The organism is Microbacterium sp. A20 (assembly GCF_004794515.1).
Taxonomy (GTDB): Bacteria; Actinomycetota; Actinomycetes; order Actinomycetales; family Microbacteriaceae; genus Microbacterium.
The window spans coordinates 1-55,781 of the sequence record NZ_SSDF01000081.1 but is presented as its reverse complement, the minus strand read 5'-3'; the positions used below and the strand labels follow the sequence as shown (position 1 = coordinate 55,781).

Below are 55,781 nucleotides of genomic sequence, written 5' to 3'. Positions count from 1 at the left end.
GGCGCTGATGCCCCACCACGAGTCCCAGTCCACGACCAGTGCCACGCGTGAGCGCACTCGGGTGCCGCGCACCGGCTCGAGCTTCTTCAACTCGTTGCCCAGCGCCTTGGTCTCGCGGAAGCTGCGCGAGCGCTCGCCGCGGTGGCCGAGCATCGAGGAGTGGAACTTCTCCTGGCCGTACTTGGCCTGGCGCCACTGGAAGAACATCACCGCATCCGAGCCGTGCGCTACGGCTTGCAGGCTCTCGATGCGGATCTTGCCCGGCGCCTTGGGCACGTTCACGTCGCGCCAGCTGGTCGCGCTCGCCGACGACTCCAGCAGCAGCCAGGGCTGGCCGCCCTTGAGCGAGCGCATGAGTCCGTAGTTGAGAGCGGCACCGACGTGCGAGGTCGGGTCGGCGGGCTCGGGGTAGGCGTCGTCGGTCACCACGTCTTCGACCGCGGCGAAGTCCCAGTAGTCGAGGTCGCGGAACATGCTCATGAAGTTCGTCGTCACCGCGATGTCGGGGGTGACCTCGCGCAGCACATCGATCTCGATCTGGAACAGCTCCAGCAGCGCGTCGGACGAGAAGCGCTCGAAGTCGAGCAGCTTGGTGGGGTTGATCGGGCCCGGTGCCTTCTTCGGCGTCTCGATGTGATCCCACGAGGTGTAGCGCTGACCCCACACGTTCACGCCCCACGCCTCGTTCAGACCGTCGAGGTCGCCGTAGCGGACCTGCAGCCAGCGGCGGAAGTGCCGGGCCGACTCTGGGCACCAGCAGCGCGAGGTGTGATCGCCGTACTCGTTCGAGATGTGCCACATGGCGAGGCCGGGGTGATCTCCGTAGCGCTCGGCCATGGCGCGAGTCATGCGGGCGACGTTCTCGCGCCAGACCGGCGACGAGGGGCAGTACGTCTGGCGGGAACCGAACTCGAGCCGGTGCCCGTCGGAGTCCCAGGGCGCCATCTCGGGGTGGGCGCGCAGCAGCCACGACGGCGGGGTCGCGGTGGCCGTGGCGAGGTCGATCGCGATGCCCGCCTCCCACAGCAGGTCGATGATGCGATCGAGCCAGGCCCAGTCGTAGACGCCGGGCTCCGGCTCCAGCTGCGGCCAGCTGAAGATCGGCAGGCTCACCATGTTCACGCCGGCTTCGCGCATCAGACGGATGTCTTCGTGCCAGGTCTCCTCCGACCACTGGTCGGGGTTGTAGTCGCCGCCGTAGGCGAGGGCATCGAGGCGGACGCGGCGGATGGGCTGGCTGCCATCGGGTGCGGGCACGAAGTCTCCTCTCTGAGTCGTCACGTGCTGATCGGGCATTTCACTGGTGCGAACCCACGATCACCTGTATTCTGTATACAACACACTAAGACGTCGTCCGAAGCCCGTCAACCCATAGGCTGACGGGCAGGCGGCAGAAGAGGGGACGCATGGCGATCGAACGCAAGAACCTGCGCTCGCAGGTCCGTCAGGAGTTGCTGACCCGTATGCGAGCCGGACTCGTGCAGCCCGGCGAGGGCATCAACGAGGTGCAGCTCGCCACCGAGCTCGGCGTCAGTCGCACTCCCCTTCGCGAGGCTCTCATCGCGCTCGAGTCCGAGGGGCAGATCGAGAGCGAGAACGGCAAGGGTTTCCGGTTCGTCCCGCTCAGCGCCTCCGAGTTCCGCGACCTCGCGCCCGTCATGGCCGCCCTCGAGAGCCTGGCCCTCGAGCTGAGCCCGCCCGAGGAGCTGCGCCGCATCGGCGACCAGCTCAAGGAGATGGCCGACGCCTTCGCCGACGAGCTCGTCGAGCACCAGCTCGTCATCACCAAGGACGACGAGTGGCACAGCGTGATGCTGTCGGCCTGCCCGAACACCCGACTCCTCGCCGTGATCGACAGCGTGCGCAGCTCGTTCCACCGCTACGAGTCGCTGCTCGTCCCCGAAGACGTGAAGGTCGAACGCGTCGCCGCCGAGCACGCCGAGATCGCACGGCACCTCGCCGACGGCGACATCCCCGGTGCCGTCGAAGCTCTCAAGCTCAACTGGATGCACGGCATGGAGCGCATCCTCGACAACGCCACGAGCAGCTACTTCACCGCGTAGTCGCTCCCGCTGGCGCTCCCGCTGGCACTCCCGCTGGCGCTCCCGCTCCCTGCGGGTTCCGGTCGCACTTTGTGTCGCCCTGAAGCCCGTCGAGCGGCAGGAACTGCGACCGGAACGGAGGGAGGGGGTCCGGCTCAGGATCGATCGCGGACCGAATCTGTCCGCATCGACCGAGAGAGTGAGTCTCACACGAAGAAGGGACTCCTCATGACAATCCTGGTCACAGGCGCCACAGGCACGGTCGGACGCCACATCGTCACTCAGCTGGTCGAGCGCGGCGAGAGCGTGCGCGCTCTCACCCGCGATCCGCAGCGCGCGAACCTCCCCGAAGGCGTCGACGTCGTCCGCGGCGACCTCACCGACGTGGACGCGTTCCGTCGGGCCATCGACGGCTGCGACGCCGTGCACTTCATCACGTTCAACGGCGAGTTCGGTGAGACGCTGACCAACGGCGTGGAGCTCGTCGGGGCGACGAAGACGGCGGGCGTGCAGCGGGTGAGCGTGCTCGGCGGATGGGACGAGAGCACCCTCGAGCCTGCGCTGCGAGAGAGCGATCTCGCCTGGGCGCTGCTGGCGCCGGTGGAGTTCATGTCGAACGCGCGGGAGTGGGCTCCGGAGGTCGTCTCCGACCGGCGGGTGCGCACGCTGGCGGATTGGCCGAGCGCGATGGTGCACGAAGCGGACATCGCAGCCGTCGCCGTCGAAGTGCTGCTCGGTGCACCCGCCGAGGGGCAGACGTATTACCTGACCGGGCCCGAGGCGCTGACTCCGGCCGAGCGCACGGCGTGCATCGCCGAGGCCATCGGCGAGGAGGTCACCTGGATCCGGCTCACCGAAGACGAGGAGCGGGAGCGACTGCGCGCCTTCGGATACGACGAGGGGTACGTCGAATTCGGCGTCGAACTCGCGAAGAACCCTCCGGAGATCGGTCAGGTGGTGCAGGACACGGTGCCGCGCCTCACCGGTCGCCCCGGTCGCACCTTCGCCCAGTGGGCACGCGAGAACGCCGACCTGTTCCGCGCCTGACCTCACCCGCCTTTCCGGTCGCACTTTCTGCCGCCCTGAGGGCAGCAAAGCGACAGAAAGTGCGACCGGAGGATGCCGCGAACGGGAACGGGCGCCGCGAACGGGGAACGGGCGCCGCGAACGGGAGGATGCGGCGAACGGGAGCGGATGCCGTCAGCTGAGCGTCACCGCGAGGTCGATGAACAGCGCCGCCGACCAGCCGAACGCGGTGGTCGCGCGCCCCGCCTTGAACCCCGTATGCGGATTGAAGTACTCGTGCGGGCCGCCGCCGTGGATCACGAGGCGCACGGTCTGCTCCCGCAGCTCCCGTGCCCGCTCGGCGTACCCCGACGCTTCGAGGCCTTCGGCGACCAGCATGCTCGTGTTCACCCACACCGGTCCGCGCCACATCCGCTCGTCCGAGAAGTCGGGATCGGATGCCGCCACCGTCGGAAGCCCCCACGGCAGGGCGAACCGCGAGGGATCGTCGACGGCCGCGCGCAGCGCCTCGGCGACCGGCCCTGGCAGCGCGCCCGTGAGCAACGGCATCAGCCCCACGACCGTGTCGCTGAGCTGCGGCTCCCCTCCACCGAAAGCGAGGAACCGCCCACGCTCGTCATCCCACATGCGCAGCAGCAGCTCCTGCGTGGTCGCGGCCCGTTCGCGGAACCGCACCACGTCGGCATCCGGTTCATACCTCTCGAGCAGCGCCGCGATCTCCAGGTCCTGCCGCACGAGATACGCGCCCAGGTCGGGCGCGGCCGTCGGCAGCGGACCGTCGAAGATCGGGCTGTCGTCGAGCCCCGAGGAATACGGATGCCCGTACTCCGGCATCCCGTCGTGGTCGAGGTCGCTGCCCGCGAACCACCAGTCCTGCGAGCGGACGATGCGGCCCAGCTGCGTGCGCGCGTACTCCGGCGCATCCTCGACCTCGAGCACCTTGCGCAGCGCCCACGCGGCGAGCGGCGGCTTCGTCAACGGCACCGGCGCGCGAGGGTCGGCGATCTGCGACCCCGCACGGCGCAGGTTGTCTCGGTCGCTGTCGGGCAGGTCGTCGCTGGTCGCGAGCACCCCGAGCTCGTGCACGACGTCGGGCAGCTGCCCGTCAGGCTGCGGGAACCGGAACGCGATGTCGAGCTGTTCGCGCGCGAGCTCAGGGTCGCCGTGCCGCAGCCCCACCGCGATGAAGTACGCATCCCACTGCCACAGGCCGACGTACCCGATCTTGGACGGCACGATCGCCCGCGCGTCTCCGAGCGAGGGCAGCTCGACGATGTTCGCCCCGAGCACCCACCAGCAGAACGCGGTCATCCCCTGCAGGTCGTCGCGCACGGTCGGGCACTTCGCGAACCAGTCCGCCCAGATCTCGTCGGACGCGGCGAGCGCCGCCGAATGGTCGCCCGATTCGATCGAGACCGTGCGGTCTGCGGTGATGCGCAGCCGGATGCCGTCGCCGAGCGGATGCTCTTCGACCCGCCCGTCCGGTCGCCGCAGTCGCACGTGCACTCCCGCGCCTGAGCCCGTCGACGGGCCGAGGCTGAGCGTCGAGGGGTCGGCGAACGTCAACGTCGCCACTTCCCCGAAGGACACTCGCGCCGGGTGCACGCCGGTCACAGGCAGCACCTCTCCCGCCGCATCCACCACGGTCAGCGCGTCCAGCACCCGGCACTCCGACAGCCGCCGCTCGTACTCCGAGGTGTGCACGCGAACGCCCTCCCCGTCGCCGGCACGGAACACCAGCACGCGCGAACGCGGCAGCGTGAAAGGGGCAGTGACCAGGTCGAGGTGGTGCCCGGCAAGGACCGCGAGGCGAGCGGCATCCGTCATCATCGTCCTCCGAGGCCCGACGCGGCCATGCTGTTGAGGATCTTGCGCTGACCGATGACGAACACGATCAGCATCGGCACGGTCGCGATCGCCGAGGCCGCCATCACGAGTCCGTAGTTGATGGATCCCTGCTGACCTTCGAAGGCGTTCAGCAGCAGCGGCACCGTGAACAGGTCGGGCGAGTTCAGCAGCACGAGCGGGAACAGGAAGGCGTTCCAGACGTCGAGCGCCACGATGATGCTGAGCGCGGCAAGACCGGGCTTGAGGTTCGGGAGCACGACGCTCCAGAAGATGCGCCACCGGCCGGCACCGTCGACGATCGCCGCCTCTTCGAGCTCGCGCGGCAGGGCCAGCACGAACTGCCGCATCAGGAACACCGCGAACGGGTTGGCCATGATGCCCGGCACGATCAGCGCGAGGTGCGAGTCGACCCAGCCGAGGTTCGACATCAGCAGGTAGAACGGGATGAGCGTCACCTGCTTCGGGATCATCTGCGTCGCGAGGAAGACGATGAAGAGCACCTTGCTGCCGCGGAAGCGGATGCGCGCGAACGCATAGCCGGCCATGGATGCCGTGAGCAGCGTGCCCACCACCACGAGGATCGCGATGTACGCGCTGTTCAGATAGGCCTGCCCGAACGGCACCGCGTTCCAGGCCTGCGTGTAGTTGTCGAACGTCCAGGGGTCCGGCAGGAACTGGAGCGGGTTCTTCAGCAGCTGCGGCAACGTCTTGAACGAGGTGAGCAGCATCCAGATGAACGGGAACACCATGCCGATCCCGGCGATGACGAGCACCACGTGCAGCACGGTCGAGCCGACCCTGCGGCGCGCGCGGTCGGCCGCGGGACCACCCCGGCCACGCGAACGATAGCCGGGTGCGGTGATCGCGATGGTGGAGTCGGTCGCCGGAGCGGGACCGGTCAGGGGAGGCGTCTGGATGCTCATGCGGGGTCATCCTCGTAGTGGACGAACTTCTTCTGCGCGCCGAACTGCACGGCGGTGATGACGAGGGTGAGCACGAGCAGGATGATGCTCGCGGCGCTCGACGGACCGAACTCGAAGCGCCCGAAGCCCAGATCGAAGATGTGGTACACGATCGTGCGGGTCGCGTTGTCAGGGCCGGCATCCTGCACGAGCACGTAGACCGTGTCGAAGGTCTGCAGAGAGGAGATGAACGCGACCACCGAGGAGAAGAACACGATCGGCGAGAGCAGCGGCAGACGGATGCTGGTGAACAGCCGCCAGGGGCCGGCACCGTCGATCCGCGCAGCCTCGATCACCGAGGGCGAGATGTTCTGCAGCCCGGCGAGGAAGATCACTACATTGAGGCCCATCGACGACCAGATCGTGACGATGCAGACGGCGAGGAGCGCGAGCTTCGGGTCCTGCAGCCAGTCCGGAGGGGTGACGCCGAAGACCTTCGAGATCGTGGTGGAGAGCAGGCCGTCGGCGCGGAACATCTGCTGCCAGATCATCGCGACCGCGACCGTGGAGGTCACGACCGGGGCGAAGAAGAGGATCAGGTAGAGCGTGCGGGTCTTGAGCTTCTCGAGTGCGACCGCGACGACCACCGAGAGCCCGAGGCCGATCGGCACCGTGACGACGGCGATGATGAGGGTGTTGATGATCGCGCGGCCGAGCAGCGGATCGGTCAGCTGGTCGGCGAAGTTGGCGAAGCCCACCCAGGTGAGGTCGGTCAGTCCGTCCCAGTCCGCGAAGGCCAGAACGAGGCTGGCGGCGAAGGGCAGCACGACGAACAGTCCCATGCCGATCATCTGCGGGCCGACGAAGACGTACCCCCACAGTCGGTCGCGGCGGCGCCAGAGCGGCTCCTTGCGCAGGGGCGGGGCGGATGCCGCAGGGGCGACCTGCGGCATCCGCCCGTTCTCGGTGAGAGTGCTCACTCCTACTTCTCCGACCGTTCCTTGACCACGTCGGCGATGGTGTCGAGGGTGGCCTGTGCGTCGGTCTTGCCCTGATAGAGCTTCAGGAACTCGTCGGCGATGGCGGTCGGCAGACCGGGGACACGCGCCTCGGCCGGGTAGTCCTCGAAGCCGATGTCGCGCATGTCGAGGAACGTCTGGGCGTGAGCAGGGTAGTCGCCCTCGAGCACGACCTCGTCGGCCCCCTTGATCGACGGGACCGCGTTGCCGCCGCCCTGGAGGCGGAACGTCTGCCCCTCGGCCGAGAGGAACTCGGTCCAGAACGTGAACGCGGCGTCCTCGACCTTCGTCTTGCCGTTGATCGCGAGGAAGCTGGTCGCCACACCGGTGGGGGCGGGCTCGCCATCCGGCGTCGGCCACTGCACGATGTCGTAGCTGTCCTTCTCGCCCGTCGCGTCGACCGTGCCGATCGTGTAGCGCCCCTGCACGAAGAAGCCGGCCTTGTGCGTGACGAAGACGCTGTCGGCCCCGGCACCGTCCGGCAGGGTGTCCGCGACGACGAACGTGCCGTCTTCGAACAGGTCGCCGAGCTGCTGCACCGACTCGACGGTGGCCGCATCCTCGTTCGCGACGAACGCGCCGGAGTCGTCGTACGGGGCATCCAGGCCCTGGGAAGACAGCCAGCTCCAGTGCGTCGCCCAATAGTTCCAATACATCGTGCCGGTGAGGCCGGCCTCGTGGAGCTTCTTGTTCATCTCGAGGAACTTGTCGGTAGTCCACTCGCCGTTCTCGGCCAGGGTCGCCGGGTCCTCGGTGATTCCGGCCGCCTCGAGCGCTTTCTTGTCGTACCAGAACACGTCGGGGTTCGAGTCGTTCGGAGCGGCGTAGACCTCGCCGTCGTTCTCGGCGGCGCCGAAGAGCCCGGGGAAGAAGTCGTCCTTCTTCGTCTTGCTGTCCTTGGAATCCATCAGGTCACTGAGCGGCATGAGGCGGTTCGAGTCGACGAACTGGCCGATCTTGTCATCGCCCACGTAGAACACGTCGGGAGCGGTGTTGCTCGTGAGCTGCGCGAGCAGCTTGGAGTGGTAGTCGCCGTAGTCGGCCACGGGCTGCAGCTTGACCTTGATGTCGGGGTGGCGCTCCATGAAGTCCTTGTTGAACTCCTCGTACCGGGTGAGCTCGTCGGCGGTGCCCCAGGTGGACCAGACGACAGTGGCGTTGCCGTCGGCGTCGACGCCACCGCCGCCGCCTCCGCCCCCACCGCTGCACGCGGCGAGTCCGAGTGCCAGAGCGCCGGCGGCACCCAGTGCCAGATACCGCGTCACGTTCGCACGAGCCATCTCGCTACCTCTTTCATCATTGGAAGATCAGGTCGGGATCACGCCTTCGGGCGTACTGGTATTCTGTATACAGAACGCAATCGTGTCAAGGATCGGCCCTCCCGCCTCCCGGCATCGAGACCTTCTCGTGACGTGCGCACCGCGCAGGGCGCAGACTGGCACCATGACCGAACCCGACCCGCACCTGCTCGGCCCCGGACTCCTGCCGACGCCGTTCACCGCCGCCGAGATCCGCGAAGCCACCGGATCGGGGAAGACGATCCGGCTGCTCCTGGAGGGACCGGACGGCCCGTTGGGGGAACACATCAACCGCTTCCACGACACCGACGACGAGGGCGCGACCCTCGACCGGTGGGCCGCTGCCGACCCGAAGGCCGTGGTCTCGAACCGGGTGACCTGGGTGGAGCTGCAGGGGCATGCGGCCTTCGACGCGGGGACGACGAGCGTGTCGACGGTGACGCTGACGACGCCGCTCGGACAGCTCACGTGCCGTCGGTACGACACGGATGACGGCGTCTTCTGGTTCTCGGTCGATCACCCCGGAATGCCGGTGCAGTACGAGGCCGACGGCATGCGCACGACCGTGTTGAGCATCGAGTCCGACTGAGCCCGGCCGCACCCGGCCGGTGGGACGTACGATTCGCCGACGGGATGACGAATCACCGAGGTTCCCGCACCGAACCCTCGGTTCATCGTCATCTCGTCGGCGGATCGTCACGCCGAACGGATGCTCAGTGCCCGGCGGCGCCGACCACCACGAACTCGTTCGGCACGACGTCGAGGGTCGCGTCAGCCGAGACCTCACCGGTGTGCAGGTCGACCGCGAGGATGCGGTCCTTCGCCGGCTCGGTCACATAGGCCACATCGCCGACCACGTGCAGGCCCGGATGCGGCTGCTGCCACTCGGTCGGGCTCTCCCACGGGGCGATGACACTCCAGGTGTCGACGAGCTCACCCGACTCGTCGAGCAGTGACAGGCTGCCGTCGGCCCCGAGCACGACGACGTTGTCGTGCGCGTCGCGCCCGACCCCGCGCCAGGTGTACTCCACGCCTTCCGGGAGGTCGACGATCGACATCGTCTGCGCCGCGGTGTCGATGCGCGCGAGCTGCGACAGCAGGTATCCCTCCTGGTCGGGGTCGGTCTTGTAGTCGCCGAAGGCGATCGCGCTGGTGTCGCTCACGTACGCGTTGCCCGTGCGACCGAACTCGTCGGGGGCATCGATCTTGGTGAAGGTCCCGTCGTCGAAGAGCAGCACCCCGTCTTCGCAGCCGAACATCACGACCTCGCCCTTGAGCGCGCCCTCGCCGTGCACGCTCGGGCACTGCTCGTTGCGGGCGATCTCGGCCCCGTCGGCCGCGAGGTGCCGCACTCCACTGCGGGCATCGGCCGTACCGATCGTCGAGAGTATGCTGCCGTCGGCGAGCTCGAGAGCGACGCCGTGGTGGGCCGCCGCCGAGGTGATCGTGTCGACCTCGGGAAGCGTGCCCGTGCCGACGGCATCCGTGTCGAAGATCCGCACCTCGCCGGTGCCGTCGTCGAACAGGGCCGTGCGTCCGGCGTGCGGGACCGCGTGGCCGGCGGCTTCGGCATCGAACACCTCGCCGGTGAACTCGACCGCGCCGGACGCGAGGCCGGAGTCGAGCACATGGAATCCGTCTTCGGCGGTGACGAAGACGTGGCCGTCGTGGTCGCCGGCACCGTTCACGCGCAGGAAGCCGCCGAGCTCGACCTGCCCGATGGTGTCGAGGGTCTCGCCGTCGAGCACGAGCACACCCCCGTCATAGGTCACGGCGATGCGGGTGTCGCCCTCGTGATGGTCGTCCGGCGCGGAACCTGCGGTGTTCTCGGCGGCGGGACCTGAGGTCGCGCATCCGGCGAGCGCCACGGCGGCGATCACGCCGAGGGCGCCGATCGCGAGGCGGCTGCGGGGTCGGGACATGGATCGTCTCTCTTTCTTCTGGGTGGGTGCGCGGGATGCGCGACGACGACGGAGTCGTCGAGGGATCAGCCGACCTGCTGCACGAACCGGGGGTCGAGGTCGGCGAAGGTTCGGGTGACGGCGCCGTCACCGTGGTCGATCTCGTGCACGGCCCCGGTCGCCGGGTCGGTCACGTAGGCATGCTGGGCGTCGACGAGCAACTGCACGCGGTCGCGCAGCGCGGGGTCGGTGACGGATGCTGCCAGCAGCGGTTCCGTGCGGGCGAGTACCGTTCCGTCCGGCGCGAGCACCCGCACGCGACCGTCGGCATCGATCGCGACCGTGCGGCTGTCGTCGTCACCGAGGGCAGCAGCCTGCACGAGGGGCACGTCCGAGGGGAGCAGCATCCACTGCCGCTGTCGCACGTCGAGCAGCCAGGCGCCCTGAGCGCCCGTGACACCCGCGAGGTCGGGGCGGTCGGTGCGGCCGGCGAGGCTGGTCACGGGGGCGGTCGCCGCGGGGTACGGGATCGTCTCGGCAGCAATGGCGCCGCCCACCTCGCGGGTGAACAGCACGGCCCCCTCGGTGCAGGTGAACACGGCGCCGACGCGAGTGATGTCGGCGTCCGAGGGGTCGGCGCACGGGGTCGCAGCGTCGGCGACCGGGGAGCCCGCGGAGTCGAGCAGTTCGATCGTCGAGCCGGCTGTCGGCACGAGCAGATGGTCGGCGAGGAACGCCACGGGGCCGGAGGCGTCGACGGTCGCGCGTGGGGCGGCATCCAGTCCATCGGCGAGAGCGTCGTGGGCGAGCAGGATCAGTTCCCCGCTCGCGAAGGCGACCGTCGCCCGCTGCTCCCCTGCGACGACCCGGACGTCTCCTTCGCCCTCAAGGGTTCCGAGGGAGCGGGGCTCGCCGCGGAAGGAGTGGGTGTGATCGCCGTGCGGCACGGTCCAGCGGGCGGAGTCGATCACCTCGACGGCGGTGCCACCCTGCGCGTCGTGCACACGGTAGAGGAGGCGGCCGTCGCCGAAGAGGCCGGTGACATCGTCGTGGCCCGGCGCGAGGGTCGAACGCTCTTCGGTGTCGAGGTCGAGGAGAGTGAGCTCGCCGTGCCGGTCGCCGATCACGAGGGCGCGAGCCGGGGCGGCGACCTCGGCCGCGTCGCCCGTGTCGATGCCGTGCGCGTCGGGGGCCGCCGATGTCGCCGGTGCCGGAGCGGACGCGGTCGTCGGCGCACAGGCGGTGACGCCCAGCAGCAGCGCGACCGCGGCAGCGAGGGATGCGGTGGCGGTGGATGCGGCGAGGGAGGGGGCGCGAGGGAAGTGAGAGTTCATGTCTCCGTCACTTTATTGAGAACGATTCTCGTTATCAAGTCAGGGCGGTTGGCGCGGGGCATGTGTGGCGAAATGAAGCCGTCTTCCCGAACGGGCCACACGGAATGAAGGAGAACTCTCGACATGAAGGAGCCTCGAGGCAGATCGCTCCTTCATTCCGTGCGAACTCCTTCGTCCCGCGTCATACCCACGGACGAAGGTGTCCGAACGTCGGCGCCCCGGCGTAGGGTCGCAGCATGAGCAGCACAGCATCCCGAGAACGTCATGGCGTGGTTCCCTCCTACCTGCTCGCGCGCCTGGCCGAGTCGGGGCGTTTCCCCAAGGCCGCAGCCGCCGCGCGGCAGACGCTCACCTCGGGCCGCCCGCCCTTCCGCGCGCGCATCGACCTCTCGATCGACGAGAACGGAGACCTCGTCGCGCAGCTGTCGGATGCCCCGAACCGCACGATCAGCGATGCCGGCAATACGCAGCAGCTTCCTGGCGCGGTGGTGCGCGGGGAAGACGATGGCCCCGTGGAAGACACCGCGGTGAACGAGGCCTTCGACGGGCTCGGCGCCACGTTCGAGATGCTGCTCGCCGCGTTCCAGCGCAACTCCCTCAACGATGCCGGCGCCCCGCTCGATGCGACCGTGCACTACGGCATCGACTACGACAATGCGTTCTGGGACGGTGAGCGCATGGTGTTCGGCGACGGAGACGGTGAGGTGTTCCAGGGGTTCACCGGGTCGCTCACCGTCATCGGACACGAGCTCGCGCACGGCGTCGTGCAGCACACCGCGAACCTCGAGTACCAGGGGCAGCCCGGCGCGCTGAACGAGTCCATCGCCGATGTGTTCGGGGCCCTGACCGAGCAGTACGCGCTCGGGCAGACGGCCGACCAGGCGACCTGGCTCATCGGCGCCGAGATCTTCACCGACGCCGTCGAGGGTGCGGCGCTGCGCTCGATGATCGCGCCCGGCACCGCCTACGACGACGACGAGCTCGGCAAAGACCCGCAGCCCGACCACATGAGCGGCTTCGTCCGCACGACCGAGGACAACGGCGGGGTGCACATCAACTCCGGCATCCCCAACCGCGCCTTCGCCGTGTTCGCGACCGACCTCGGCGGCAACGCCTGGGAGCGCGCGGGCACGGTCTGGTACCGGGCTCTCACCGGAGGCCTGTCAAGCACCGCGACCTTCACGGAATTCGCCGACGCCACGGTCGCCGCAGCTACCGCGCTCGACGATGCCACGGCCGAAGCGGCTCGACGCGCCTGGAGCGCCGTGGGAGTCTATGAGGATGAGCGAGTCCCCTCCACCGACTGACACGCACGTCGTGATCGCGGTGGTGCGCTCGGGCGGCATCGCCGGCATCCGTCGTCAGTGGCGGGTGGAAGCCGAGCCCGACGACGCCGGGGAGTGGATCGACCTCATCGACGGCTGCCCGTGGGACGAGGAGACGGATGCCGACACCGGCGCCGACCGCTACGTCTGGAGCATCCGGGCCCGCACACCCTCCGAGCGCCGAGAGCGAGACCTGCCCGATTCCGCACTCGACGGGCCGTGGCGCACGCTCGTCGAAGCGGTGCGCACGGCCGCCCGGCGCTGAACCCGCACGCTCCGGCATCCGATCAATCCGGTGTGAATCCGGCCCTGCCGCCGACGCGCAGGTTCACAATGGAGACCATGGGACTGTTCCAGCAGAAGCCGGAAGAACAAGAGAACCAATGGGTGCTGCCCTCTGAGCCGCTCGAGCGCACGGAGGCGGACACTCTCGACACGGCGCCCGTCGTCGATCCGCTGTCGATCGGTCTGGGCGCCGAGACCAGCGGCGACCTGAGCTCGGTCCTGTTCCCGGTCGCGCCACCGACCCCCGAGGCGGTCACGACCGGGAGCCGCGAGCCCGAACCCGAACCCGAGCCCGAGCCCGAGCCCGAAGACGACTGACCCACCGGCACGCCGTCGCAGCATCACCTCGGCGACGGATGGCAGGCATCGATTCCCGGCGCCCTGAGTGCGAATCGACGAAGCGCCGCGCGGCTACGGTTGAGGGATGACGATCACCGCCGCCGCAGACGGCTCCGCCCTGGGGAACCCCGGCCCCAACGGCTGGGCCTGGTACATCGACGACGCGAACTGGGCAGCCGGCGGCTCCCCGCACGGCACCAACAACCAGGGAGAGCTGCGCGCGGTGCTCGAGCTGCTGCTCGCCACGGCCGGCACCGACGAGAAGCTGCTGATCGAGTGCGACAGCCGCTACGTGATCGACTCCGTGACCAAGTGGATGCCGGGCTGGAAGCGCAAGGGCTGGCGCAAGTCCGACGGCGGGCCGGTGCTCAACCGCGACCTGCTCGAGGGCATCGACGAGGCGATCCGCGGCCGTGACGTCGAGTTCTCGTGGGTCAAGGGTCACGCCGGACACCCGCTCAACGAGGCGGCCGACGAACGCGCGAACGCTGCCGCCAAGGCCTACCAGGCGAAGCAGGAACCGCGGCGAGGACCGGGCTTCACGATGGGGACGGATGGCGGTGCCGCCGTCGCCGGATCGGCCTCCGTCGCGGCCTCGGCACCGGCGTCGGCCGCAACATCGCCGGCGGCAACATCGCCGGCGGCAACATCGTCGGCAGAAGAGTCAGGTTCCGCGTCCGCACGCGACGGTGGCGCGGTCGCGACCGACGACCGCGTCCGCTCGACGGCGGCGACGACGGCGGCGGCGGCATCCGCCCCCTCTCTCGCCGCAGCGGCGTCGCTCGCAGAGCCGCTCTGGGCCGAGGCATCCGATCTGCTCGACGGCCTGGACGCCCCCGCCGATGACCCGATCGAGCTGCGGATCCCGCTCTCGTCGGACGAGCACGCCCGCCTGCGCGACCGCGCCGAGGCCCAGGGCGTCTCGCTCGAAGAAGCGCTCCGCCGCCTGATCTGAGCCGGGTGGCTGAGGCGTAAGCTCGCACCATGTCGACTCCTGCCCGCACCATCGGCCGCATCTTCCTCGGCGCCTCCCTCGTCTTCGCGGGCGTCTCCCACCTCACCGTGGCTCGTGAGGAATTCCAGGCCCAGGTCCCCGAGTCGCTCCCGCTCGACCCCGATACGACCGTGCTCGCCTCCGGCGTGGCCGAGGTCGCGCTCGGCTCTGCACTGCTGCTGGCGCGACGCCGTCGGCGCACGGTCGGCACGATCGCCGCACTGTTCTTCGTCGCCGTGTTCCCCGGCAACGTGGCGCAGTGGATGCACCACCGTGACGGCTTCGGCCTCGACACGGACATGAAGCGTTTCGTCCGGCTGTTCTTCCAGCCCGCGCTCGTCGCACTCGCGCTGTGGTCGACCCGCGAACCCCGGCGCTGATACGCCGACGCAGAATCCCCAGCACGGATCCACACCTGTCGGGACGGGCGCCCTCTGCGGTGCGCCGGATGCGCCGAGGTCCGATCCGTAGACTCGGCGGATGAGGAAACGGCGGGTGACGCAGCGGTGAAGGCGCGTACCGTCTTCGGCCTGCTCCGCCTCGGCGCTGCCGCCGTCTGCCTCGCGGCGCTGATCCACCGGCTGAGCTGGGGGCTCGCATCGCACACGATCGCGAGCCAGAACTTCTTCGCCTATCTCACCAACCAGTCCAACATCGCGTTCGTCGTGCTGCTCTCGATCGCGGGAGTGATCGCCCTGCGCACCGCGCGGGATCCGCGATGGCTCACGGTGGCGCTGGCGCTCGTGCTCACCTGGACGATCACGGCCGGACTGGTCTTCGCGATCCTCGTCTGGCAGGCCGGCATCCGCGGCATCCGCATCGATGTTCCGTGGTCGGATCAGGTGCTGCACTTCTGGCTGCCGGCGCTGACCGTGGCCGCGTGGGCACTGGCGCCCGGCCACCGCTCGGTGCCGTGGCGAGTGGTCCCGGTGACACTCGCCTATCCGGTGCTGTGGGGGATCGCGACGATGATCCGCGGGCCGATGATCGGCTGGTACCCCTACTACTTCCTCGACCCGCGGCAGGTGAGCGGGCCGCTGGAGTTCCTCGCCTCGTCGGCGATCGCACTCGGCAGCTTCGCCATCGTCTCCACCCTGCTCGTGCTCATCAGCCGGATGCCGCTGCCCAGACGCCTGCGGACGGATGCCGATGACGATGAGGGTGCGCCGGACGGGTCACCGGCGGCCGACGGCGAGCGTGTGCCGGAGGAATCCGAGCGGGAGACGGCGACCGCGCGAAGCTAGTCGCGGTCTGGGAGCGGCGGTCAGATCCAGAGCGTGAGCGAGGCCAGGGCTGCTTCGAGCGCCGCCTTCTCGTCGAGCGCTGCGAAGTCCGCGGCGGCGGTTCCTCCGATGAGCCCCACGAGCACGTTCTCGCCGGTGGTCGGCTGCAGGTTGATCCACGTCGGGATCAGCACATCGGCTCCCACGGCGTGCCAGACCGATTCCTCGTTCTGCCAGAACGGCTCGTCCCACCGCAGCCAGACCGTCTCGATCGCACCCATGCCGAGAGCGGCGATCGCACCGCGCTGCGAGAACGGAAGCGCCGGCTCGAACTCGATGCTGCGCTTCTGGAGCACACCCAGCGGCACGGTCACCACGACCCGGTCGAACGACAGGGCCTCGCCGGTGCCGAGGCGGATGCTGACGCCGGAGTCGTCGTACGCGATGCGCGCGACCGGGGAACTCAGCCCCACCTGCACGCCGTCGAGGGCATGCTCCACGAACGGGGTGAGATCGTCGCGCGCGGCCTTCGGGTCGCCGGTCGGCAGCGGCGGGGCCAGCCAGCTGGAGAGCGCGTCGGCATCGGCTCCGGTGCGGGTGGCGAGGATCGCGAGCAGAGCGGCGGTCGCGGGGTCGGCGGGATCGACGCCCGCCGCGGTCAGGGCGTCGGCGACCGAGGAGTCCTCGGGGGCCGCCTGCGCCGTGGCCATCGCCGCGTCGAACGGCTGCGGGTCGACCGGGTCGATGTCGGCATCCGGTGTGCGCCAGAGCTCGCCGGTCAGCTCGTCGATGCCGACATCGCCGCTGGTCAGCTGATCGAGGACCTCGGAGTCGTCTTCGCCGAAGAGCCAGGCCCCGAGCTGCACCGGCACCGGCCACGAGTCGTCGACCTGCGAGTGGACGCGTCCGCCGACACGATCGCGCGCCTCGAACACGGTCACCTGCACCCCGCGTTCGGCGAGCAGTGCCGCCGCGGTCGCGCCCGCGAGTCCGGCGCCGACGACGGCCACCCGCTCGCCCGAGCTCGACGGGATCATGAGCTCCTCCACGGCGCGCACACCCGAGGCGATCGCGCCGCGCACCGTGCCGGGAGCTTCCTCGTCGGTCGCCTCACCCGCGAAGAACACGCGGTCGTCGATGGGCAGACCCAGTGCGGTACGGGTGCCGGCGACGACCCCGACGGGGGTGAAGCTGGCGGCGCCCAGGGCGAACGGGTCGGTGGTCCAGGTGCTGCGGACGCTGCCGGCCGGCGCGGGAACGCCGGGCGGCGGCTCGGGCTCGCGGGTGCGAGTGGGCGTCGGTGTGGGCGCGGGTTCGGGGGTGCAGGAGGCGAGAAGCACCGAAGCGACGCCGGCTCCGGCGCCGAGGAGCAGAGTGCGGCGCGTGATCCTCATCGTGTCGCCACTTTATCCCGGCGCGGGGGATTCTCGATCCCGCCGAGCTGTCCGGACCCCTCCGTCGCTGCGACACAGAACGACGACGCGGGTAACCGGGCGTAACCACCGGTAACCCCTCGACTCCCCCGTCGGCCGGTTCTCGCACCTCACATAGCGTTTCACCACCAAGACCCCCACACAGCAAGGAGAGGCCATGACGGCATCCCGGAATCGGTTGCTCGGAGCGATCGCAGCGACCGTGCTCACCATCACGCTCGCCGCATGCTCGACGAGCACCGGCGGCTCCCCCGGCCCCACCAGCGGCGACGAGCCCGAAGCGGGAGGAACGCTCAAGGTGGCTCTCAACGCCTGGGCGCCGACCAACCTCGACCCGCACCAGCAGGGGAACTCGAACGACCCGCTCATCTTCCGTGCGATCTTCGACACACTGTTCTGGCAGAAGGAGGACGGGACCTTCGAGGGTCTGCTGGCCGAGTCGTACGACCTCTCCGACGACGGCCGCGTGTACACGATCCACCTGCGACCCGACATCACGTTCCAGGACGACTCGCCGCTCACCGCCGAGGTCGTGCAGCAGAACATCGAGCACATCTTCGATCCCGCCACGGCGGCGCCGCTGCAGGCGTCGTACCTCGGGCCGTACGAGAGCTCGAAGGCCATCGACGACCTGACCCTGGAGATCACGCTCTCCGAACCGTACTCCGCACTCATCAACGTGCTGTCGCAGGCATACCTGAGCATCATCTCGGGGAAGCAGCTCACCGAGGCGCCCGAGACGATCGTCGATCACCCGATCGGCACGGGGCCGTTCGAGGTCGTCGACTGGCGGGCGGACGAGTCCCTCACGCTCGAGCGCAACGACGACTACGCGTGGGCGCCGGAGTCGGATGCCGGAAGGACGGGAGCCGCCTACCTCGACGGCATCGAGATCAGCTTCGTCGCCGAAGACAGCGTGCGCTACAACGGCCTGGTGGCCGGTGACTTCGATGTCATCGACTGGACTCCGCCGCAGAGCGTGGAGTCGGTGCAGAGCAATGACAGCCTCGAGTTCACCAAGTTCGACCGGCCCGGCCACCCGTATTCGCTGTGGCTCAACGAGAAGAATGCTCCTCTCGACGACCAGGCGGTGCGGCAGGCGATCTTCGCCGGCCTCGACCGCAAGGCGATCATCGACGCGGTCTCGTTCGGGCAGTGGACGGTGGCGGATGGCTTCCTCGTCCCGTCGACGCCGAACTACGCCGAGAACAGCACCGCCACGTTCACCTACGACGTCGATCAGGCCAACGAGCTCCTCGACGACGCCGGCTGGTCCGAGGTCGACTCCGAGGGGTTCCGCACGAAGGACGGCGAGCGCCTGTCGCTCTACTTCCCCACGACGGGCGACGTGACGCAGGCCAACCAGATCCTCGAGATCGTGCAGGACCAGCTCAAGGACATCGGCGTCGAGGTGCAGATCGATCTGCTCTCGTCCGAGGATCAGCAGGCCCGCGTCGCCGCAGGCGAGCAGGACATCAGTGCCGGCATCTGGACCACGAACACCGCCGACGTGCTGTTCATCAAGTACAGCTCGACCGAGGTCACGACGCCTGAGCGCCGGGGGACCAACCAGACCAACACCGCCGATGCGGAACTCGACGAACTCGTCGCCGCGGCACGGGCATCGACCGACGCCGACGAGATCGCGGATCTGTACGCGCAGGCGCAGGAGCGTCTGACCGAGATCGTCCCCTCGATCCCGCTGTACTACCGCCCCTCGCTCGTCTCCTCGCAGGACAGCGTGCACGGTCTGGCATTCGACCGCGCCTACGGCAACCTCTGGTTCTACAACACCTGGAAGGAGGGCGCGGGTTCCTGACCGGAACCCGCCACCCCTTTCGGAGGGGATGCTGCCGGCGGATCACACGACGATCCATCGGCAGCATCCCGCGTCCTCCACCCCGAACTTCCGCCGGCGACCATCCCCCGGAGCCCCATGACCTCGACACGAACCGCCCACCACGTGGCGGGGTATCTGCGCCATGCGGCGCTGCGCGCCCTCGCCGGCATCGGAGTGCTCTTCGGCGCCATCAGCCTGGCCTTCGTGGCCCTCTACGTCCTCCCCGGCGACCGGGTCTACGCCGTCGTCGGCGGCGCGGAGGTCAGTCTCACCGCCGACCAAGAAGCGGCGATCCGCGAGCAATACGGTTTCGATCAGCCGCTCTGGGTGCAGTACGGCACCTACCTCGGACGACTTATCACCGGAGACCTCGGCACCTCGTATCAGCGCGACCTTCCGGTCGTCGACATCATCGGGGAGCAGCTCGGCCCGACCCTGCAGCTCGCCGGAGCAGCAGCCGTCGTCACGATCGCCCTCACCGTCGCCGTCGCGCTGCTCACCGCGAAGCGTCCGATCCCGCACCGCGTCTCGTCCGTCATCGAGATCTTCTTCCTGTCGGCACCGGGATTCTGGATCGGCATCGTGCTGCTGACGATCTTCTCGTACTCCCTGCACCTGCTGCCCTCCGTCGGCAGCGACGGCCCCGCGACCCTGGTGCTCCCGGCGTTGATGATCGGTCTGAGCACCGCTCCCGCTCTCATCCAGGTCTTCCGTGGGGCACTGGAGGACGCGCTCGACGAGCCGTTCATCATCACCGCGCGCACACGTGGAGTGAGCGAGGTGACCGTGCGGCTCCGTCACGCCCTGCGTCACGCGCTGATCCCCCTCAGCACGCTCTCGGGCTTCCTCGTCGGCGGCCTGATCGGGGGTGCGGTGATCGCGGAGACCCTCTTCAGCCGGCAGGGAATCGGCCGCGTCCTGGTGACGGCCGCGAACGCCAGCGATGTCCCGCTGGTGCTCGGACTCGTGCTCCTCGCCGCGGCCGCCTACGTCGGCGTCAACTTCATCGTCGACCTGCTGTACCCGCTCATCGACCCGCGCATCCGAACGGAGGCACACGCATGAGCGTGACAGAACTCGCCCGCCCCAGTCTCGTCCTCGAGCAGACGCCGACCACCCCCGTGGACGAACAGCGCCCCCGACGGCGGCGCGCCCTCCGCGGATACCCGGTCGGCTTCTGGATCTCCGTCGCCTTCTTCGCGGTCGTCGTGATCGCGGCCATCGCACCCGCCGCCCTCGCCCCCTTCGATCCGCTGTCGACCGACACCTCGAACGTCCTCGCGCCGCCGAGCATCGCTCATCTGCTCGGTACCGACGAAGCCGGACGCGATGTTCTCAGTCGCATCATCTACGGCGCGCAGCCGGCGCTGTTCCTCGGCATCGGCGCGACGATCATCGCGCTGGGGGTCGGAAGCCTGATCGGGCTCGCCGCCGGACTCGGCAATCGGTTCCTGGATGCTCTGCTGATGCGCGTGACCGATGTGTCGCTCGCATTCCCCGAGCTCCTGCTCGCTCTGCTCATCATCTCGATCTTCGGCGGAGGGCTGCTCAACACGCTCCTCGCGATCGGCATCGCGGGAATCCCCAGCTACGCCCGACTCGTCCGCGGCCAGACCCTCGCGATCCGCAATGCGGGATATGTCGAGGCGGCGCGCGGCATCGGTCTCAGCCCCACACGGATCGCTCTGCACCATGTGCTGCCCAATGCGATCCGCCCGGTGCTCGTGCTCGCGACGATCGGCGTCGGCACGGCGACCCTCGCCGGAGCGGCGCTCACCTTCCTCGGTCTCGGCGTCGCACCCCCCACCCCGGAGTGGGGATCGATGCTGTCGATCTCACGCAACTTCCTCGAGCGCGCGTGGTGGTACGGCATCTTCCCCGGACTCACGATCACCGCTCTGGTCGTCTCCACGACCACGATCGGCCGAACGCTGCAGCGACGTCTGGAGGGGAAGCGATGAACCGCCCCCTCCTCGACGTCGCCGGCCTGCGTATCGCATTCGGTCGCCACACGGATCGTCTCGACGTCGTCCACGGGATCTCGTTCTCGATCGACGCCGGCGAGACCCTCGCGATCGTCGGCGAATCCGGCTCCGGCAAGAGCGTCACGGCACGCACGCTCGTCGGGCTCACCGGCCCGGACAGCGACGTGAGTGCGGATGCGCTGCGCTTCGGCGACCACGATCTCCGGACGGCCTCGAAGCGCGCGTGGCGCGGCATCCGCGGCGGTGAGATCGGGTTCGTCCTCCAGGACGCGCTCGTCTCGCTCGACCCCCTCCGGACGATCGGCCGGGAGGTCGAAGAGCCGCTGCGCGAACACTTCTCGTGGGATGCCGAGCACCGGCGCGAAGAAGTGCTCGCGCTGCTCCGAGATGTGGGGGTGCCCGAGCCGGAGCTGAGACGTCACCAGCGCCCCCACGAACTCTCCGGCGGCCTCCGCCAGCGAGCCCTGATCGCCAGTGCCATCGCTGCTCGGCCACCGTTCCTCATCCTCGACGAAGCGACGACCGCGCTGGATGTGACCGTGCAGGCGCAGATCCTCCGGCTGCTCGAGCGGTTCAAGGAACAGGGGCGCACGCTTCTGCTGATCACCCACGATCTCGCCGTCGTCTCGCAGATCGCCGACCGCGTGATCGTGATGAAGGACGGAAGGATCGTCGAGACCGGCGCGACCGCCGACGTGTTCGCCGGGGCTGCACACCCTTACACCCGCCGGCTCATCGCTTCGATCCCCTCGCACCGCCCACGCCGGGCGGCGACCGTCGTGGATCGTGCCGCACCAGAAGACGGGCACAGCCCCGCGGACACCGCCGCCGTGGCGCAAGTGGACCACATCGGCCGCACGTTCCGCCTTCCGGGCGGGTCCGAGCTGCGCGCGCTCGACGATGTGTCCTTCACCCTGCACCCGGGTCGCACGCTGGGGCTCGTCGGAGAGTCCGGATCGGGCAAGACCACGGCGGGCCGCATCCTGTTGGGCCAGGAGAGAGCGGATGCCGGAGAGGTCCGAGTCGTCGGCACCCGCTGGGCGGATGTCGAGGGGCGCGAGCGATCCGCTCTCCGTCAGCGCATCCAGGCCGTGTACCAGGACCCGCTGAGCTCGTTCGATCCGCGGCACTCGATCGATCGGATCCTGACCGAGGCGGTCGGAGCGCTCGGCCGCCACGATCGCACCAGCCGTCGACGGCGCGTCCGCGAGCTCCTCGACCATGTCGAGCTGAGCGCACAGCTGCTCGATCGGCGACCGCTGCAACTGTCCGGCGGGCAGCGCCAGCGCGTCGCGATCGCCCGAGCTCTCGCCCTGGAACCGACCATCATCGTCGGCGACGAGCCGGTATCGGCGCTCGATGTGTCGATCCAGGCGCAGATCCTCGATCTCCTCGTCCGCATCCAGCAGGAGACGCACGTCGCCCTCTTGCTCATCTCGCATGATCTCGGCGTCGTGAACGCGATCAGCGATGAAGTGCTCGTGCTGAAGAACGGCAAGGTCGTCGAGCACGACTCGGTGTCGAACGTGTTCGACCGGCCACAGGCCGACTACACCAAGGAGCTTCTCGCGGCGATCCCGCGAATCCACGGCTCTCCCCAGCCCATCTCCCCCACGATTGGAAGCACCATATGACCGCCCCCACGCAGACCGCACCGATCAGCACCTATCAGCGCCTCGCCGAGCGGTTCCGTCCGCTGTTCGCCGAGATCGCCTCCGGCGCGACGGACCGGGAGATCAACCGCACGCTCCCCTTCGAACAGATCCGGCTGCTGCGGGATGCCGGATTCGGCGCCGTGCGCGTGCCCGAGGAGTTCGGCGGCGACGGGGCGTCCGCGGTGGATCTCTTCCGTCTGCTCATCGAACTCGCCAGAGCCGACTCCAACGTCGCCCATATCTGGCGCGGACACTTCGCCTTCCTCGAAGTGCGGCTCACGCACGACGACCCGGAGTACCGCCGGCATTGGGGGGAGCAGGCCGTCGCCGGCGTGGTGGTCGGCAATGCACAGAGCGAACCGGGGAGCGGGGCGCCGACCGAGAGCAACACCGTGATCACCGAGAAGGATGACGGCACCCTCGTGCTCAACGGTGAGAAGTACTACAGCACGGGCACGATCTTCTCGGACTGGGCGAACGTCACCGCGCGATACCAGGACCATCACGCCACCATCGCGGTTCCACTGAATGCGCCCGGCGTCACGATCCACGACGACTGGGTCGGGTTCGGACAGCGCCTGACCGGAACCGGGACGACTGCCTTCTCGGAGGTCGTGGTCGATCCCGCACACCTCACGGTGTACTCGCCGGGAGCGCGCGAGCGGAGCTACATCTCCGGCTTCTACCAGCTCTTCCTCCTCGCCGTGGTGGCCGGTATCGGGCACGCGGCCGTCGACGACGCCGCGGACTACGTGCGCTCGCGCACGAGGCCGCTGCTCAGCGGGGCGGCGGTGCAGGACGACCCGTTGTCGCAGGCGGTGCTCGGCAGAGCGGCGGGATCCGCCTTCGCGGCCGAGGCGGCCGTGCTGCACGCCGCACAGAAGATCGACGATGCGTACCGCGCTGCGCTGGACGGCGTTTCCGAGAGGGAGCCGTTCGAGGCGGCCGACGTCGCCGCGTACTCGGCGCAGATCGCCGTGGTACCCCTGGTGCTGTCGGTGACCACGGATGTCTTCGACGTCGGCGGATCGTCGTCCGTCGCGCAGAGCCGAGCGCTCGACAGGCACTGGCGCAACGCCCGGACGATCGGCGTGCACAACCCGATCGCCGCGCGACAGCGCGCGGTCGGGCACCGGGTGCTCTTCGGTGCACTGCCCGATCCGTTCGCCGAGCGTGAGGCGCGGGAGAGCGGAACGGATGCGGTGCAGGATGCTGCGCCCGTGGGTCCCGTGGAGGGTGCCGCGGACGAGAGTGCGGCCGTCTCGGAGAGCGAGGGCACCGCGTGAGCGAGCGCGATCGGCCTCTCGTCCTGAGCCTGTTCGAGATGGCCTCCCCCGTGCACCTGTCGCACGGGCTGTGGACACATCCGCTGGATCAGCGTCACCGTGTCGCCGACATCGGGTTCTGGCGAGAGCTCGGCTCCCTGCTCGAGTACGGCACGTTCGACGAGCTGTTCCTCGCCGATGTGCTCGGCGCCTACGACGTGTTCGACGACGGACTCGGCACCGCCGTGCGCGAGGGGTTCCAGATCCCGGCGCTCGATCCCCTCATCGTGCTGGGCGCGCTTGCGGACGCCACTGATCACCTCGGGCTGGTCGCGACGTTCTCGACGACCTATGAGCCTCCTTTCGCGTTCGCACGACGGCTCGCCACACTCGATCACCTGTCGAAGGGGCGCATCGGCTGGAACATCGTCACCTCGTACCTCACGAACGCGGCGAGGAACTTCGGTCTCGCAGACCAGATCGAGCACGACGCCCGGTATGAGATCGCCGATGAGTTCCTCGAAGTCGTGTACCGCCTGCTGCTGCAGTCGTGGGATGACGACGCGATCACCGCCGACCGTGACAGGCGCGTCTACGCCGAGTCGGACGCCGTGCGCTACATCGATCATGTCGGCTCTCGGTTCCAGGTGGCCGGCCCGAGCCTGACCGCACCCAGCTCCCAGCGCGTACCCGTGCTCTTCCAGGCGGGCAGCTCGCTGCGGGGCCTGTCCTTCGCCGCGAAGCACGCGGAGGTCGTGTTCGTGGGCGGATCGACCCTCGACGACATCCGTGCGAACGTCGACGCGATCCGGGCGCAGGCGGCGGAGTTCGGCCGCGACCCCGACACGATCTCCTTCCTCGCGGGAGCGCATGTCGTCGTCGCGGAAACCGAGCAGGCCGCGCGCGAGAAGGCAGCGGACTACGACCGATATCGCACACCCCGGGAGGCTCTCACGCAGCCCGCCCGTACCCCCGACCTGAGTCGCTACGAGCCGACCGAGCTCGTCGAAGACATCATCCGGCGCGAAGATCACGGGTATCGGCTGCTGATCCGGGAGTGGCGTCCTGGGCAGACGGTCGGCGAGCTCGTGGCGAAGGCGGCGAGCTCGCGGAAGGGCATCGGCGGCGACTGGTCGATCGTCGGCGACCCGGTGCAGGTCGCCACGCGGCTCGAGCAGATCGCCGACTACGCACACCTCGACGGTTTCAATCTGAGCCAGGATGTGAGCTTCGAGTCGGCGCGCGACTTCATCGAACTCGCCGTGCCGGAGTTGCGGCGACGCGGCCTCGCCCGATCGAGCTATCGCGACGGGGAGACGCTGCGGGAGCGTCTGTCGCGCGACCGGTCCGGAGCCCGTCCGCACCCGACCCACCCCGCGTGGCAGGTGTCGTCGCCCGTGCGGTGAACGATTCAGGAAGCCTGTCCGTCCGGACCTCGAAAACCGGCCGATCCGTGGGCGGATCGGCCGGTTTTCCTGAGTTGTGAACGCGGCGCCGCGGTCAGACGGCGAGCAGCTCCCGCTCCAGGCGGGCGAACGAGGCCTCCATACCGTCGGCCATACCGGTGGCGAGGATCATGTCGCGCGTCTCCTTGTCGGGGTACTCGACCAGCAGCGTGACCATGGTCGCGCCGTCCTCCTCGTACAGGTTCAGGTCGTTGAGCGTCTCGGTCGGCAGGCCCTGCATCCGCTCGGTGGTGACCGCGCGGCGCGGGGCGTCGATCAGGAGCGCCTCCCCCTCGAAACCGAACGGCTCGCCCTCGGTGTCGCCGACCGGCGCCCAGGAGTTCCGGTACGACTGGCCCACCTCGGTGGCGGCCACGCACTCCGTCATCTCCCAGCCGTCGGGGCCGAGCATCCACTTGCGGATGAGCTCGGGTTCGAAGTGCGCGCGCCAGACGAGCTCGCGCGGCCCTTCGACCAGGCGAGTGATGCGCACGTGGGTGTCGTCGAGCAGCTCGACCCGGGTGCCCTTGCCCTGGGCGTACTCGCGGAGATCCTGCAACACGGCATCCAGCTGCGCCATCGCCATCTTGATGCCCTCGACCTGGCCCATCTCGACGACCTGTTCGAGTGCATCGACCGAGTCGAAGTGGCTGGTCGTGACCATGCGGGTGCCCTCGGGTGTCGAGTCGAACGAGAACGACATCCGCTGCGCGGGGAAGCCCTCCAGAGGCTTGCCGGACTCGTCGACGAAGGAGTCGATGACCTCGAAGGAGTTCGGTGCATCGATCGAGAGGAACTCCCACGACCCGGACGACTTCTCGCCGCGGGGACCGTTCATCGAGTAGACCGCGCGTCCGCCGACGGTGTGGTCCCAGGCGGTGAAGGTGGCCGGCCATCCGGGAGGACCCCAGAAGCGCTCGAGCTGGCGCGGATCGCTGTACGCGCTCCAGACGCGCTCGATGGGGGCCGCGAAGTCGGCGACCACGGTCATCGTGAGGTTGTCGGTATCGGTGGTGACGTCGGTGACAGGCATTTCAGTCTCCTTGCTCGTTCTTCTTGGTGTCGCTGTTGTCGGATGAGCCGGGTCGAGGGGTCTCGGCCAGCAGGTCGTCGAGTCGGGCGATGCGCGACCGCCACAGCTCTTCGTATCGGGCGAGGAGCGCCCTGGCGCGGGCGATCATCTCGGGGTTCGCGCGGACGAGCCGCTCGCGTCCCTCGGCGCGCTTGACGATGAGGTTCGCGGCCTCGAGCACGGCGACGTGCTTCTGCACCGCGGCGAACGACATCTCGTAATCGGCGGCGAGGTTCGAGACGGACTGCTCACGCTCGATCGTCCGACGCAGGATGTCGCGCCGGGTCGACGTCGCCAGTGCGTGGAAGACACGGTCGACCTCCGCTTCGCTCAGTTCTCTTTGTGCAACCATTTGGTTGTACGTTATGCCCGTGCGGAAGGGATGTCAAGGGTGATGTGTGGATTCCGCGCGCCCGAGGAGCTCATCGGCGCGCGGGCATCGACACGGCCACGATCAGCGCGAGGAGTGCGGCTGCCAGTGCGGCGATGAACGCCGCTCGGAAGTCGAACGCCTCAGCGAGGATCCCCGCGCTCACTCCCGCGGCGAGGATGCCGAGGTCCCAGAACGATGTCATGCCAGCCACGGTGGCACCGGCCGTATGCTGCGGGGAGCGCGCGACGGCCATCCCGACGGCGGCGGGGAATGCGAGGCTGCATCCGGCGCCGACGAGAGCCACACCCCCCAGCACGCCGGCAGTGGTGCCCGTGGCGACGATCACCACGAATCCGAGCGCCTCGACGAGCAGACTGACCGTTGCCACCGTGCGGCCTCCGATCCGGTCGACCATGCGGCTGCCGGCGACCCGGACGAGGAGGAAAGCGCCGGCGAAGACCGGCAACCCGAGAGAACTGCCTCCGGGGCCGCTGTCGAGGTAGAGCACCAGTACCGCGGAAAGAGTGCCGTACCCGTACGCCGCGAGCCCGAACATGATCGATGGCGCCGCCATCCCCCGCACCCACAGCGCCTCGAGCGCGAACGTCGGCAGGTGCACTCGCCCCGACGATCGGGTGGTGACCACGACGATCAGGCTCCCGAGACCGAGGGCGGCCAGTGTCAGCCAGGCGATGCGCTGGCCGCCGAGGACGGCGGTGCTCGCGACCAGCGGCCCGAGAGCGAGGCCGGACCACATCGAGAGGCCGAACAGACCCGAGGCACCACCCCTCTTGTGCGGGGGAACCTGGCGCCACGCCCAGGGAAGCGCCCCGGAGAAGACCGCGGCCTCCCCCGCCCCCATGACGACCCGCGACACGAGCACGTGCCACTCGGTGGCGGCCAGCGCCTGGCCGAGCGTTCCCGCCAGGGTGAGCGCCGCGCCGAGGATGACGACGCGCCTGCCTGCGCCCGCGTCGCTCGCCCACCCCGCGATCGGTCGACACAAGGCGGTGGCGGCGAACGCGATGCCCACCGCGAGGCCGATGAACGCCGCGTCGGAGTGAAACCGCGTCGACAGCGTAAGGGGAAGGAGCTGCAGGGTTCCGCCGAACGCCAGATAGGCGAGGAAGACAGTGGCCCACAGCCGCCGCACCGGTGGGGCGTTCGTAAGATGAGACCGATCGGTCATCACACGATGTCCCGGCGAGAGGAGACACCATGCCCGTGCCGAAAGGGGCCCGGATCGATCCGGAGGAGACCCGGTCGAGACTGCTGGATGCCGCGGACCGTCTCTTCGCCGCTCGCGCCATGCACTCCGTCGGGGTGAGCGAGATCGCGTCCGAGGCAGGCGCATCGAAGCTCAGCCTCTACCGCTACTTCCCCTCCAAGGCGGAACTCGCTTCTCGCGTCGCGGTCCGCCGGAGCCAGAGGATCCACGAGTGGTTGCGCCGGGAGACAGCGGAGGCCGAGCCAGGACGCGACCGCGTATTGGCGATCTTCGACCTCCTCATCGAGTGGTTCGCGCAGCCGCAGTACCGCGGATGCGCGGTTCTCAACGCTGTCACCGACAGTCGCGGTGACGACGAACGCCGGGTGCGGGCGACTGCCCGCTCCCACCTCGACAGCTATCGGGAACTGCTTCGCGCCCGCGTCGTCGAGGCGGGGGTCACGGACACCACGCGCGCTGACGGGCTTGCACGCCAACTCCTTCTGCTGATCGAAGGAGCCACCGCCGTCACCGTCGTCGACGGCGAGGGCTCCGTCGCCGGAGCCGACGCTCGGGCCGCGGCGGAGATTCTGCTCGACCGAGCGATCTGACTCGCGGATCCTCACTCCCGCGCAGCCGACATCTCTGTATGCTCGCATCGTTAGATAATACTGATCGGTTCTATCTGTGGAGGTGGCCTTGAACTATCTGAGCGCTGACCCGCCGAGCGGCGAGATCCCGCCCGCTGCGACCCGCCATGTCACTCTCGACAGCGCCGGCCACACGCTTCACGGCGTCCTGCACCTCCCCGCCGGAGCCGGTCCCCACCCCGTCCTGCTGCTGCTGCACGGCTTTCCGGGATGGGAGCGCAACTTCGACATCGCCCACGCCCTGCGCCGAGCCGGGGTGGCGTCGCTGGTCTTCCACTACCGCGGATGCTGGGGCATGCCCGGCGACTGGTCGTGGGCCAACACGCTCGCCGATACCGACACCGTCCTCGACACTCTGCTCCGCGGCGACCATCCGCAGATGCCCGAGTTGGACACCACCCGAGTCGGCGTCGCCGGGCACAGCCTGGGCGGCTTTCTCGCCCTGTACACAGCGGCTCGACGGCCGGAGGTGCGTGCGACCGTCTCGATCTCCGGATTCGACTTCGGGGCTGTCGCTGCCGCCATCGAAACCGACCCGGCACTTCTCGACACCTACGTCGATGCCTTCGGCTCCGAAACCTCCGTGCTCGCGAACACGGACGGCGAGTCACTCGCCCGCGAGATGCTCGAGGCCGGCCAGGATTGGTCGCTGCGCTCCTTGGCCGCGCACTTCACCGACCGGGAGGTCCTCCTGATCGGCACCAGCCGCGACGGCGTCACCCCCTCGGCGCTGCATCACGACCCGCTTGTCACGGCGTTCACGAACGCAGACAGCAGGGTTCGCCAGACCGTCTTCGACACCGATCACTCTCTCGCAGACCACCGCCTGCGGCTCACGGTCGAGGTCGTGGAGTTCGCACGCGCGCAACTGATCGACGCCCGCCCCACGTGACGCAGACTTCGTCCGCGGCCGAATCTCCGCGTTCGCGCGTCGGCCTTCCTCGCCCGCGGCTCACTTCCTGATCGAGGCGCGGAGGATCCGCACGAGCGTCTCGTGCGCGTCGTCCTCGTCGATGCGGGAGGCGAGCACCGCGCCCGCGAGCACGTCCGCCGAGGCGAATGCCGCCTCCAGCGCGATCGGATCGATGTTCTCGGCGCCGACGACGCGGGCGAGGGCGGCGCGACAGCGTTCGACGTATGCCACCACAGATTCCTGCCGCATCCGGGCGAGCACCGGCGTTCCGTGGAGAGCCGCGACCACGCCCGCCATCTCGATGCCTTCGGCGCGGGCACAGGCGATATAGCTCGCGGCGACGACGTCCACGACTCCTTCGACGTCGGGCCCGGCGTTCGCCAGCGCAGTCTCGAGCGAGGCATCCTGGCGTTCGTCGAACTGACGGTACAAGGCGGCGAAGAGCCCCGAGCGGTCGCCGAAGTGCTCGTAGACGACGGGCTTCGTGATGCCCGCCCGGTCTGCCAGCGCACCGAGGGTCAGCGCATCGGCACCGTCAACACGGATCATCTCCCGCGCGACGCCCAGCAGCTGCGCGCGACGGTCCGCCTTGGACAGCCGCGGTCGCGCACCCTCTTTCGCCTTCGTCACGCTCACCCCTTGTGCCCCATACCTACTATGAGTAAGTTACGGTTGGTAGGTATCCAGCCTATCCCGCATGCCACCGGCACGCCACACTCCGAGGAGAGACATGACCGCCGACCTCCGGCCCACCACGCACTGGATCTACGCGCATCCGCAGTCGGGATCCCTGAACCGGCAACTGTTCCAGGCGGGGGTCGAAGCGCTCACGCCGCGTTACGACGTGCAGACCTCGGATCTGTATGCCCAGGGCTTCGACCCCCTGCTCGCTCAGCGCGATCTCGCCGGTAGCGAGGGCAACATCGTCGACCTGATGGGCCAGGTCTACGAGAGCGGACTCGTCCCCGACGACGTGCGCCTCGAACAGCGAAAGCTCGAGGCCGCCGAACTGCTCGTGTTCCAGTTCCCCCTGTGGTGGTACGGCGCACCGGCGATCCTCAAAGGCTGGTTCGATCGGGTGTTCACCAACCGCTTCGCCTACGGCGGCGTCGACGCGGAGACGGGGCTGCCGCTCCGCTACGGCGAAGGCGGCCTGAAGGGCAAGCGCGCGCTCATCATCGTGACGGCGGGCGAGGATGCGCGGAGCATCGGCTCACGAGGGGTCAGCGGCGACATCGATTCGCTGATGTTCCCGATCACGCACGGCACGCTCTGGTACACGGGGATCGAATCGCTCGACCTCCACGTCATCCACGATGCCGACGCCCTCGACGCCGCGGCCGTCACCTCCGAGCGCGACCGGCTGACCACGAGGCTCGCGGGCATCCATGACGAAGTGCCGTCTCAGCCGTTCCGCGCCCTACGTGACGGCGAGTACCGGGGCACGCGGGCGCTGCGCGCCGACATCCTTCCCGGACGAACCGATCTCGATATCCACCGCCGGTGACATACCCGCCCCGACTGCCCGGGCGCTCAGCGACCGAGCCGAGCGCCCGGGCGCTCAGCGTCCAACGACGTCGCGGATGGCTCGGATCACGGCATCCTCGCGCTCGATGTGCAGGTACTGATGAGAGGCGCCTTCGAGGACGCGTTGCTCACCCCGCGGCACCGATTCAGCGATCGAGGCCTGCATGCGACGCACCCCGTCCAGCGCCTCTCGCATCTGCGCATCAGTCATGAAGTTCGCCCAATAGGGGTTCGCGCCGCCCGCGGTGAGGACGATCAGGGGAATGTCCGAGAGAGGCCCGCCGGCGCGCAGCTCGTCGTAGACCGTCGTCTCGAAGTTCTTCGTCTCGGCGATCTGCGTGCGCCACGATCGGAGATGCTCCTCGATGAGCGGGCCGCGCACCTCCTCCGGCCACGACGAATAGATCTCTGCGTACTGTTCACGGGCTTGCTGCACCTGCTCGGCCGTCAGGTCCGGGAGCTCGTCGAGACCGGATGTCATCTGGTCATTCAGCTCAGCCGCCTGCGGGGGCATGAACGACATGATGTCTTCATGCCCAGGGTCGAGCAGCACGAGGCCTGCCGTCTCCTCCAGATGCAGCTGGGCATAGCGGCGGGCGTAGAAGGCACCCAGGGAGTGCCCGACCAAGATGTACGGCCCGGGGACACCGGCCGCGTGGAGCAGCGAACGGAGCTCCTCGGCCACATCGGTCGGAGTGCGGGGCAGGTCGACGGGGTCGCTCCAGCCCGTGCCGCCACGGTCGTAGAGCACACTCGTCGTGATTCTCCCGACCTCCCGATGCAGGTTGAGGAAGTCGTAGCCTATGAGGCCGGCGCCCGGAAGGAAGACCACGGCCGGCCCCTCGACCCCGGATCGGTGCAGCATCAGCCGGCGGCCATCGTACTCATGAAGCGCGCCGAGCGGCGGATGCTGGCGCCTGTCATCCATCGGAATGGTTCCCATCATGGACTCCTTAGTCTCATTTCTGAGACTAATCTAAACCATGAGACCATGGACACGTGACCAAGCGCGATCTGCTCACGCACCCGGTGCGCCTCCGTATCATCCATGCCATGTCCGGAGGGCGTTCCGCCACCGGCTCCGAGATCCGAGCCGCGCTCGCCGACGTCCCCAAGGCCACGCTGTATCGGCACCTCGCGCTACTCACGGACGGCGGCGTTCTCGAGGTCGACTCCGAGCAGCGGGTGCGGGGCGCGGTGGAGCGTCGATACCGCCTCAACCGTGCCGCCTCCGTCATCGATCCGGCCATGGCGGCGTCTACCTCCATCGCCGAACATCGTCGCGCATTCGCCGCCGCGGCCGCCGTGCTGCTGACGGAGTTCAACGCCTATCTCGATCGCCCGGACGCCGATCCCACAGCCGACCTCGTGGGCTATCGCCAGCACTCGATCTGGCTCAGTCCCGACGAGCGCGAACAGCTGATCAGCGACCTCCGCGACGCGATCGTCCCGCACATGGGGCACGAACCCTCCGCCGCACGGAGTCGCCACCTCCTCAGCCCCATCCTCTTCCCCGCCCGCAGTGCCGAAGGAGGTCCGGACGAGGCGAGAAGCCCGGCGCGACCCGCTGCCGAAGGCCCCTCCAGCGACCAGGGTCGATCCGACCCCAGCCGCTGACCGGGGGCCGCCGAGCCGGTTCTACGACCGCGCCGGCGCCGCCACCCGAAGCGCGTCGGCGGCGGCATCCATCGCGTCGGCGTTGAGCGCGAAGTACGCCCACTTGCCGCGCTGCTCGCGCGTGACGAGACCCGCGTCGGCGAGGAGCTTCATGTGGTGCGAGACGGTGCCCTGCGAGAGACCGACCGGCTCGGTGAGGTCGCAGATGCAGGCCTCTCCTCCGGCCCCGGCCGCGATGAGCGACAGCAGCCGCACGCGCGTGGGGTCACCGAGCGCCTTGAACACCCGCGCGACGCGCTCGGCATCTTCGACCGCCAGCGCGGAGGTGACGCGCGGGACGCAGCAGGCGGTCGCTTCGATGGTCGTCGGCAGGCTCATGGGTCTATTCTGACACGTATTGACAATCTTCAATAGATGGGCGACAGTCGTCATATTGAAGTTTTTCGATCTGAGGAGATGTGATGTCCGAGCTTCCCGTCGTCGTCATCGGAGCAGGCCCGCAGGGTCTCGCCGCAGCTGCGCACCTCGTCGAACGCGACGAGAACGTGATCGTGGTCGAACGCGGGGATGGAGCGGCGGCCGCGGTCGCCGACTGGGGGCACGTGCGCCTGTTCTCGGCATGGCCGGAGCTCACTGACGCTGCGGCGCGCCGCCTGCTCGAGCCGACCGAATGGAACGCACCCGCGTCGGGCTACCCGACCGCCGCGGAGTGGGTGAGCGAGTATCTGGCGCCTCTCGCCGATGCGCTCGGCGAGCGGATCCGCTACGCGACCACGGTCACCGGCGTCGCGCGCCAGGGTCGGGACAAGGTCGTCGACGGCGGACGCAAGAGCCAGCCGTTCGTCGTGCACACCGTCGATGCCTACGGCGATGAGGGCCGCCTCCTCGCCCGCGCCGTCGTCGATGCCAGCGGCACCTGGGACCTCCCGAACCCTGCGGGGGCCGACGGCTTCCCGGCGCTCGGCGAGGCCGCAGCATCCGATCGGATCTCGTACCGGATCCCGGCCGACGTGTCCGAGCTCGCCGGCTCGCACGTCGTCGTCGTGGGGGCCGGGCACTCCGCCACACATGCCGTGTTGCGACTGAGCGAGTTGGCGCGCCGGGCTCCGGGAACGCGCGTGACCTGGCTGCTGCGCCGAGGCAGCGCCGCCAACGTCTTCGGTGGCGGCATCGGGGACGAGCTTCCCGAGCGCGCCGCACTCGGCTCCCGCGCACGGAAGGTGATCGACGAGGGAGTCGTGGAGCTGGTGACGGGGTTCCGCGTCGCCGAGTTCCGCAACGGCGACGACGGCCTGGCGGTCGTCGCCGAAGACGGGCGCGAGGTGGCTGCCGTCGCGCACGTGTTCGCGCTCACCGGCTTCCGCCCCGACACCGGGATGCTGCGAGAGCTGCGGATCGACCTCGACCCCGCGCTCGAAGCCGTCGCGGGCATCGCCTCCGAGATCGACCCGAACATCCACTCCTGCGGATCGGTGGGGGCGACCGGAGCGCGGGAGCTCGCGCAGCCCGAACCCGGGTTCTTCATCGTCGGCGCGAAGTCGTACGGACGCGCCCCGACGTTCCTCGCCCTGACCGGCTACGAGCAGGTCCGCAGCGTCGCCGCTCATCTCGTCGGCGATCACGAGGCAGCGGGCCGCAACGAGCTGAGCCTTCCGGACACCGGCGTGTGCGGCGGGGCCGGTGGGTTCGACGACACCGCGGGCAGCTGCTGCGCTGCGCCTTCCGTCCTGCAGATCGGCGCGCGCCCGGTCACGGTGGGCTGATCGCGACACAGGTGACCATCGGGTGAACTCCGCCCAGGTCGGTTGCCCTCGATATCGATGGATGTCAATATAGACACATGTCGATTCAAGGCCTCGCGAGCACGGGAACCACTCCTACCGCCGCTCCGCCCGCACGCCGCCTGTCGAACCTCGACCGATGGCTGCCGCTCTGGATCGGTCTGGCCATGGTCGGCGGCATCCTCATCGGGCGGTTCATCCCGGGGGTCTCTGGACTTCTGGCGAGCCTCGAGGTCGGTGGGATCTCGATCCCCATCGCGCTCGGCCTGCTGGTGATGATGTACCCGGTGCTCGCGAAGGTCCGCTACGACAGGGTCGCCGCCGTCACGGGAGACAAGAGGCTGCTCGCCTCGTCGCTGGTGCTCAACTGGCTCGTCGGCCCGGCGTTGATGTTCGTCCTCGCGTGGGCGCTCCTCCCCGACCTGCCGGAGTACCGCACCGGCCTCATCATCGTCGGGCTCGCGCGCTGCATCGCCATGGTCGTCATCTGGAACGACCTCGCGTGCGGCGACCGCGAGGCGGCGGCGGTGCTCGTCGCCATCAACTCGGTCTTCCAGGTGATCGCCTTCTCGCTGCTCGGCTGGTTTTACCTCACGGTCGTTCCCGGCTGGCTCGGTCTCGACGCGCAGGGGCTGGACATCTCGATCGGGCAGATCGCACTGAACGTCGTGATCTTCCTCGGCATCCCCCTCGTCGCCGGTTTCGCCTCGCGATTCATCGGCGAGCGCACGAAGGGACGCGACTGGTACGAGGAGAGCTTCCTGCCGAGGATCGGACCCTGGGCGCTCTACGGCCTGCTGTTCACGATCGCACTGCTGTTCGCCCTGCAGGGCGAGCAGGTCACGAGCCGACCGTGGGACGTCGCGCGGATCGCGCTGCCACTGCTGGCGTACTTCGCGATCATGTGGTTCATCGGCCTCTTCACCGGCAAGGCGCTCGGGCTCGGTTACGCGCGATCGACGACACTCGCATTCACCGCCGCCGGCAACAACTTCGAACTCGCCATCGCCGTCGCCATCGGCACCTTCGGCGCGACGTCCGGTCAGGCTCTCGCGGGGGTCGTCGGCCCGCTCATCGAGGTGCCCGTCCTCGTCGGACTCGTCTACGTCTCACTCTGGGCGGCCCGCCACTGGTTCCACACCGATCCGTACACCGCCGCCCCGTACACCGCCGAGAGGATGCCGTCATGAACGTCACGCTGACCACCACGGATGACACCTGCAGCCCCGTCGCCACCCATGCCATCGGGCTGGAGGCAGCCTCGTCCGTGGCGTCAACGCTGAAGGCGCTGTCGGATCCGCTGCGGCTGCGGATGCTGTCGGCCATCGCCTCGGACCCGCGCGGAGAGTCGTGCGTCTGCGACTTGGCCGAGCTCGCCGAGGTCTCCCAGCCCACGGTCTCCCACCACCTCAAGGTGCTGAAAGACGTCGACGTCCTCACCTCGGAGCGCCGGGGAACCTGGGTCTGGTACCGGATCAACCCGTCCCGACGCCGCGCCGTCACGGCTCTGCTCGATTCGTTCGCTCCCGCCTCGGTCGCGCCATGGAGTGCCTCCACTGACGACGATCAGCGACGGCCCGACTTCGACGCCCGGGTCACCCGTCTTGCGGATGAGCTCGCCGCAGAGGTACCCGAGCTCGATCACGACGTCGTGCTCACCACCGTCCGCGAGTCGTACACCGCACTTGCACGGAGCGCCCGCGTCACCTCGGCGCTCGTTCCCCTGACCGAGCGCTTCGCCCGCCAGCGCCTCGCCGATCTCACCCGTGACCGCGACACTTCCGTGCCCCAGGTGCTGTTCGTCTGCGTCGCAAACGCCGGGCGTTCGCAACTCGCCGCCGCGCTCGTGAACACGCTGGCCGCCGGCAAGGTCATCGCACGCTCGGCAGGGTCGAACCCCGCCGACGTCGTCCACCCGCACGTCCGCTCGCTGCTCGCCGAGATCGAGGGCGATGCCGCCGCCGAGCGTTTCCCGAAGCCCCTCACCGACGACGCCGTGCGCGCGGCCGATGTCGTCATCACCATGGGCTGCGGCGACGTCTGCCCCATCATCCCCGGCGTCCGCTACGACGACTGGGCGGTCGGCGACCCAGCCCTCGCCTCACGCGAGGGCGTCGAAGCCATCCGCGACGACATCGCCGGGCGCGTACGCGCACTCGTCGACGACCTTCTCCCTGACCACACTTCTCCGAAGGAGCAGCCATGACCGACACGACCACCAAGCCCTCCGTGCTCTTCGTCTGCGTGCACAACGCGGGACGGTCGCAGATGGCCGCCGGATTCCTCCGCGACATCGCCGGCGACCGCATCGAGGTCCGCTCCGCCGGCTCCATGCCCGCCGACCAGATCAACCCGATCGCCGTCGCGGCGATGGGCGAGCTCGGCATCGACATCACCGCCGAGCAGCCCAAGGTGCTGACGACCGAGGCCGTGCAGGCATCCGATGTCGTCATCACGATGGGCTGCGGCGACGCCTGCCCGTTCTTCCCCGGCAAGCGCTATGAAGACTGGAAGCTCGACGACCCGGCCGGTCAGGGCATCGACGCGGTCCGGCCCATCCGGGACGAGATCAAGGCGCGCATCGAGCAGTTGGTGAGCGAGATCGTCTAGCAGTCGCGCGCGTCCGCACCGAGTCAACCGCAGGCGCGATCCGGTGAGGCGATCGCACGGGCAGACCTCAACGCGGGGAGAACCGGCCGGACCTGTCGACTATTCGGGGCGCCGGGTCTACCGTGGACGCAAAAGCGCAGGGGGGACTTGCGCCACGCATCCGGAGGAGTGCACCATGTCCGAACCCGCCGAGAACACCTCGCCTGGCACCACCCGCCGCACGATCCTCAGGGCTTCAGCCTGGTCTCTGCCCGTCGTCGCCGTCGCACTGGGCACACCCCTGGCCGCGGCCAGTACGCCCATCTTCGACATCATCGTCTTCTCGGGACCCGAAGGCAGCGAGATCGGCGCGACGAGCCCCGATGGCCTGCAGGCGTTCACCCTGCAGCTCCCTTCGCAGTTCGACGTCCTGGTCGAGGACCGCGGGGAACGCGTCATGCTCCCGCCGGGGGCGACGGTGCAGGTCAGTTTCGACACGAGGCTTCTCGGCGATCTCGTTCTGGAGATCTTCAACAACGGTCCCGCCCAACCGATCTCGTCGGACGTTCAGGGAAGCGTGCAGACAGTGACCTTCATCCTGCCGTTCGAGTTCGACAAGGTTCTTCTCCTGCCGTCGTTCGGCATCGTCAGAGACGGAGAGTGGGTCCCGGATGCGAACCCCTACACCGTGATCGTCATGTCCCCGCCCGGCGTCGACGAGCCGAACCTCGGGAACAACTCCCTCACGATCTTCCCCACCTATGCGCCCACCACCCCGTGACCAGACGCATCCATTCACATGAATCCATCACCGATATTCAGGCGTAGGCTGGAGAGAAGGACGGACCGTCCGAGAAGATCTCCCGGCACCGTGCCCGCCCGGAAGTGGAGTCCCTCGTGGCTCAGTACGACGTCTCGAACCGCTCGGCGATCGTGACGGGAGCAGGCAGCGGAATCGGACGCTCGACCGCCCTCCTGCTGGCGAAAAACGGCGCATCCGTCGTGGTCAACGACCTGAACGCCGAGCACGCGAACGCGGTCGTCGAGGAGATCCGCGCGGCGGGCGGCATCGCGGAGGCCTCGGTCGGCGATGCGACGGATGCGGCCTGGATCGCCTCCTCGATCGAACTCGCGAACTCCCTCGCGCCGCTCCGCATCGGCGTCAACAATGCCGGCATCGGCGGCGCTTCCGCCCCCACCGCGGAGTACGAGGACGAGGCCTGGGACAAGGTCATCGCGATCAACCTCAACGCGGTGTTCCGCAACATGAAGGCGCAGATCCCGTCGATCCTCGCGAACGGCGGCGGATCCGTCGTGAACATCGCCTCGATCCTCGGCAGCGTCGGCTTCGCCGGATCGCCCGCCTACGTCACGGCCAAGCACGGCGTGGTCGGCATGACCAAGTCGGCCGCGCTCGAGTACTCGGCGCAGGGTGTGCGCGTGAACTCGGTGGGCCCCGGCTTCATCGACACCCCGCTGTTGGCGACCATGGGCGAAGAAGCGAAGGACTTCCTGGTGTCGAAGCACCCGATCGGACGCCTGGGCCAGGCCGACGAGGTCGCGAACCTCATCGTGTTCCTCGCCAGCGATGCCGCGAGCTTCGTCACCGGCAGCTACCACCTGGTCGACGGCGGATACACCGCTCTCTGATCGAATGGCATCCGGTCCCGGGACCCGATTCCCGGTGACCGGATGCCATCCACAGCGACGTACCCCCCGAAACGTCGCTGTGCACCTCCCGCCCGCGGGCCGCACCGCTTTGCCCAGGATGCGCCGGCGGAGGAGGCGAGTCTGAAGTCAGGCCACCGCGTGCATCGACGGGAACGCGGACGACAGCGGCGAGAAGTCGATGTCGGTGAGGTCCAGTCCCCCGGCCGTGCTCGCCGCGGCCATCATCTTCACCAGCAGCGGCCGCTCGAGCTCGATCTCCTCATCGAGCGTGAAGCGGACCGGGATCGACGCATGCATCCACAGCGTCTCGGTCGCCGCACGCGGTGTGCGCAGTGTGAGCGGAAACGACTCTCCGCGTCGCAACTTGGTGACGGTGACGAGCCGCAGGTGCGCGAGCACCCGATCGTCGACCTCCACGATCTGCGATTCACTGGCGTAGCTGAGCTGACCCATGGCACCTCCTCGAGAAGTAACTTCGACGATTAGATTACTAGTTTAACTAGCTAAATGGTAGCCGAGAGTTTTGAGGCCTCTCCAATGGGATGAGGCTTCCGGAGACTGAGGCTCCTGGATGCCGGTACTAGCGCGGAGACGACTCGGCGAGGTCGGAGATTTCCTCCCTGAGGCGTCGGAGGAACCGAGAGATCACGGAGAGCTGCTCCGGCGTGAACTCGCTCTCGATGCCTGCCACCCGCCGGGAGATCTCGTCCGCGGGGGAATGCAGGTCGCGCAGCGAGGTGCGCAGGATCTTCGACCGCGCGTCGTCCGGGTGCACGGAGACGACGACATGCCCGCGCGCAGTGAGCCGACGGATCAGGGCGGTGACCGCTGCGGTGCTCACACCCAGATGCGCGGCGAGATCGCCGGGCGTGACCGGTCGGTCGGCCGGCGCATCTGCGATGAACCCCATGGCGGCGCGATCGGTCTCGTTGGGCTGGCGCTCCGCAGCGAGGCGGCGTCCGAGCCTGGCGTCCACGCGGCGCAGAGCTTCGACTTCGCGCGCGAGTTGCGCCGTCGCGATCTCCAGCTTCGTCCCCATCACACCTTCGCCTTTCCCCGGCGGCCCATGTTACCTCGATCGTCTGATTACCGGATCGTCTAGCAAAATCGACCGACCATCAGGCCCTTCCGGCGATGAGAGGATGGAATCACGATGAGAAGGGACGTCATGGTCGAGCCCATAGACCTCAAGGACGAGCGGTACATCGGCTTCGCCGATCTGCTGGATCACCTCCACACGCGGTTCCCCGCCGTATCGCGGGATCGCATCGCGCGCATCATCGAGGCCGAGAACGACGCCATCACCGGCGGGTTCCTCCTCGTCGTCCCCGCCGAGGTGGCGACCGGCGCGACCGAGATGCTCGAACTCAGCACGTCACGTGCCCTCAGCGATGAAGAGGGAGTGGCATGATGGCCGAGCCTCAGGACTACGCCCGCTCGGGATACTGGTACCCCGACGGCAAGAGCGCGAGCACCATCGACGTGCTGAACATGCTGCGCCGCTACCGGGCAGCGGAGACCGCGATGCGCGAGCGCACCCGCATCTCGATGGGCATGAACGAGACCGACCTCATGGCGCTGCGATTCCTCCTGCGCGAGCAGCGCGCCGGCCGGATCGTGCGAGCGATCGACATCGCCCGGATGCTCAACATCTCGACCGCCTCGACGACCACGCTCATCGACCGCCTCGAGAAGGGCGGCCACGTCCGCCGCGAGGCGCATCCCACCGACCGGCGGGCCGGAGTCGTCGTGCCGACCGTGAGCAGCGACGAAGAGGTGCGTGCCACGCTCGGGGCGATGCATCACCGCATGCTCACCCTCGTCGACGAACTCTCCGACCAGGAGCGGGCCGTCGTCACGCGGTTCCTCGCCGGGATGACCGCTGCGATCGAAGAGGCATCCGACCTCGACGAGGAGCTGCGCGACGTGATCCGCGACCAGGCGGCGCCCGAGGCGGAGTGAGGCCTACAGGCCTTCCGCGATCTCCTTGATCGCGGCGAGGCGGCGGTCCCACTCGCGCCCGATCACGTCGAGCTTCGTCGCGGTGGCGGAGAGCTCGGCGCCGACGACCCGGAAGCGCACTTCCCGACCGACACGCACGGGTTCGACCAGGCCGACCTCCTGCAGCACGGCGAGGTGCTTCGCGATGGCCTGTCGCGACACCGGAAGGCGCCCGGCGAGGGCGGATGCCGAAGCATCCCCCTCACCGAGAGCCGTCAGGATGCTCCAGCGCGTCTCGTCCGCGAGCGCCGCGAACATGGGCAGCAGGGTCTCTGTGGTCACGCTTCGCCTTCCACCAGAGCGACCATCTTGTCGAGCTCCAGGTCCCAGCCTGTGCGGTGCGACTCGAGGTTGGCACGCGGGTCGGACGTGCGCTCGAAGCCGCTCTCGACGACCGTGAGCCTGGTGCCGCCGTCGGCCTCTTCGAGCGTGAAGGTGAAGACGGTCGAGGTCGCCTCATCGATCGCATCCGGGAGCTTGCCGAGGGCGTCGTCGTTGTTCCAGCGGTAGCTGATGCGCCGCGGCTCGTCGTACTCCTCGACCCGCAGCGGGATCACGTCGTAGTCCGGGAACGTCATCGTGCCGGTCGCCCCGACACCGGTGCCGTCGAGCACGGTGCGCCCGAACCAGCGGGAGACGTGCTCGGGCTCGGCCACCGCTCGCCACACCTTCTCGACGGGTGCCGCGATCTGGATGCTGCGCCGGATCGAGAAGGTCTCCTCGTCGACGACGGATGCCTCGTTGTGGGTCATGTTCACCATGATGGGTCCTTTCCGGGTTTCGCGCTGGCCGGTCGACCAACTGCAACTCCAGAGTTGCACACTGGTCAGCGTGACGCAACCCCCGGGTTGCAGATGTGCGGCATCCGTCTCGGCATCCGTCCACTTGTCGGGAGATTTCGCAGATGCAGGACGAAACGCCGCAGATCCGTCCTGCATCCGTGCATCCGTCCGACATCTGTACCGGGACAGGACGGGACGGGCGGATGCCGGATGCCGGATGCCGGGACAGGACAGGACGGGCGGACGCCGGGACGGGACAAGCCGGGACGGGACGGATGCCGGCGGCTAGTCCCGCGGGCGGCGCTTCTCCAGGAACCCGGCGAGCAGCACGGCGACGAGGGCGGCGACCGGGGCGACGAGCAGCCCGGCGCGCAGGCTCTGGGTCTCGGCGATGTACCCGACGAACGGCGGCGACAGCAGGAACCCGAGGCGCAGCAGCCACGACACGACCGTGAGTCCGACGCCCGCCCGCAGCCCCGGCAGCTCGTCGGCGGCATGCATCGCCGCGGGGATGAGGGTCGCGATGCCGAAGCCGACCGCCGCGAATCCGAGGATCGTGCCCGGAACGGTCGGGAAGGCGAGCGCGAGCGTCATGCCCACCGCCGCGATGATGCCGCCCACCCGTGCGACCCAGCGCTGTCCGAACCGGTCTGTGAGCGGGTCGCCGAGCATCCGTCCGATGAACTGCGCGCCGACCAGGGCGATGAAGCCGAGCGGGGCGATCGCCGCGGCGGCCCCCAGCGAGTCGGCGAGGTACAGGGTCGCCCAGGAGTTGCCCGCATCTTCGGCGACGGCTCCGGCCATCGCGATGAGGGTGAGCGCGATGATCGCGATCACGGTGCGCGGGGTCACGTGACGACGCAGCGCCCCCGTCACCTCAGTCGGCTCGGCGGCGGCATCCGGCTCGGACTCGTCGTCGCGGCCGGGGAGGCAGAACCGCAGGGCCACGAGGGCGACGGTCGCGAACACGGCGGTCGAGATGCCGAGGTGCACGCCCAGGGGCAGCTGCAGGGCGATCGCGACGGCAGCCATCGCCCCGCCGATCACGGCGCCGATCGACCAGATCGCATGGAAGCCGTTGATGATCGACCGCCCGTAGCGCCGCTGCACGCGGAGGCCGTGCGCGTTCTGGGCGACATCCGTGATCGCGTCGGATGCTCCGCCGAGGAACAGCGCCACAGCGAACAGCACGCCCGAGGGCGCGAGCGCGGCCGACAGCAGGCCGATGCTCGTGAGCACGGTGCCGATCACGGCGATGCGCGCCGAGCCGAACCGACGGATGAGCACGGCCGCGAGAAGGCCGGCGGCGATGGCTCCCGCGGGGAAGGCGGCGATCGCGAAGCCGTAGCCGAGGTTGTCGAGCCCGAGCCCGGCCTTGATCTCCGGGTAGCGGGGCAGGATGTTCGCGAACAGCGCCCCGTTGGTCAGGAACAGGGCGGAGACGGCGATACGCGCGCGCCGGGACGCCCGGTCCGGAGCCGTTCGTCGAATCGATTCGATTGAAGCCATGTCTACGATCGTAATGGCACGGCGCGCACTCCATATCCGCCCGCGCTCCTCGCCACAACCCCGTCCCCATCACCCCGTGTCGGTCGTACTCTCGACCCATGGCTCAACTCACCCAGCCCACCGGCCGCGAAGAGGCGCTGCGCGCCGTCCCCCGCGACGACGGATCGGCGCCGCGCGCGCTCGTGCTGGGCGCGACTGGATATGTCGGCGGGCGACTGACCCCGCGGCTGCTGAACGCCGGCTACCGGGTGCGAGTGCTGGCGCGCGACGCCGCCCGCGCGGCGTCGTTCCCCTGGGGTCCCGACTGCGAGATCGTCGAGGGATCGGCCGACGATGCGGATGCCGTGGCCGCAGCCATGGACGACGTCGACGTCGTGTACTACCTGATCCACTCGATGACCGCCGGCAAGGGCTTCGAGGAGAGCGACGAGCGCGCGGCGACGACGGTGGCCGAGGCCGCGGCTCGCGCGGGTGTGCGGCGCATCGTGTACCTCGGCGGGCTGCATCCGGATGACGTGAAGCTGTCACCCCATCTGCGGTCCCGCGTGCGCGTGGGCGAGATCTTCGTGCAGTCCGGCGTGCCGACGCTCGTGCTGCAGGCGGGCGTCGTGATCGGGTCGGGGTCGGCCTCGTTCGAGATGATCCGCCACCTCACCGATGTGCTGCCGTACATGCCGGCGCCGAAGTGGGTGCGCAACCGCATCCAGCCGATCGCCGTGCGCGACGTGCTGCACTATCTGCTCGGCGCGGCCCGGGTCGACGCCGACGTGAACCGCGCGGTCGACATCGGCGGGCCCGACGTGCTGCGCTACGGACAGATGATGAACGGCTATGCGGTCGAGGCCGGTCTCCCCCAGCGGGCCATCGCCGCGCTGCCGGTGCTCACGCCGGGGCTCGCCTCGCACTGGGTGAACCTCGTGACGCCCGTGCCGCGCTCGATCGCTCGGCCACTCGTCGCTTCGCTGCAGAACGAGTGCATCATGAAGGACCACGCGGTCGACGAGCTGATCCCGCAGCCGGAGGGCGGCCTGACGCCGTATCGGCGAGCCGTCGACCTGGCGCTCGGCCGGGTCGACGCCGACGCGATCGAGACCAGCTGGCAGGATTCCGAGGTCTCGGGCGCTCCCAGCGATCCGCTGCCGAGCGACCCGGACTGGGCGGGTCGCACCGTCTTCACCGACGCCCGCACGCTCGTCACCTCGGCATCCGTCGACCGGCTGTGGCCGGTGATCCTGGGCATCGGCGGCACGAACGGGTGGTACTCGTCACGGTTCCTGTGGGCGGTGCGCGGGCTGATGGACCGCGTGGTCGGCGGCGTGGGACTGCGACGGGGTCGCCGCAGCCAGACCGTCGCCCGCGTGGGCGACGCGATCGACTTCTGGCGCGTCGAAGCGGTCGAAGAGCCGGGAGCTGCGACCGAGTCCTCGCCGGCGAGCGGTGGGCTGCTGCGCCTCCGCGCCGAGATGAAGGTGCCCGGTGAGGCCTGGCTCGAGCTGCGCGCACTCCCCGAAGCCGCGGGCGCGCGCTACGAGCAGCGGGCGATCTTCTTCCCGCGCGGGCTCACCGGACGCCTGTACTGGCTCGCCGTGCTGCCCTTCCACGGACTGATCTTCGCCAGCATGGCATCGCGCATCACCCGCACGGCTGAGAACTCCTAGCGCCGGGGAATCACGACTCCCGCGGGCGCAGACCTTCGCCAGATCAGGCGATCCCGCCGATTCAGGCCAATCCGCGATGAATCCGCCTGTTCTCGCAGGATCGCCTGATCTCACGCGCGCCTCGCGAGCGGATCAGTCCGCGCGGGGCCGCTCCGGCTCATCCGCCGCTGCATCCGGCGCTGCATCCACCGTCGCCGCCGCGTCGACCACGGCATCCACCTGAGCCGGCGGGATGATGTCGATCGCCTCGGTGGCTGCCTCGTAGACCTCGGCGAGGCTGTCGTCGACGGTCGACTCGTCGATCCAGGCAAGGTCGTCCTCGGAGTGGTCGTACTCGACGGGCACGAGCGCGAAGTCGTCGCCGTATTCCTCGAGTCCCGACATGACGCTGTGGCGCACGGCGGCCCGGGCGTAGCGGTCGCGCAGGATCAGCGGATCCCGCCGCAGATCCTTCATGAACGCGATCATCATGAACCCCATGATGATCGCGAACGGCAGCGCGGCGATGATCGTCACGTTCTGCAGCGACTTGAGGCCGCTCCCCTCCTCGCCGGTGACGAGCAGCACGGCCGCGATCACACCGACCAGCACGCCCCAGACGACCGCGACCCAACGTGCGGGCTCCGGGCGACCCTGCTGCGAGAGGGTGCCCATCACGAGGGAGGCGGAATCCGCGCCGGTGACGAAGAAGATCGCGATCAGCAGGATGAGCACGATGCTCGTGATGAGTCCGAACGGCAGGTTCGCGAGCACGCCGAACAGCACTTCCTCCGGCGGGTCGACGGCGAGGTTCGCACCGTCCATCTGCTGCTGGATCGCCGTGGTGCCGAAGATCGCGAACCAGATGAGCGAGATGACCGAGGGCACCACGATGACCACGGACACGAACTGGCGCAGGCTCCGGCCGCGCGAGATCTTCGCGATGAACATGCCGACGAACGGCGACCACGAGATCCACCACGCCCAGTAGAAGATCGTCCAGCTCGACAGGAACGTCTGCGCCGCCTCGCCCTGCGACGCCGAGCGGCCGATCATCTGCGGCAGGTCCCCGATGAACTGCACGGCGACCGACGGGATCACGTTGAGGATGAGCAGCGTCGGTCCGACGAAGAACACGAAGAACGCCAGCAGCAGGGCGACGACGGCGTTGATGTTCGACAGCGCCCGGATGCCCTTGGAGACGCCCGAGACCGCCGAGGCGATGAAGCACGCGGTGAGCACGGCGATGACCGCGATGAGGATGCCGTTGCCGAGCGGACCGGCGCCGCTGACGATCTCGACGCCGTGCCCGATCTGCAGGGCGCCGAGGCCCAGGGATGCCGCGGTTCCGAACAGCGTGACGATGATCGAGAAGATGTCGATCGTGCGGCCGAGGGGTCCGGTCGTGCGGCCCTCACCAAGCAGAGGGGCGAAGATCGAGGAGATGAGCGGGGTGCGTCCGCGGCGGTAGGCGCCGTAGGCGATGGCGCCGCCGACGAGTGCGTAGAACGCCCAGGCCTGCGGACCCCAGTGGTACAGCACCTGGGTCTGCGCCGTGTGCATCGCATCGAGGGTGTTCGCCTCGACGGTTCCCGGCGGCGGGTTCTCGAAGAAGGTCAGCGGCTCGGCCGCACCCCAGAACACCAGGCCGATGCCCATGCCGGCGGCGAACAGCATCGAGATCCACGAGAACATCGAGTACTCGGGCTCTTCGTCGTCGCGGCCGAGAGGGATGCGCCCGTAGCGGCTGAAACCGACGAACAGCATGAACACGAGGATGACCGTGGCGATGGTCGTGAAGAAGAACCCGAAGTACTCCACCACCCAGCCGAGCACGGCCGTGGTGGTGCCGGAGAGGTTGTCGCCGGCGAAGACACCCCAGGCGATGAAGGCCACGGTGAGGGCGACCGCGACGCCGAACACGAGCGGGTCGGTGCGGTAGGTGCGGCCGGTCTCCTCGACCGAGACGCCGGGCACGAGGGCCGGGTGCACGCTGCGCGGCGGGACGGCGGCGATGTCGCGGACGATCTTCTTGGCGGCCTCGGTGGCCTTGGCCGGGAGGCGGTTCACGCCCGTGCCGACGGCATCCGTACGCGGGCGCTGGGGGGTGCTTCCTGCGGAGCGTGCGGGCAGCTTCTCGTCAGGGGTCTCCATGGCACACCATCCTGTCACGCGATATACCGATGCGTGGGTGCGAAAACCGAGGCCACCCGTGTGGATGCCGCGTTTCCCGGGCGTGCCGGATCAGGCCGTCACGCGGAATCAGGCGGTTTCTGTCGCAAACTGCCTGATGCCGCGCGATCGCCTGATCCCACGGCCGGAATCCAGCGGCGACGCTTCCCGCCCGGGCGTGCCGCGACTAGCGCGGGCCGCGGCGACCGACGCCGGCGAACACGGAGTGCAGCAGCGGCAGGGCCGAGACGCAGATCAGGGTGATGCCCAGCGGCGGCAGCGAGGGGACGAGCAGTGCCCCGCCGACGAGCATCGCCGCGAACAGCACGCCCGAGGCGATGCGGCGCGCGATGCCCTCGAGACGGTCGAGGCGCCGCTCCAGACGCGAGGTGTCGAACGACACATTGCCGTCGTCGATGCGGGTGATGATCCGGTCGATGCGTCCGGGCAGCTGCCAGGTGGTGCTCATCGTGTCCATCGCCTGCGTCGCGAAGGCCTGCACGATGTTGCCGCTCTCGTCGCGCAGCAGCCGGCCGGCGTAGGGCTCGGCGGCATCCCACACGTTGAACGCCGGATCGAGTCCGCTGCACATGCCCGACGTCAGCGAGACCGCGCGGATGAGCAGGAGCATGTTCTCGGGCAGCTGCAGCGGGAGCGAGCGCACCATGTCGCCGAACTCCTCGGCGAAGTCGCGGAACTCCCGCGGATCGACCTTGCTCAGCTCGGCGAATCCCATGCCGCCGAAGCGGGCGAACAGCGCGGTCAGGGCTCGTTCGAGCTCATTGGTGTCGGCCGAAGGGAGCAGCACACCGATCTCCTGCGCGGCGGCGACGAGACCGCGGCTGTCGCGCCCGGCGACCGCGATGAGGAGGGTGCGCAGCCCATCGCGGAGGCTGTCCGGCACCTCGGCCATCATCCCGAAGTCGATGAACGTGAGCTGGAATCCCCCGGGCACCGAGGCGACGGGCGTCACGAAGATGTTGCCGGGGTGCGGGTCGGCGTGCACGAAGCTGTGCGTGAACACCTGGTCGAACATGACCTCGGCGAATACGGCGGCCACCTCGGACGGGTCGATGCCGGCGGCACGCAGCGCATCCGTGTCGTTGATCTTGATCGCGGTGACGTCGGAGAGGGTGAGCACGCGGCGAGTCGACCGCTCCCACACGATCTCCGGAGCGGCCACGCGCGGGTCATCGGCGAAGTTCTCGCGGAACCGCTCGGCGCTCGCGGCCTCGTGCAGGTAGTCGATCTCCTCGAGGCTGGTCGCGGCGAACTCCTCCACGAGCGCGGGGGCGTCGACACGATCGGCGACGATGCGCACACGGGTCAGCCAGCGCGCGACCCGACGGAGTGCGGCGAGGTCCACCGCGACGATCCCGTCGATGCCCGGACGCTGCACCTTGACCACGACCTGGTCGAGGCCGGTGTCGGCGGCGTCGAGCTCGGAGAGCCGGGCCCGATGCACCTGGCCGAGGGATGCCGCCGCGACCGGGGTGTCGTCGAACCACGCGTACGCGCGCTCGAGCGGGATGCCGAGTTCGGCTTCGGCGAGCGCGCGGATGGCCGCGGTCGGCACGGCCGGAACCTCGTCCTGCAGGCCCTCGAGCTCTTTCGTGATCTCGGGCGGCAGCACGTCGAGGCGCGACGACATGAACTGCCCGACCTTGATCATGAGGCCGCCGAGCTCCACCGCGAGCGCATGGAAGCGACGCGCGAACGTCTGCATCCGCTGCCCTCGTGTGCGCTCGGAGATCCGGCTCATGCCGAAACGCGGGAGGACGAGCTCGAACCACCAGATCTTCAGGAACTCGCGGCCCGCGAACGACACGATGCGGCGGTACCTGGCGCGGTGCGCGCCCTGTGCCGCGGCATCCGTCATCGCATGGTCCTCTCGCAGGCCCTCACCCGATGCCGCACTGTGCGGTCAGTCCTGCGCGAGGATCGAGTACAGCCTACGGCGGGCCTCGTCGAGGATCTCGATGGTCTGCTGCACCTGCTCGGGCGAACCACTGCGACCGACCTGCGCTGCCGCGGCGGCGAGGTCGACGCCCGCCTTGGGCAGGGCGCTGAAGCGGGCGTTGTCGCGGTTGCCGTCCTTGCCCGACGACTCCCAGGGAGCCGGGGTCTCGGAGCTCTCGTCGGCGACCGCACGGCCGGCCTCGGTGAGCGAGTAGGTCTTGCGGCCGTTCTGCTCCTCGGCTTCGATGAGTCCTTCATCGGCGAGCAGCTGCAGCGTCGGGTACACGGAACCAGCGCTGGGCTTCCAGGTTCCACCGCTGCGCTCGGCGATCTCGTTGATGATCTGGTAGCCGTGCATCGGCTTCTCGGCGAGCAGGGAGAGCACGGCCGTGCGCACATCGCCGCGGGCCATGCGCGAGCCGCCGGACGGGCGGGGCTCGAACGACTTGCGGAGCTGGTCCATCGCCTCGAAGATCGCGGATGCCGGACCGCCGGGGCCCGTGCCGAAGCCGGCGCCGCCGAAGAGGCTGCCGGGGCCGCCGTTGTTCCCGGAGCCGCTGTTGCCGCCGAACGGGTTGGAGGGGAATGCGTTGTTCATGATGACCTCCTGCTGGGGTTGAACGATACTCAACGATATGTCGTTCATGCTGAAGGTGGGGTGTGAGTTTCGTGAACTCCCGTCAGCGCGCGGGCAGCGTCAGAACCTCGGCAGCGTCAGGATCTCGGCACCGTCCGCGGTGATCGCGATCGTGTGCTCGGTGTGCGCGGTACGGCATCCGGTGGCGCTCCGCAGGGTCCAGCCGTCATCGTCGGTGCGCAGCACATCGGTGTCGGCCATGATCCAGGGTTCGAGCGCGAGCAGGAGTCCCGGGCGCAGTGTGTACCCGCGGCCGGGCCGGCCGTCGTTCGCGATGTGCGGGTCCTGGTGCATGGTGGAGCCGATGCCGTGGCCGCCGAACTCGAGGTTGATGGGGTAGCCGGCATCGTGCAGCACCGTGCCGATCGCGTGCGACAGGTCGCCGGTGCGGGCACCAGGGCGAGCGGCGGCGATGCCGGCGGCGAGCGCACGCTCGGTCGCCGCGATCATCGCGACGTCCCCTGCCGCCGGGTTGCCTCCGACAACGAAGCTGATGGCCGCATCGGCCGAGACGCCACGCAGGGTGACGGCCAGGTCGAGAGTGAGCAGGTCTCCCGGCCGGAGTGCGTAGTCGTGGGGCATGCCGTGCAGCACGGCATCGTTCACGGCGGTGCACACGTAGTGCCCGAACGGACCACGGCCGAACGAGGGTGCGTAGTCGACGTAGCAGGAGTCGGCGCCGGCATCCTCGATCAGCTGCTTCGCGCTGCGGTCGAGGTCGAGCAAGTTCACGCCGACGTCGGCGAGGGATTTCAACGTCTGCAGGATGTCGCCGACGAGCGCGCCGGCCGCCCTCGCGCGCACGAGCTCGTCGGCGTTCAGGATCTCGATCATGGGCCCTCTCTCCGTTGGTACCAATAACTATCCCGGTAATACTATCCCGGTATTAGTATGGGCGTCATGATGGTCCGGATGCCGCTCACCCCCGCCGAGCTCGAGCGGGGCGAGCGCCTGGGCGCCCTGCTGCGTCGAGCCCGCGGCGAGCGGTCGATGCTGAGCATCGCGCTCGACGCCGGCATCTCCCCCGAGACCCTGCGCAAGATCGAGTCCGGACGCGTGGCCACCCCCGCCTTCTCGACGATCGCGGCGATCGCCGGCGTGCTCGAGATCTCGCTGGATGCGGTCTGGGCCGAGGTCGGTTCCCGCACGGACGACGCCCCGGCTCGCCGCATCGCATCCTGAGTCGGACGGCTTTCCGCGCCGGACCCCTCCGGGGCACTGCCGTGGCTGCCGGATCACTGCCGGGGCCACTGCGCAGTTCTGCATACCCGCCCGCGAAGCGCAAGCCTGGTGACCCCCACAGGAACTCGTGTTTAGCTCGGGAGATTGTCGGACTTGGGGGAGTGAGACGTTTTGTCACAGAGCATTCAGCCGGAGAGCAGCAGTCGCGGGAACAGCATCCGCGTGAGCGTCGTGGTGCCGGTGTTCCGGCCGGGGCCATCGTTCGATGACCTCATCGCATCGCTGGATCGGCAGACACTCGACCCCGGCGCGTTCGAGGTACTGCTGTGCGATGACGGCTCGGGCGAGCCGACCGGTGAGCGCCTGGCCGCCATCGCCCGCACACGTCCGAACGTGCGGGTGCTCTCGCTGGAGCACTCCGGGTGGCCCGGAATGCCGCGCAACCACGGCATCGATGCGGCCCGAGGGAAGTACGTGCAGTTCGTCGACCAGGACGACTACCTGTTCGACGGCGCGCTCGAGAAGCTGTGCGACTACGCGGACGCGAACGCGTCCGACGTCATCGTCGGCAAGGAGGTGGGGATCGGCCGCCCACTGCCGAGCCGGATCTTCCGCAAGGACATCCCCCGGGCGACGCTGGGCACCGATCCGCTGCTCGAGATGCTCACACCGCACAAGATGTTCCGCACGGCGTTCCTGCGCGCGAACGACATCCGCTTCCCCGAGGGGCGTGTGCGGCTGGAGGATCACATGTTCGTGATGCAGGCGTACTTCGCCGCGTCGACGATCTCGATCCTCGCGAGCGAGCCCTGCTACGCCTGGGTGAAGCAGCCGGGCAGCGCGAGCTCCGCGCGGATCGAGCCGGAGACCTACTTCCCGCACCTGGAGACCGTGCTCGACATCGTCGAGGCGCACACCGAGCCGGGACGCCTGCGCGATCGACTGCTGCGGCACTGGTTCCGCGGCAAGATCCTCAAGCGCATCGCGGGACGGCGCATGGTCAACTACCCCGACGAGTATCGCGACCGCCTGCTGGATGTCGTGGTCCCGCTGACGCAGCGGCGGTTCGGGCCGGGCGTGGATGCCGGTCTCGGGGTCGCGAACCGGATCCGCGCGGCACTGCTGCGGGCCGATCGTCGTGACGACCTGGTGCGTCTGGCCGAGTTCGAGGCGGGCCTGGAGTGCCGCGCGACCGTGACAGCCGCGCACTGGTCGCGGGGCGGCGGGCTGCACCTCACGCTTCGCATCGACATCACGCAGGGCGGGAAGGATGCGCTGGTGTTCGAGACATCCCGCTCGGATGCACCTGCTCCCGGTGCGCGGAACGTCGGCGTGAGCGGCACCGACGCGAGCACCGCCGGCGCGGGCACTCCCGCGGCGACGTCCCCCGGCGCCAAGAAGATCACGCGGCTGACGTCGCTGCCCCTGTCGTCTCTCGAAGGGCTCCCCGCGAATCTTCTGGTCGTGGATCGCGAGCTTCGCAACGATCGTGTGGATCTGATCCTCCGCGACGGGCCCGGCACCGAGCGCGTCCTCTCCGGCCGCCGTCCCCGCGACCTCTCCGCCGTCGCCGTCTCGATCGATCCGGTTCGCGCGTTCGAGCGCACGGACGAGTCCCGAGGCGGCCCTCTCAGCGTCAAGGTCCGCCGGGCGGGGTGGACATTCGACGTGCCCCTCGAGGCCGATCCCACGGTGCTCGATCGCGTCGGCCGCTCGCCGATCCTGGCGGGGCGCAGCTGCACGGTCGCGGTGGGCGAGGGCGGCACGGTGGAGCTGCACCGCGAGTGGCCGGGCGGCGGATTCAAGGATGCTGCGGGGCGGGCGGTTCGCCGCATCCGTCGCGCCGTGCGGCGGCACTGACCGTTCCGTCGCGGTCCTGACACGACCGCCCGGCGGCACCGGCCCCGCCCTCACTCCGCCCGCCCCTCGGCTTGCTCCATCGAACGAATAACGATAGATTCCTGTTGTTCTTCGATGAAGGAGTGGGCATGGGGAAGACGACGATCGTCGTTCTGCGCATCGTGATCGCGGTGGCGCTGCTGGGTTCGGTGGCGGTGCAGGCGCTCATCGTGCCGCTGCTGTGGCTCGACCTCGCCGAGGAGGAGCTGTGGGGCCGGATCGTGCTGGTGTCGCTCGTGGTGCTGGGCGTCGGCACGCTGCAGGTGTTCGGGGTGTGCGTGTGGATGCTGCTGACGAGGGTGCGGCGCGGGTCGATCTTCTCGGAGTCGTCGTTCCGCTACGTCGACGTGATCATCGGCGCGATCCTCGTCGCCGCGGTGCTCACGTGGATCCTGGCTGCACTGCTCGCGCCGGGGGCGACGGCGCCGGGGGTCGTGGCGCTGATCGGCGGCGCCGGGGTCGTGCTCGCCGGGATGGCACTGCTCGTGGTCGTCATGAAGGCGTTGCTGCGACAGGCGATCGACCGCGAGGCCGAGGCGCGAGCGCTGCGCTCCGAGCTCGACGACGAGGTGATCTGATGCCGGTGGTGGTCGACATCGACGTGATGATGGCGCGACGGAAGATGAGCGTCGGCGAGCTGGCCGCGCGGATCGGGATCACGCCGACCAACCTCGCGGTTCTGAAGAACGGGCGCGCGAAGGCGGTGCGCTTCACGACGTTGGACGCTCTGTGCGCGGTACTGGAGTGCCAGCCGGGGGATCTGCTGCGGTGGGAGCCGGACGAGGTTGATGCCGGACGCGGTTGATGCCGACAAGACCGGTTGACGCACGAAGCCCCGCGGAACACCCGCGGGGCTTCGCGTCGATCGATCAGCGCAGCACGAACTCGACGGTCGTGACGTTGCCGGCGACGTCGTGGACGAGGAGGGTGTTCTCGCCCTTGACGCCTCCGAACGTTCCCGGCTTCACGAAGTTGAGGTCGGACCAGGCGTTGTTCGAGAGGTCCTTCCCGACGCCGTTGAGCTCGAGCCGGTCGATCTTGCCGGCGTCGTGGAGCTTGAAGCTGACTTTGTCGTAGCCCGCTGCATCGCCGACGGTGAACGAGTCGCCGGTCTTGACGGTCACGGTGGGGGCCGTGGCGTCGACGGTGAGATCGAACGTCGAGGTCTTCGAGATGTTGCCCGCGGCGTCCTGCGCGTTGTACTTGATCGTGTACGCCCCGTCGGGGAGCGTCACGGTCGCGACGTGCGAGCCGGTGGTGCCGGTGGCCTTGGACTGCGTGCTCTTGACGAGCGTGCCTCCCTGGTAGATGTTCGCGACGATGCGGGCAAGTCCCACCTCGTCGGTCGCGTCGACGCGGATGTCGATGGCCTTCGACGGACCGGCCGTGGTCGGACTGACGAGCGTCACCTGCGGGCGGGTGGTGTCGGGCACCTGTCCGGCGACGAACGAGACCGTCGTCTTCTCCGAGCGGTTGCCGTACATGTCGACGGCGGTGACCTCGGCGATGTAACTCGTCCCCTTGGTGAGGGTGATGAGCGGGGCGTCGGCCTGGCGTCCGTTGCGGATCGCGAGCGGGATCTCGAGGACGCTCGGGCGCGGCGCGATCTGGAAGTCGGCGAGCACCTTCGCGCCGGCGCGGATCGGCAGCGCCTCGACGCCGGTGGCCGCGTCGCGGACCCGCACGTCATAGCCGTAGACGGACTCGTCGTCGGTCGCAGCGGGCACTCGGAGGATGTCGGCGCCGGATGCGGTCACGGTGTGCTCGGGCGCACCCTGCTGAACCGGTGCGACGTTGTCACGGGCGGCCGCGGTGTGGTCGAAGTTGGCGCGCACCTCCTCGGGCGTCGTGCCGTCGAGGCGGACCGTCCAGGTCGGACCTGCGAGCGTGCCGGCGCTGGCGAAGGGGTAACCGGCCTGGTACGCACCCCAGGCGCCGTTCGTGTAGGTGCGATCCTCGTCGGCGGCGAAGTTGATGCGGTCGATCTCGGTGCGGTCGGCGTATACCTCGACGTACAGGGCCTGCGCCGTGGGGATCGTGAACTCGTCCCAGAGGGCGTTGCCGTAGATCTGATACGCGTCGTGCGGGGTCTCGGTGTACGACATGGATCCGTCGTTCACGGCCGTGAAGCCGCCCTGCCAGATGGAGCGCTCGTCGTTCAGGTGCAGGTGCGAGTGACCCGAGAAGTAGACCGCCTGCGGGTATCCGGAGAGGTCGGCGGTGAGGGTGGCGTTCGAGGCCTGCGCTCCGTCATAGACCGTGTTGGCGGTCGGGCGGTGGCCGACGACGAAGATCGGGGTGTTGAGGGCATCCGGCTCGGCGGAGAGCGCGGCGAGGCGGCCCTGGAGCCAGGTGCGCTGTGCGCCCGAGTAGCGCTCGGTGTCGATCACGAGGAACGTCTGGCCGTCGATCGTCTTCTCGTAGTAGCCGCCGGTCGCGTTCGGGAACCAGTCGCCGTAGTACTTCGCCATGTCGGCGTTGCCCACGTCGTGGTTGCCGTGCGACATCAGGATCGGGGTGTCATCGAGTCCGAGGCGGTCGATATTCTCGTCGAAGATCGTCTTCACGACCTGGTGATCGGGCGCGGTGTTGTTGTTGTTGTCGTTGATCTGGTCGCCGTTGGAGATGATCAGATCCGGGTCGGGGTTGATCGACGCGAGGGTGTCGAAGTGGCTCTTCCAGATGCCCCGGTTCTTCTCTGTGAGCGCCGACGTATGCACGTCGCTCATCACGAAGAACGAGGTGAGCGGCTTCTCATCGGTCTTGATGATGTAGCCCTCGATCTCGGCGGGCGAGGTCGCGCCGCCCTTGATCGAGACCGCGGCGAGGTTCGTCGTCTCGTCGATGACCAGTGGCTTCTTGTAGAGCGGGCTCTTCGCGGTCGGCGTCGATCCGTCGAGCGTGTACCTGATCTGCGCGCCCTGTGGCGCGGTGAGCGTGACGGTCTTCGACTCGGTGAATCGGCCGCCGTCGTGACTGAATGTCGGTGCCGCGAGCTCCTCGGCGGCGTTCGCCGCCGTGAGGGGGAATGCGACGGCGGCGGCCACGGCCGCGAGCGTGCACACTCCTGCGATCTGTCTCTTCACTTCATCCTCTTCCACGTGTGTATCTACGACGCACCGCACCGGCGCTGAGACGACGCTAGGGAGCCGTTCCAGCCGGGGAGCGGCGAAAGCAGGAACGTTAGGTAAACAACTTTGCGGTCAGTGGCCGGGATCCTCCGAAAAGAAGTGAATACAAGATCACGGTGCTGCTCCGCCGTTCCCTGCCGACGGACACGCCGCGCCGCGAACGCTCTCCGGAGCGCGGCGTGCTGGCCAGTCGACGACCGCTCGCCGGAGCCGGGTCACGCGGACCGTCACGCGGCGGCCACTCGCCGGAGCCAGGTCATGCGGCGATGTCGAAGCGGGCGCGTCCGCCGAGTCGTGGGGTGCGGGTGGGGTC

Annotated in this window: 56 protein-coding genes (1 of these 56 running past the window's edge); 32 read left to right on the top strand and 24 right to left on the bottom strand. The window is 69.0% G+C overall.

The window, feature by feature from the left end; translation table 11 throughout:
• Window positions 1–1,257, bottom strand: partial view of a beta-galactosidase gene (locus tag DW298_RS11865; protein WP_136042680.1) — the 5' portion only. 825 nt of this gene lie to the left of the window's left edge; 1,257 of the gene's 2,082 nt are visible here — the first part of the coding sequence; it begins with the start codon at window positions 1,255–1,257; its stop codon lies off the left edge, out of view.
• 149 nt (window positions 1,258–1,406) lie between these two features.
• On the opposite strand from DW298_RS11865, the gene DW298_RS11860 reads away from it, so the two are divergent.
• Both DW298_RS11860 and DW298_RS11855 read left to right on the top strand, forming a co-directional pair.
• Window positions 1,407–2,063, top strand: a complete 657-nt coding sequence (locus DW298_RS11860; RefSeq protein WP_136042679.1) for a GntR family transcriptional regulator — start codon at window positions 1,407–1,409, stop codon at window positions 2,061–2,063.
• Between the two features lie 207 nt (window positions 2,064–2,270).
• Entirely contained in the window at window positions 2,271–3,089 is an 819-nt protein-coding gene (locus DW298_RS11855) for an NAD(P)H-binding protein (protein ID WP_136042678.1), read from the top strand.
• A gap of 153 nt (window positions 3,090–3,242) precedes the next feature.
• Here the strand turns inward: DW298_RS11855 and DW298_RS11850 are convergent, their stop codons facing one another.
• Genes DW298_RS11850 through DW298_RS11835 form a run of 4 tightly spaced genes read right to left on the bottom strand, consistent with a single transcriptional unit; the run spans window position 3,243 to window position 8,117 of the window.
• On the bottom strand, window positions 3,243–4,895 hold the full coding sequence (locus tag DW298_RS11850) for a glycogen debranching protein (protein ID WP_136042677.1): 1,653 nt from the start codon (window positions 4,893–4,895) through the stop codon (window positions 3,243–3,245).
• Window positions 4,895–5,839: a carbohydrate ABC transporter permease gene (locus tag DW298_RS11845; RefSeq protein ID WP_136042676.1), complete on the bottom strand. Its 945-nt coding sequence runs from the start codon at window positions 5,837–5,839 to the stop codon at window positions 4,895–4,897. The genes DW298_RS11850 and DW298_RS11845 overlap by 1 nt, the downstream gene beginning before the upstream one ends.
• Window positions 5,836–6,798, bottom strand: coding sequence for a sugar ABC transporter permease (locus tag DW298_RS11840; RefSeq protein WP_136042675.1), 963 nt, complete (start codon window positions 6,796–6,798; stop codon window positions 5,836–5,838). The genes DW298_RS11845 and DW298_RS11840 overlap by 4 nt, the downstream gene beginning before the upstream one ends.
• A gap of 2 nt (window positions 6,799–6,800) precedes the next feature.
• Entirely contained in the window at window positions 6,801–8,117 is a 1,317-nt protein-coding gene (locus DW298_RS11835; RefSeq protein WP_136042674.1) for a sugar ABC transporter substrate-binding protein, read from the bottom strand.
• Between the two features lie 163 nt (window positions 8,118–8,280).
• On the opposite strand from DW298_RS11835, the gene DW298_RS11830 reads away from it, so the two are divergent.
• A complete protein-coding gene (locus DW298_RS11830) occupies window positions 8,281–8,724 on the top strand; it encodes a hypothetical protein (RefSeq protein ID WP_136042673.1) in 444 nt (147 codons plus the stop codon).
• Window positions 8,725–8,848: 124 nt separating this feature from the next.
• Here the strand turns inward: DW298_RS11830 and DW298_RS11825 are convergent, their stop codons facing one another.
• A complete protein-coding gene (locus DW298_RS11825) occupies window positions 8,849–10,057 on the bottom strand; it encodes a hypothetical protein (RefSeq protein WP_136042672.1) in 1,209 nt (402 codons plus the stop codon).
• A 65-nt stretch (window positions 10,058–10,122) separates the two neighbouring features.
• A complete protein-coding gene (locus DW298_RS11820) occupies window positions 10,123–11,370 on the bottom strand; it encodes a hypothetical protein (RefSeq protein ID WP_136042671.1) in 1,248 nt (415 codons plus the stop codon).
• 236 nt (window positions 11,371–11,606) lie between these two features.
• Here DW298_RS11820 and DW298_RS11815 point away from each other — a divergent pair, with 236 nt between their 5' ends.
• The 6 genes from DW298_RS11815 (at window position 11,607) to DW298_RS11790 (ending at window position 15,557) form a co-directional block, all read left to right on the top strand.
• Window positions 11,607–12,677: a M4 family metallopeptidase gene (locus DW298_RS11815; RefSeq protein WP_136042670.1), complete on the top strand. Its 1,071-nt coding sequence runs from the start codon at window positions 11,607–11,609 to the stop codon at window positions 12,675–12,677.
• Entirely contained in the window at window positions 12,652–12,960 is a 309-nt protein-coding gene (locus DW298_RS11810; RefSeq protein WP_136042669.1) for a protealysin inhibitor emfourin, read from the top strand. Before DW298_RS11815 ends, DW298_RS11810 begins: the two co-directional genes overlap by 26 nt.
• A gap of 77 nt (window positions 12,961–13,037) precedes the next feature.
• The gene (locus tag DW298_RS11805; RefSeq protein ID WP_136042668.1) at window positions 13,038–13,298 is read left to right on the top strand and encodes a hypothetical protein; all 261 of its coding nucleotides are present in this window, start codon (window positions 13,038–13,040) and stop codon (window positions 13,296–13,298) included.
• Between the two features lie 106 nt (window positions 13,299–13,404).
• Complete coding sequence (locus tag DW298_RS11800) at window positions 13,405–14,274, top strand: ribonuclease H (protein WP_136042667.1); 870 nt, start codon at window positions 13,405–13,407, stop codon at window positions 14,272–14,274.
• 29 nt (window positions 14,275–14,303) lie between these two features.
• Window positions 14,304–14,693 (top strand): DoxX family membrane protein, encoded by a 390-nt coding sequence (locus tag DW298_RS11795; protein WP_136042666.1) that lies wholly within the window; start codon window positions 14,304–14,306, stop codon window positions 14,691–14,693.
• Window positions 14,694–14,819: 126 nt separating this feature from the next.
• Window positions 14,820–15,557, top strand: coding sequence for a Pr6Pr family membrane protein (locus DW298_RS11790; protein WP_240745114.1), 738 nt, complete (start codon window positions 14,820–14,822; stop codon window positions 15,555–15,557).
• Between the two features lie 20 nt (window positions 15,558–15,577).
• On the opposite strand, the gene DW298_RS11785 is transcribed toward DW298_RS11790, so the two are convergent.
• On the bottom strand, window positions 15,578–16,930 hold the full coding sequence (locus tag DW298_RS11785; RefSeq protein WP_136042665.1) for an FAD-dependent oxidoreductase: 1,353 nt from the start codon (window positions 16,928–16,930) through the stop codon (window positions 15,578–15,580).
• Window positions 16,931–17,126: 196 nt separating this feature from the next.
• On the opposite strand from DW298_RS11785, the gene DW298_RS11780 reads away from it, so the two are divergent.
• The 6 genes from DW298_RS11780 to DW298_RS11755 all read left to right on the top strand — a co-directional run bounded on the left by DW298_RS11780 (window position 17,127) and on the right by DW298_RS11755 (window position 25,120).
• On the top strand, window positions 17,127–18,788 hold the full coding sequence (locus DW298_RS11780; RefSeq protein WP_136042664.1) for an ABC transporter substrate-binding protein: 1,662 nt from the start codon (window positions 17,127–17,129) through the stop codon (window positions 18,786–18,788).
• A 117-nt stretch (window positions 18,789–18,905) separates the two neighbouring features.
• Entirely contained in the window at window positions 18,906–19,874 is a 969-nt protein-coding gene (locus DW298_RS11775) for an ABC transporter permease (protein WP_136042663.1), read from the top strand.
• A complete protein-coding gene (locus DW298_RS11770; RefSeq protein WP_136042662.1) occupies window positions 19,871–20,770 on the top strand; it encodes an ABC transporter permease in 900 nt (299 codons plus the stop codon). The genes DW298_RS11775 and DW298_RS11770 overlap by 4 nt, the downstream gene beginning before the upstream one ends.
• Window positions 20,767–22,428 carry an ABC transporter ATP-binding protein gene (locus tag DW298_RS11765; protein ID WP_136042661.1) on the top strand — a complete coding sequence of 554 codons (1,662 nt, stop codon included), beginning with the start codon at window positions 20,767–20,769 and terminating at the stop codon, window positions 22,426–22,428. Before DW298_RS11770 ends, DW298_RS11765 begins: the two co-directional genes overlap by 4 nt.
• On the top strand, window positions 22,425–23,735 hold the full coding sequence (locus DW298_RS11760) for an acyl-CoA dehydrogenase family protein (RefSeq protein ID WP_136042660.1): 1,311 nt from the start codon (window positions 22,425–22,427) through the stop codon (window positions 23,733–23,735). The genes DW298_RS11765 and DW298_RS11760 overlap by 4 nt, the downstream gene beginning before the upstream one ends.
• Window positions 23,732–25,120, top strand: coding sequence for an NtaA/DmoA family FMN-dependent monooxygenase (locus DW298_RS11755; RefSeq protein WP_240745113.1), 1,389 nt, complete (start codon window positions 23,732–23,734; stop codon window positions 25,118–25,120). The genes DW298_RS11760 and DW298_RS11755 overlap by 4 nt, the downstream gene beginning before the upstream one ends.
• A gap of 94 nt (window positions 25,121–25,214) precedes the next feature.
• On the opposite strand, the gene DW298_RS11750 is transcribed toward DW298_RS11755, so the two are convergent.
• The 3 genes from DW298_RS11750 to DW298_RS11740 all read right to left on the bottom strand — a co-directional run bounded on the left by DW298_RS11750 (window position 25,215) and on the right by DW298_RS11740 (window position 27,793).
• Complete coding sequence (locus DW298_RS11750) at window positions 25,215–26,192, bottom strand: SRPBCC family protein (protein WP_136042659.1); 978 nt, start codon at window positions 26,190–26,192, stop codon at window positions 25,215–25,217.
• A gap of 1 nt (window position 26,193) precedes the next feature.
• A complete protein-coding gene (locus tag DW298_RS11745) occupies window positions 26,194–26,583 on the bottom strand; it encodes a metalloregulator ArsR/SmtB family transcription factor (RefSeq protein ID WP_136042658.1) in 390 nt (129 codons plus the stop codon).
• 70 nt (window positions 26,584–26,653) lie between these two features.
• A complete protein-coding gene (locus tag DW298_RS11740) occupies window positions 26,654–27,793 on the bottom strand; it encodes an MFS transporter (protein ID WP_168429538.1) in 1,140 nt (379 codons plus the stop codon).
• Window positions 27,794–27,822: 29 nt separating this feature from the next.
• Between DW298_RS11740 and DW298_RS11735 the strand changes: the two genes are divergently transcribed.
• Both DW298_RS11735 and DW298_RS11730 read left to right on the top strand, forming a co-directional pair.
• Complete coding sequence (locus DW298_RS11735; RefSeq protein ID WP_136042656.1) at window positions 27,823–28,422, top strand: TetR/AcrR family transcriptional regulator; 600 nt, start codon at window positions 27,823–27,825, stop codon at window positions 28,420–28,422.
• Between the two features lie 88 nt (window positions 28,423–28,510).
• On the top strand, window positions 28,511–29,353 hold the full coding sequence (locus tag DW298_RS11730; RefSeq protein ID WP_136042655.1) for an alpha/beta fold hydrolase: 843 nt from the start codon (window positions 28,511–28,513) through the stop codon (window positions 29,351–29,353).
• 60 nt (window positions 29,354–29,413) lie between these two features.
• Here the strand turns inward: DW298_RS11730 and DW298_RS11725 are convergent, their stop codons facing one another.
• Window positions 29,414–30,004, bottom strand: a complete 591-nt coding sequence (locus DW298_RS11725) for a TetR/AcrR family transcriptional regulator (protein WP_136042654.1) — start codon at window positions 30,002–30,004, stop codon at window positions 29,414–29,416.
• Window positions 30,005–30,104: 100 nt separating this feature from the next.
• Between DW298_RS11725 and DW298_RS11720 the strand changes: the two genes are divergently transcribed.
• Entirely contained in the window at window positions 30,105–30,881 is a 777-nt protein-coding gene (locus DW298_RS11720; protein WP_136042653.1) for an NAD(P)H-dependent oxidoreductase, read from the top strand.
• Window positions 30,882–30,935: 54 nt separating this feature from the next.
• Here DW298_RS11720 and DW298_RS11715 read toward each other — a convergent pair whose 3' ends face one another.
• Window positions 30,936–31,847, bottom strand: a complete 912-nt coding sequence (locus DW298_RS11715) for an alpha/beta hydrolase (RefSeq protein ID WP_205820360.1) — start codon at window positions 31,845–31,847, stop codon at window positions 30,936–30,938.
• 53 nt (window positions 31,848–31,900) lie between these two features.
• Here DW298_RS11715 and DW298_RS11710 point away from each other — a divergent pair, with 53 nt between their 5' ends.
• On the top strand, window positions 31,901–32,518 hold the full coding sequence (locus DW298_RS11710) for a helix-turn-helix domain-containing protein (RefSeq protein ID WP_136042652.1): 618 nt from the start codon (window positions 31,901–31,903) through the stop codon (window positions 32,516–32,518).
• Window positions 32,519–32,539: 21 nt separating this feature from the next.
• Here the strand turns inward: DW298_RS11710 and DW298_RS11705 are convergent, their stop codons facing one another.
• The gene (locus DW298_RS11705; RefSeq protein ID WP_136042651.1) at window positions 32,540–32,896 is read right to left on the bottom strand and encodes a metalloregulator ArsR/SmtB family transcription factor; all 357 of its coding nucleotides are present in this window, start codon (window positions 32,894–32,896) and stop codon (window positions 32,540–32,542) included.
• Between the two features lie 83 nt (window positions 32,897–32,979).
• On the opposite strand from DW298_RS11705, the gene DW298_RS11700 reads away from it, so the two are divergent.
• From DW298_RS11700 to DW298_RS11675, 6 genes are all read left to right on the top strand, one after another.
• Window positions 32,980–34,281: an FAD-dependent oxidoreductase gene (locus DW298_RS11700; RefSeq protein WP_136042650.1), complete on the top strand. Its 1,302-nt coding sequence runs from the start codon at window positions 32,980–32,982 to the stop codon at window positions 34,279–34,281.
• A 77-nt stretch (window positions 34,282–34,358) separates the two neighbouring features.
• Window positions 34,359–35,489 carry an ACR3 family arsenite efflux transporter gene (gene arsB / locus DW298_RS11695; RefSeq protein ID WP_136042649.1) on the top strand — a complete coding sequence of 377 codons (1,131 nt, stop codon included), beginning with the start codon at window positions 34,359–34,361 and terminating at the stop codon, window positions 35,487–35,489.
• Window positions 35,486–36,505, top strand: coding sequence for a metalloregulator ArsR/SmtB family transcription factor (locus DW298_RS11690; protein WP_136042648.1), 1,020 nt, complete (start codon window positions 35,486–35,488; stop codon window positions 36,503–36,505). The genes arsB and DW298_RS11690 overlap by 4 nt, the downstream gene beginning before the upstream one ends.
• Window positions 36,502–36,909, top strand: a complete 408-nt coding sequence (locus DW298_RS11685) for an arsenate reductase ArsC (protein ID WP_136042647.1) — start codon at window positions 36,502–36,504, stop codon at window positions 36,907–36,909. The genes DW298_RS11690 and DW298_RS11685 overlap by 4 nt, the downstream gene beginning before the upstream one ends.
• Before the next feature lie 175 nt (window positions 36,910–37,084).
• Window positions 37,085–37,669 (top strand): hypothetical protein, encoded by a 585-nt coding sequence (locus DW298_RS11680; protein WP_136042646.1) that lies wholly within the window; start codon window positions 37,085–37,087, stop codon window positions 37,667–37,669.
• A 116-nt stretch (window positions 37,670–37,785) separates the two neighbouring features.
• On the top strand, window positions 37,786–38,538 hold the full coding sequence (locus DW298_RS11675; protein WP_136042645.1) for an SDR family NAD(P)-dependent oxidoreductase: 753 nt from the start codon (window positions 37,786–37,788) through the stop codon (window positions 38,536–38,538).
• 147 nt (window positions 38,539–38,685) lie between these two features.
• On the opposite strand, the gene DW298_RS11670 is transcribed toward DW298_RS11675, so the two are convergent.
• Both DW298_RS11670 and DW298_RS11665 read right to left on the bottom strand, forming a co-directional pair.
• The gene (locus DW298_RS11670) at window positions 38,686–39,012 is read right to left on the bottom strand and encodes a hypothetical protein (RefSeq protein WP_136042644.1); all 327 of its coding nucleotides are present in this window, start codon (window positions 39,010–39,012) and stop codon (window positions 38,686–38,688) included.
• A 127-nt stretch (window positions 39,013–39,139) separates the two neighbouring features.
• Window positions 39,140–39,598, bottom strand: a complete 459-nt coding sequence (locus DW298_RS11665) for a MarR family transcriptional regulator (protein WP_136042643.1) — start codon at window positions 39,596–39,598, stop codon at window positions 39,140–39,142.
• A 129-nt stretch (window positions 39,599–39,727) separates the two neighbouring features.
• Between DW298_RS11665 and DW298_RS11660 the strand changes: the two genes are divergently transcribed.
• A complete protein-coding gene (locus DW298_RS11660) occupies window positions 39,728–39,970 on the top strand; it encodes a hypothetical protein (RefSeq protein ID WP_136042642.1) in 243 nt (80 codons plus the stop codon).
• Window positions 39,970–40,521 (top strand): MarR family transcriptional regulator, encoded by a 552-nt coding sequence (locus tag DW298_RS11655; protein ID WP_136042685.1) that lies wholly within the window; start codon window positions 39,970–39,972, stop codon window positions 40,519–40,521. Before DW298_RS11660 ends, DW298_RS11655 begins: the two co-directional genes overlap by 1 nt.
• A gap of 3 nt (window positions 40,522–40,524) precedes the next feature.
• Here the strand turns inward: DW298_RS11655 and DW298_RS11650 are convergent, their stop codons facing one another.
• The 3 genes from DW298_RS11650 to DW298_RS11640 form a co-directional block, all read right to left on the bottom strand.
• A complete protein-coding gene (locus tag DW298_RS11650) occupies window positions 40,525–40,842 on the bottom strand; it encodes a metalloregulator ArsR/SmtB family transcription factor (protein WP_342589075.1) in 318 nt (105 codons plus the stop codon).
• Window positions 40,839–41,321 (bottom strand): SRPBCC family protein, encoded by a 483-nt coding sequence (locus DW298_RS11645; protein WP_136042641.1) that lies wholly within the window; start codon window positions 41,319–41,321, stop codon window positions 40,839–40,841. Before DW298_RS11645 ends, DW298_RS11650 begins: the two co-directional genes overlap by 4 nt.
• A 306-nt stretch (window positions 41,322–41,627) precedes the next feature.
• Window positions 41,628–42,851, bottom strand: a complete 1,224-nt coding sequence (locus tag DW298_RS11640) for an MFS transporter (protein WP_136042640.1) — start codon at window positions 42,849–42,851, stop codon at window positions 41,628–41,630.
• Between the two features lie 98 nt (window positions 42,852–42,949).
• Between DW298_RS11640 and DW298_RS11635 the strand changes: the two genes are divergently transcribed.
• The gene (locus tag DW298_RS11635) at window positions 42,950–44,509 is read left to right on the top strand and encodes an SDR family oxidoreductase (RefSeq protein ID WP_136042639.1); all 1,560 of its coding nucleotides are present in this window, start codon (window positions 42,950–42,952) and stop codon (window positions 44,507–44,509) included.
• Window positions 44,510–44,641: 132 nt separating this feature from the next.
• On the opposite strand, the gene DW298_RS11630 is transcribed toward DW298_RS11635, so the two are convergent.
• From DW298_RS11630 to map, 4 genes are all read right to left on the bottom strand, one after another.
• Window positions 44,642–46,642 carry a BCCT family transporter gene (locus DW298_RS11630; RefSeq protein WP_136042638.1) on the bottom strand — a complete coding sequence of 667 codons (2,001 nt, stop codon included), beginning with the start codon at window positions 46,640–46,642 and terminating at the stop codon, window positions 44,642–44,644.
• 205 nt (window positions 46,643–46,847) lie between these two features.
• The gene (locus DW298_RS11625; protein ID WP_136042637.1) at window positions 46,848–48,539 is read right to left on the bottom strand and encodes an AarF/UbiB family protein; all 1,692 of its coding nucleotides are present in this window, start codon (window positions 48,537–48,539) and stop codon (window positions 46,848–46,850) included.
• Between the two features lie 45 nt (window positions 48,540–48,584).
• Entirely contained in the window at window positions 48,585–49,217 is a 633-nt protein-coding gene (locus DW298_RS11620; protein ID WP_136042636.1) for a PadR family transcriptional regulator, read from the bottom strand.
• A 99-nt stretch (window positions 49,218–49,316) separates the two neighbouring features.
• A complete protein-coding gene (gene map / locus DW298_RS11615; protein ID WP_136042635.1) occupies window positions 49,317–50,090 on the bottom strand; it encodes a type I methionyl aminopeptidase in 774 nt (257 codons plus the stop codon).
• A 69-nt stretch (window positions 50,091–50,159) separates the two neighbouring features.
• Between map and DW298_RS11610 the strand changes: the two genes are divergently transcribed.
• The 4 genes from DW298_RS11610 to DW298_RS11595 all read left to right on the top strand — a co-directional run bounded on the left by DW298_RS11610 (window position 50,160) and on the right by DW298_RS11595 (window position 53,142).
• On the top strand, window positions 50,160–50,438 hold the full coding sequence (locus tag DW298_RS11610) for a helix-turn-helix transcriptional regulator (protein ID WP_136042683.1): 279 nt from the start codon (window positions 50,160–50,162) through the stop codon (window positions 50,436–50,438).
• A gap of 222 nt (window positions 50,439–50,660) precedes the next feature.
• A complete protein-coding gene (locus DW298_RS11605) occupies window positions 50,661–52,298 on the top strand; it encodes a glycosyltransferase family A protein (RefSeq protein WP_168429536.1) in 1,638 nt (545 codons plus the stop codon).
• A gap of 128 nt (window positions 52,299–52,426) precedes the next feature.
• Window positions 52,427–52,915, top strand: coding sequence for a DUF2975 domain-containing protein (locus DW298_RS11600; protein ID WP_136042633.1), 489 nt, complete (start codon window positions 52,427–52,429; stop codon window positions 52,913–52,915).
• Window positions 52,915–53,142, top strand: coding sequence for a helix-turn-helix transcriptional regulator (locus tag DW298_RS11595; protein WP_136042632.1), 228 nt, complete (start codon window positions 52,915–52,917; stop codon window positions 53,140–53,142). Before DW298_RS11600 ends, DW298_RS11595 begins: the two co-directional genes overlap by 1 nt.
• A 64-nt stretch (window positions 53,143–53,206) precedes the next feature.
• On the opposite strand, the gene DW298_RS11590 is transcribed toward DW298_RS11595, so the two are convergent.
• Complete coding sequence (locus tag DW298_RS11590) at window positions 53,207–55,423, bottom strand: chitobiase/beta-hexosaminidase C-terminal domain-containing protein (RefSeq protein WP_136042631.1); 2,217 nt, start codon at window positions 55,421–55,423, stop codon at window positions 53,207–53,209.
• Window positions 55,424–55,781: the final 358 nt, after the last annotated feature.

Excerpts from the sequence above, each read along its gene's own strand:
- DW298_RS11860 (WP_136042679.1), top strand. The coding sequence starts at position 1,407 with ATGGCGATCGAACGCAAGAACCTGCGCTCGCAGGTCCGTCAGGAGTTG.
- DW298_RS11855 (WP_136042678.1), top strand. The coding sequence starts at position 2,271 with ATGACAATCCTGGTCACAGGCGCCACAGGCACGGTCGGACGCCACATC.
- DW298_RS11850 (WP_136042677.1), bottom strand. The coding sequence starts at position 4,895 with ATGACGGATGCCGCTCGCCTCGCGGTCCTTGCCGGGCACCACCTCGAC.
- DW298_RS11845 (WP_136042676.1), bottom strand. The coding sequence starts at position 5,839 with ATGAGCATCCAGACGCCTCCCCTGACCGGTCCCGCTCCGGCGACCGAC.
- DW298_RS11835 (WP_136042674.1), bottom strand. The coding sequence starts at position 8,117 with ATGGCTCGTGCGAACGTGACGCGGTATCTGGCACTGGGTGCCGCCGGC.
- DW298_RS11830 (WP_136042673.1), top strand. The coding sequence starts at position 8,281 with ATGACCGAACCCGACCCGCACCTGCTCGGCCCCGGACTCCTGCCGACG.
- DW298_RS11825 (WP_136042672.1), bottom strand. The coding sequence starts at position 10,057 with ATGTCCCGACCCCGCAGCCGCCTCGCGATCGGCGCCCTCGGCGTGATC.
- DW298_RS11820 (WP_136042671.1), bottom strand. The coding sequence starts at position 11,370 with ATGAACTCTCACTTCCCTCGCGCCCCCTCCCTCGCCGCATCCACCGCC.
- DW298_RS11815 (WP_136042670.1), top strand. The coding sequence starts at position 11,607 with ATGAGCAGCACAGCATCCCGAGAACGTCATGGCGTGGTTCCCTCCTAC.
- DW298_RS11810 (WP_136042669.1), top strand. The coding sequence starts at position 12,652 with ATGAGCGAGTCCCCTCCACCGACTGACACGCACGTCGTGATCGCGGTG.
- DW298_RS11805 (WP_136042668.1), top strand. The coding sequence starts at position 13,038 with ATGGGACTGTTCCAGCAGAAGCCGGAAGAACAAGAGAACCAATGGGTG.
- DW298_RS11800 (WP_136042667.1), top strand. The coding sequence starts at position 13,405 with ATGACGATCACCGCCGCCGCAGACGGCTCCGCCCTGGGGAACCCCGGC.
- DW298_RS11795 (WP_136042666.1), top strand. The coding sequence starts at position 14,304 with ATGTCGACTCCTGCCCGCACCATCGGCCGCATCTTCCTCGGCGCCTCC.
- DW298_RS11785 (WP_136042665.1), bottom strand. The coding sequence starts at position 16,930 with ATGAGGATCACGCGCCGCACTCTGCTCCTCGGCGCCGGAGCCGGCGTC.
- DW298_RS11780 (WP_136042664.1), top strand. The coding sequence starts at position 17,127 with ATGACGGCATCCCGGAATCGGTTGCTCGGAGCGATCGCAGCGACCGTG.
- DW298_RS11775 (WP_136042663.1), top strand. The coding sequence starts at position 18,906 with ATGACCTCGACACGAACCGCCCACCACGTGGCGGGGTATCTGCGCCAT.
- DW298_RS11770 (WP_136042662.1), top strand. The coding sequence starts at position 19,871 with ATGAGCGTGACAGAACTCGCCCGCCCCAGTCTCGTCCTCGAGCAGACG.
- DW298_RS11765 (WP_136042661.1), top strand. The coding sequence starts at position 20,767 with ATGAACCGCCCCCTCCTCGACGTCGCCGGCCTGCGTATCGCATTCGGT.
- DW298_RS11760 (WP_136042660.1), top strand. The coding sequence starts at position 22,425 with ATGACCGCCCCCACGCAGACCGCACCGATCAGCACCTATCAGCGCCTC.
- DW298_RS11750 (WP_136042659.1), bottom strand. The coding sequence starts at position 26,192 with ATGCCTGTCACCGACGTCACCACCGATACCGACAACCTCACGATGACC.
- DW298_RS11745 (WP_136042658.1), bottom strand. The coding sequence starts at position 26,583 with ATGGTTGCACAAAGAGAACTGAGCGAAGCGGAGGTCGACCGTGTCTTC.
- DW298_RS11740 (WP_168429538.1), bottom strand. The coding sequence starts at position 27,793 with ATGACCGATCGGTCTCATCTTACGAACGCCCCACCGGTGCGGCGGCTG.
- DW298_RS11735 (WP_136042656.1), top strand. The coding sequence starts at position 27,823 with ATGCCCGTGCCGAAAGGGGCCCGGATCGATCCGGAGGAGACCCGGTCG.
- DW298_RS11720 (WP_136042653.1), top strand. The coding sequence starts at position 30,105 with ATGACCGCCGACCTCCGGCCCACCACGCACTGGATCTACGCGCATCCG.
- DW298_RS11715 (WP_205820360.1), bottom strand. The coding sequence starts at position 31,847 with ATGATGGGAACCATTCCGATGGATGACAGGCGCCAGCATCCGCCGCTC.
- DW298_RS11705 (WP_136042651.1), bottom strand. The coding sequence starts at position 32,896 with ATGAGCCTGCCGACGACCATCGAAGCGACCGCCTGCTGCGTCCCGCGC.
- DW298_RS11700 (WP_136042650.1), top strand. The coding sequence starts at position 32,980 with ATGTCCGAGCTTCCCGTCGTCGTCATCGGAGCAGGCCCGCAGGGTCTC.
- arsB (WP_136042649.1), top strand. The coding sequence starts at position 34,359 with ATGTCGATTCAAGGCCTCGCGAGCACGGGAACCACTCCTACCGCCGCT.
- DW298_RS11690 (WP_136042648.1), top strand. The coding sequence starts at position 35,486 with ATGAACGTCACGCTGACCACCACGGATGACACCTGCAGCCCCGTCGCC.
- DW298_RS11685 (WP_136042647.1), top strand. The coding sequence starts at position 36,502 with ATGACCGACACGACCACCAAGCCCTCCGTGCTCTTCGTCTGCGTGCAC.
- DW298_RS11680 (WP_136042646.1), top strand. The coding sequence starts at position 37,085 with ATGTCCGAACCCGCCGAGAACACCTCGCCTGGCACCACCCGCCGCACG.
- DW298_RS11670 (WP_136042644.1), bottom strand. The coding sequence starts at position 39,012 with ATGGGTCAGCTCAGCTACGCCAGTGAATCGCAGATCGTGGAGGTCGAC.
- DW298_RS11665 (WP_136042643.1), bottom strand. The coding sequence starts at position 39,598 with ATGGGGACGAAGCTGGAGATCGCGACGGCGCAACTCGCGCGCGAAGTC.
- DW298_RS11660 (WP_136042642.1), top strand. The coding sequence starts at position 39,728 with ATGGTCGAGCCCATAGACCTCAAGGACGAGCGGTACATCGGCTTCGCC.
- DW298_RS11655 (WP_136042685.1), top strand. The coding sequence starts at position 39,970 with ATGGCCGAGCCTCAGGACTACGCCCGCTCGGGATACTGGTACCCCGAC.
- DW298_RS11645 (WP_136042641.1), bottom strand. The coding sequence starts at position 41,321 with ATGGTGAACATGACCCACAACGAGGCATCCGTCGTCGACGAGGAGACC.
- DW298_RS11640 (WP_136042640.1), bottom strand. The coding sequence starts at position 42,851 with ATGGCTTCAATCGAATCGATTCGACGAACGGCTCCGGACCGGGCGTCC.
- DW298_RS11635 (WP_136042639.1), top strand. The coding sequence starts at position 42,950 with ATGGCTCAACTCACCCAGCCCACCGGCCGCGAAGAGGCGCTGCGCGCC.
- DW298_RS11630 (WP_136042638.1), bottom strand. The coding sequence starts at position 46,642 with ATGGAGACCCCTGACGAGAAGCTGCCCGCACGCTCCGCAGGAAGCACC.
- DW298_RS11625 (WP_136042637.1), bottom strand. The coding sequence starts at position 48,539 with ATGACGGATGCCGCGGCACAGGGCGCGCACCGCGCCAGGTACCGCCGC.
- DW298_RS11620 (WP_136042636.1), bottom strand. The coding sequence starts at position 49,217 with ATGAACAACGCATTCCCCTCCAACCCGTTCGGCGGCAACAGCGGCTCC.
- map (WP_136042635.1), bottom strand. The coding sequence starts at position 50,090 with ATGATCGAGATCCTGAACGCCGACGAGCTCGTGCGCGCGAGGGCGGCC.
- DW298_RS11610 (WP_136042683.1), top strand. The coding sequence starts at position 50,160 with ATGGTCCGGATGCCGCTCACCCCCGCCGAGCTCGAGCGGGGCGAGCGC.
- DW298_RS11600 (WP_136042633.1), top strand. The coding sequence starts at position 52,427 with ATGGGGAAGACGACGATCGTCGTTCTGCGCATCGTGATCGCGGTGGCG.
- DW298_RS11595 (WP_136042632.1), top strand. The coding sequence starts at position 52,915 with ATGCCGGTGGTGGTCGACATCGACGTGATGATGGCGCGACGGAAGATG.